Source organism: Pseudomonas sp. AN3A02 (genome assembly GCF_011765255.1).
Lineage (GTDB): Bacteria > Pseudomonadota > Gammaproteobacteria > Pseudomonadales > Pseudomonadaceae > Aquipseudomonas.
In genome coordinates this window covers 166,703-221,814 of the sequence record NZ_JAARNI010000001.1, presented here as the reverse complement: position 1 = coordinate 221,814, position 55,112 = coordinate 166,703, and the positions used below count along the sequence as shown (strand labels likewise).

The window sequence follows — 55,112 nt, the reverse complement described above, 5'->3', positions numbered from 1 at the left end:
CTTCCAGTACATCCAGAAACAGGCTCAGTTGGTCGGTCAGCGTATTGGGGTTCATCAGCGGCTGCTTATGCGAAGTTGGCACAGCCATTGTGCGTTGCTGTGCGTTTCCGCGCCAGGGCGGACTGCGTAGCATGCAAGGCTCGGGAATGGCGGGAGCGAAGTGGTGGCAGATTTAGCGTTGTATTTGGCACTGGGTGTCGCGTTGGGCACGGTCGGCGGCTTGTTCGGCATCGGCGGTGGGCTGATTGCGATTCCAGTGTTGGGGGTGTTCTTTGGCCTGGACCAACAGATCGCCCAAGGCACGGCCCTGGTGATGGTGGTGCCGAATGTGATGCTCGCGTTGTGGCGTTATCACCAGCGCAACCGGATCGAACTGCGCCATGCATTGCCGCTGGGCGTGATGGGATTCTCCTTCGCCTGGCTGGGCTCGATCTGGGCGGTGGGGATCGATGCTGACCTGATGCGTGTGGGTTTTATCGCCTTTCTGCTGGTGTTGGCGTCCTACAACCTGCTGCGAATGTTTACCCACAACGCACCACCTTCCGCGCAGATGCGCTACTCCTGGCCGTGGCTGGGGGTGCTGGGCGCGGCGTCGGGCTCCATGGGCGGCTTATTCGGGGTGGGCGGCGCGGTGGTGGCCACGCCGGTGCTGACCAGCATTTTCGGCACCAGCCAAGTGGTTGCCCAAGGGCTGTCGCTGGCCCTGGCCTTGCCGAGCACCAGCGTGACCCTGGTGACCTACGCCTGGCACCATGAAGTGGACTGGGTGATCGGTTTACCACTGGCCGTCGGCGGCCTGCTCAGCATCAGTTGGGGTGTGAAAGTCGCCCACGCCATGCCGGAGCGTATGTTGCGCGGGCTGTTCTGCGGGTTCCTGGCAGTTTGCGCGGTGATGCTGACCTTTAAAGTTTGAAGCCTTCGAGGATGTATTCGGCGAGGCATTCGGTAATCGGCGAAGTCATCCCGGGATTGCGCAACAGCCGCAGATTGACCGAGGGCAGCGGTGGGAAACCTTCTTCACTGCCCAGCACCCGCAAGTCTTCGGTTACCAGGCTCTCCATGCTGACAGTGACCGCCAGGCCCGCGCCGACCACTGCCTGGATCGCCGCGCCGTTGGAGCTGTGGTACGCCAGGCGATATTCACGGCCAACGGCATCAAGTGCAGCGCGGGTCCATTGGGTGCAGAAGCTGTCCATGCCGGAAATCGCCAAGGGCAGGGCACTGTGATCATCCAGGCAGAAACACGGGGCGGCCACCCACACCATCCGTTCATTACGCAACAGCTCGCCCATCTCATTCCCGGGTTCGCGGCTGATGACCGTCAGGGCCAGGTCCCGGCGCTGCATCAATATCGACGACGACTCGCAGTGCATTTCAATCTGGATCAGCGGGTAAGCTTTGGAGAAGCGCTTGAGAATCCCCGGCAAGTAGCGCATCACGTAATCGTCGGGTGTGCCGATGCGCACCAGCCCGACCATGTGCGGCTCGCGCAGGGTGTTGAATACTTCGCTGTGCAACTTCAGGATCCTGCGGGCATAGCCCAATAGCACCTGGCCTTCCGGCGTCAGCCGTACCTGGCGGCCATCGCGCTCGAACAACTTGCGCTGCAACACATCTTCTTCCAGGCGTTTCATCTGCATGCTCACCGCCGACTGCGTGCGGTTGACCTGCTCGCCGGCGCGGGTGAAACCACCCTGATCGGCGATGGCGACGAAGGTGCGCAGCACTTCAGTGTCGATACTCGGGTAGCTGGACAATCGATCAATCTCCGAGATGTATTGCATAAGAAACATTCGTTGGATTGATCATAGCCCCAGGCACAGACTTCAGTCATCCCCACTGGAGGGCGAGATGATGAAAGGTCAAAGAGGCTTTGTTCTGATGGCGAAGCGGCCGTTTTCCGGGCTGCTTCAACTGGGTTCCCGGTGGCTGGCCGTGCACCGTGAGCGCCAACTGTTGATGGGCATGAGCGATGATGCGCTCAAGGATATCGGGCTCAACCGTGGCGATGTCGAGCAGGAAAGCCGCCGGCACTTTTGGGAAGATCCGCTGCGAAAATGACGCGGGATGCAGTAGGGTGGTTCGCGAGCACACAAGGAGAGACACATGCCCGCAGAGTTATCCTTTTCCCTCAAGCAAGCGCGACGCCTGGCGCTGGCTGCCCAAGGTTTTTCCGGGCGCCAGCCGCCGGCGTTGATCAAGGCCGCACAGGTCAATCGCCTGGTTGAGCGTTTGGGCGTGTTGCAGATTGATTCGGTGAATGCGGTGGTGCGCTCGCACTACCTGCCGCTGTTTTCCCGGCTGGGTAACTACTCTCCATTGATTCTTGAACAGGCCGCCTGGAGTTCGGGGCGGCGCCGTTCTCTGTTCGAGTATTGGGGGCATGAGGCTTCTTTGTTGCCGATGGCGCTGTACCCGCTGATGCGCTGGCGCATGGCGCGGGCGGCCCAGGGGCAGGGCATCTATCAGCAAATGGCGCGGTTTGGTCGTGAGCAGCAGGCCACTATCGCGCGGGTGCTGGGCATTGTTGAGCAGCAAGGCGCCTTGGGGGCGGGCAGTTTGTCGACCCGCGAGGAGCGCGCCGGCCCCTGGTGGGATTGGAGCGATGAAAAGCATGCGTTGGAATGGCTGTTCGCCGCCGGCCAGGTGACCGTCGCCGGGCGTCGTGGTTTTGAGCGTTTGTATGACCTGCCGGAGCGTGTGATTCCGGCCGACATTCTCCAGCAAGCCCCGTTGGACGAGGCCGAAGCGCAGCGCGGCTTGCTATTGCACAGCGCCACGGCGTTGGGTGTGGGCACTGAAAAAGACCTGCGGGACTACTTCCGCCTCGACCCGGCCGACAGCCGCGGACGTCTGGCGGAACTGGTCGAGGACGGGCAATTGATCGCGTGCGAGGTCCAGGGTTGGAAACAGCCGGCTTATTGCCTGCCCGAGCCGAAAGTCCCGCGCAAGGTGCCCGCCAGCGCATTGTTATCGCCATTCGATTCACTGATCTGGGAGCGCAGCCGTACCGAGCGGTTGTTCGATTTCCGCTATCGTCTGGAGATCTACACGCCTCAGGACAAGCGGGTGTATGGCTATTACGTGTTGCCGTTCCTGCACAATGAGCGGATCGCCGCGCGCGTGGATTTACGCGCAGAGCGGGCGGCCGGGCGCCTGGCGGTGCATGCCGTTCACGAGGAAGAGCCGGGGCTGGACGAGGAAGGGATGCAGGCGTTGGCCCTGAATCTGCGGCAGATGGCCGACTGGCTCGGGCTTGAGCAGATTCAGCTCAATTGCCAGCGGGCCAGTGCGGCGCGGTTGCGGGTGGCGCTCTTAGCGCTTGACCTGTTTTAGCGTCTCGGCAATCAGGAACGCCAATTCCAGCGACTGATCGGCGTTCATCCGTGGGTCGCAGTGAGTGTGGTAGCGGTCCGATAGTCCGTCTTCGGTAATCGGCCGCGCGCCACCGATGCACTCGGTGACATTCTGCCCGGTCATCTCGATATGAATCCCGCCGGCATACGTGCCCTCGGCTTCATGCACCTGAAAGAACTCCTTCACTTCGCTGAGGATCTGCGCGAAGTCTCGGGTCTTGTAGCCGCTGCTGGCCTTGATGGTGTTGCCGTGCATCGGGTCGGAACTCCACAGCACCTGCTTGCCTTCGCGCTGCACGGCGCGGATCAGGTTCGGCAGATGGTCACCGACCTTGTTCGCACCCATGCGCGCAATCAGGTTCAGGCGGCCCGGGTCGTTGTCCGGGTTGAGGATGTCGATCAAGCGGATCAGGTCATCGGGGTTCATGCTCGGGCCGACCTTGACCCCGATCGGGTTGTTCACCCCGCGCAGGAATTCGACGTGGGCACCGTCCAGTTGACGGGTGCGATCACCGATCCACAGCATATGGGCCGAGCAGTCGTAATAGTCGTTGGTCAGGCTGTCGCGGCGTACGAAGGCTTGTTCGTAGTTGAGCAGCAGCGCCTCGTGGGCGGTGAAGAAACTGGTCTCGCGCAGTTGTGGCGAGCTGTCCATGCCACAGGCGCGCATAAAGGCCAGGGTTTCATCGATACGGTCGGCCAGTTGGCTGTACTTCTCGGCCAGGGCCGAGTTGGCGATGAAGTCCAGGTTCCACTTGTGCACCTGGTGCAGGTCGGCAAAACCGCCCTGGGCAAAGGCCCGCAGCAGGTTCAGGGTGGCGGTGGACTGGTGGTAGGACTGCAGCAGGCGGTCCGGGTCCGGCACGCGGCTTTTTTCGTCGAAACCGATGCCGTTGACGATATCGCCACGGTAGGCGGGCAGGGTGATGCCATCGATGGTTTCATCGTTGGAAGAGCGCGGCTTGGCGAACTGGCCCGCCATACGCCCTACCTTGACCACCGGGCAACCGGCGGCGAAGGTCATCACAATCGCCATCTGCAGCAGCACCTTGAAGGTGTCGCGAATCTTTGCCGCCGAAAACTCGGCAAAACTCTCGGCGCAATCGCCGCCTTGCAACAGGAAGGCGCGCCCCTGGGTTACCTCGGCAAACTGACGGCGCAATTCACGGGCCTCACCGGCAAACACCAGCGGCGGATAACTCGCCAGGTTCTGCTCGACCTGTGACAGGTGCGCAGCGTCAGGGTACTGGGGTTGTTGCTGGATCGGCAGGGCGCGCCAGCTGTCGGGGCTCCAGGGTTGGCTCATCATGAACTCGAGTGATTTGCGGTCGGGCCGTCATGTTATCAGCAATTAGTACGTGACCTGCTGCTGCCGGTTCGCCCACAATCCCGCCTTTCCTGTTGGCCCCGCGTTAGGAGTTGCAATGTCTGAGGAGCGCGTCGAGCGCCTGCTGGCCGAGGTCCATGACGACTTCGGCATGATCCGCGTGCTGGAAGTGGCCGATTACCGCTTTCTCGAATTCGGCGATGCCATCGAGCAGAGTTGTGTGTTTACCGCTGACCCGAGTTGGTTGGAATACGATTACACCCGGGCGATGCTGATTGGCGCGTTGTGTCATGAGCAGCCGGAGAGTGCGTTGTTCTTGGGCTTGGGCGCCGGGACGTTGACTCAGGCTTGTCTGAAGTTTTTGCCTTTGGAAGATGTAGAGGCCATCGAGTTGCGGCCTGATGTGCCGCGTCTGGCCATTGAGTACTTGGGGCTGGATGATGATCCTCGGCTGTATATCCGCGTTGGGGATGCGTTGGAATTGCTGCCTTCGGCTGAGTCGGCGGACCTGATTTTTGTTGACCTGTATACCGATGTTGGCCCGGGCGTTGGGCATCTGGCTTGGACGTTTCTGGAGAACTGCCAGAAGAAGCTGAATCCGGGTGGGTGGTTGGTGATTAATCAGTGGGCTACCGATGACGGCAAGCCGTTGGGGGCGGCGTTGTTGCGTGGGTTGTATCACCGGCATTACTGGGAGCTGCCGGTGAAGGAGGGGAATGTGATTCTTTTGGTGCCGGCGGACCTGGATCAGGAGCTTGATCTGGCTGCGTTGTCTGCGCGGGCTGAGGGGTTGGCGTCGCGGTTGGGGTATTCGTTGCAGTCGCTGATTAAGGCGATTCGGCCGGCTACGTAGGGTTTTTATTGTGTACATATCCGTTATTTAGGTAACGGCTACTTAGGGTTCCGCTCTTACAGCGGGTCACTTTTGGCAAACGCCCGGAATGCCGGCCCAGCCAAAAGTAACCAAAAGGTCTTTGCCCCACCACTCGGTGCCTCGCCTAGGCTCGGCATGCCCGCACTCCGGCCCGATTCCGCGGGCCGCCGCGACGGGCCATCCATGGCCCGGCGCGGCTAAATCGGCTTCCCTGCCGATTTACCCGCTCCACCGTGCCTACTTGCGGCCATCGTGGTTAACGGGGCCCGCAGATCAAGATCACAAGCAGATCAAAAGCAGAGCACAGCGGCCTACCGGCCGGCTTGAGTGGTAGAAGCGAAAGCAAAGCTGCTTTTCTGTAGGAGCGAGCTTGCTCGCGAAAAACCTGAGGGCGCCGCGTTCATTCAGGATGCCCGCGTCATCGTTAACGACCTTCGCGAGCAAGCCCGCTCCCACATTTGGACCGTGCCCGCTTTAGCTTCTGATTTGGCTGTTGCTTCACTACACTCAAGCCGGCCGGTAGGCCGCTGTGCTCTTGATCTGCTTTTGATCTTGATCTTAGGCGCCCCGTTAAACCACGCTGGCCGAACGTAGGCAGTACGGAGCGGGTAAACCGGCAGGACGCCGGTTTAGCCGCGACGGGGCAGGGACGCCCCGTCGCGGCGGCCCGCTTCGTGCTGCCGGAGTGAGGGCACACCGAGCCTAAGCGAGGTGCCGAGTGGTGGGGCAAGAGCGTTTTGCTTACTTTTGCGCTCTTCAAAAGTGAGCCGCTGTAAGAGCGGAACTAATCGAAGCCGTTACCTAAATAACGAATATGTACCCCGCCCCAAGCCCCCCTCCACAATCAACAGCCTTTAAAAACCCCAGGCCGTTTCTCGACCATCGCCCGTACACCTTCCTTCGCATCCTCACTGTTCAGCAGTTTCTCCACCAGCACGGGCAACCCGGCCGCCGCCGCGATCTCCCCCTCAATCCGCGCCTGGCGGGCCGACATCAGCGTGGCCTGCACTCCCAGCGGCGCCTGCTGGGCTATGCGGTTTGCCAGCGCCACCGCCCGGGGCAACAAATCCTCGCTGGCCATCACCTCCTGCACCAACCCCAACCGCAGCGCCTCATGGGCATCAAACTCGTCCCCCGTGAGCAACCAGCGCATGGCATTCCCCCACCCCGCGATCTGATGAAAACGCAACGTCGCGCCCCCAAAAGGAAAAATCCCACGCTGCACCTCCATCTGCGCAAAGCGGGTATTGCTGGCACACAGGTTGATATCCGCCGCCAACATCAACTCGATACCAATGGTCAGGCAGTAGCCCTGAGCCGCAACAATCACCGGCTTACTCACCCGGGGCCCCGCGAAAACTCCCCAGGGATCACAACCGCCCAACGGTGGTTGCCAGCCTTGTGCCATCGTTGGACCGACATTGGCCAGGTCCAACCCGGCGGTAAAATGATCGCCATGCCCGAAGACAATGGCCACCCGCGCCTCCTCATTGCGATCAAATTCGCCATAAGCCAGGCTCAACTCATTGAGCAATTCCAGGTCGAACGCATTGCGCTTGGCCACGCGATCCAGGCCCAGCAATAGGATATGGCCCTGCTGTTCACGGCTGACGCGGCTGCTGGTGGCTTGGTTCATGGGGTGTGCCCTCGGGCGCAATGGGAGGTTTCGGACCGAAGGGCCCGCTGTTAAGGGTGAACCGTTTAAGCGTCATGACCAACAGGGCCGGGCCTTTGAAAAATAGACCCAGTCGCCGCAATGCGCAAAGCCTTTGGCGCAGAGCAGTTCCACTGGGTTTTCCGATAAAAAAAGCTCCCTTTTTCAGCGATTTCCGGTATAGTGCGCGCCGGCCTTTAACCGGGCCGCGTTTAGGTAGCGCAATTCCCCGAAGTCAGCTTCGGCTGCACGTCCGCACAGCGGACTCTTCCTTGACGAATCTTTTTCATTCATTCGTTTTCGCAAATCCCCGCCGACAAAGCAGCCAGGGCGACTCTTGAGTCTCAACACGGCATGCGCAGCTTTGGAGCATGGGTCTTTGCGGATGCACTTAGAGGCAGACCCATGACCCAGGAAACCGGCGGCTTCGCCGCTTTTAATCTTAACCCGAATATTCTTGCTGCCGTCATCGCGACTGGCTACGAAGAACCTTCGGCTATTCAGCAGCAATCGATCCCGATCATCATGGCCGGCCAAGACATGATTGGCCAAGCGCAAACCGGTACCGGTAAAACCGCCGCGTTCGCCCTGCCAATCCTGCACTGCATCGATCCTGCCAAGCGCGAGCCGCAAGCCCTGATCCTGGCGCCAACCCGTGAGTTGGCGCTGCAAGTAGCAACCGCTTTCGAAACCTACGCCAAGCAAATGCCGGGCGTTACCGTTGTGGCCGTTTACGGCGGCGCGCCTATGGGCCCACAACTGAAAGCAATCCGTAACGGCGCACAGATCGTTGTCGCCACTCCGGGCCGTCTGTGCGACCACCTGCGTCGCGACGAAAAAGTACTGTCGACCGTGAACCACCTGGTTCTGGACGAAGCTGACGAAATGCTCAAGCTGGGCTTCATGGACGACCTGGAAGTCATCTTCAAGTCGCTGCCAGCAACCCGTCAGACCGTACTGTTCTCGGCCACCCTGCCACAGTCGATCCGTGCCATTGCCGAACGCCATCTGCGCGATCCGCAACACGTGAAGATCCAGACCAAGACTCAGACCGTTACCGCGATCGAACAGGCTCACCTGTTGGTTCACGCTGACCAGAAGACCTCGGCTGTATTGAGCCTGCTGGAAGTCGAAGACTTCGACGCCCTGATCATGTTCGTGCGCACCAAGCAAGCGACCCTGGACCTGGCCAGTGCCCTGGAAGCCAAAGGCTACAAAGCCGCTGCGCTGAACGGTGACATTGCCCAGAACCAACGTGAGCGCGTCATCGACTCCCTCAAGGATGGCCGTCTGGACATCGTTGTGGCGACCGACGTTGCCGCTCGTGGCCTCGACGTTCCACGTATCACTCACGTGTTCAACGTTGACATGCCTTACGATCCAGAGTCCTACGTGCACCGTATCGGCCGTACCGGCCGTGCCGGTCGCGAAGGTCGCGCATTGCTGCTGGTGACTCCACGTGAGCGCCGCATGCTGCAAGTGATCGAGCGTGTAACCGGTCAGAAAGTTGCCGAAGTCCGCCTGCCGGATGCCCAGGCTGTTCTCGATGCCCGCATCAAGAAACTGACCAACAGCCTGTCGCCGCTGGTGGCTGACGCTGAATCGACCCACGGCGACCTGCTGGACCGCCTGACTGCCGATATCGGTTGCACCCCGCGTGCCCTGGCTGCAGCCCTGCTGCGCAAGGCTACCAACGGTCAGGCCCTGACCCTGGCAGCCATCGAGAAAGAACGTCCACTGGTGCCGAACAACGCTCCGCGCGGTGATCGTCCAGAACGTACTGGCGACCGTCCAGACCGTGGTGATCGCGAGCGTCGTGCTCCGGTTCCATTGGCTGAAGGCCGTGCTCGCTGCCGTACCGCGTTGGGCGCGCGTGATGGCATCGCTGCCAAGAACCTGCTGGGCGCTATCCTCAACGAGGGTGGCCTGGCACGTGAAGCGATCGGTCGCATCCAGGTGCGTGACAGCTTCTCCCTGGTGGAGCTGCCGGAAGATGGTCTGGAGAAGCTCCTGACCAAGCTGAAGGACACTCGCGTTGCCGGTAAGCAGTTGAAGCTGCGTCGCTACCGCGAAGATTGATCCGCCCTTGGGCTGATTGATCGAACATAAAAAATCCCCGACTGGTTCGGGGATTTTTTTTGCCTGCGATTAAGCGAAACGATAGATATCCATGCCCAGCGCGCCCAAGGTGAAGCCTTGGTGGGCTGCGCTGAATTCACCGCCTGCGCCCCGGGCAAAGTACAGCGGCAGCAAATGCTCATCGCTGGGGTGGCTGCGCACGGCATGGGGTGCCTGGCGGCGATAGTCGTGCAGGGCGGCTTCATCGTTGGCCGCCAGCTTGCTGACCATCCAATCGCGAAAATCCCGCGCCCAGGGCTCGATGCTCTCCGGCCCGGCATGCCAGTCCAGTTCACCGAGGTTATGGGTAATGCTGCCGGAGCCGATCAGCAGCACGCCTTGTTCCCGCAGGCTTGCCAGTGCGTGGCCGACACGGGTTTGCAGGGCAGGGCCCATGCGGCTTGGCAGCGATACCTGCACCACCGGAATATCGGCAGCCGGGTACATCAGCGACAGGGGCACCCAGGTGCCGTGGTCGAAGGGGCGCTGGTCATCAATGTGCGCCTCCAGGCCGTCAGCCTTGAGCAATTGGACAATCTCGGCGGCCAATGCCGGGTCGCCGGGCGCCGGGTACTGTACGGCGAACAATTCCCGCGGAAAGCCGCCGAAGTCGTGCCAGGTCTCGGGCGCGGCGCTGCCGGTCACCAGCAGGCCCTGGCTTTCCCAGTGTGCCGAGACCACCACAATGGCCTTGGGCCGTGGCAACTCGGCGGCCAGGCGCTTGAGTGCCGGGCCGCTGGCACCGGGTTGCAGGGCAAGCATCGGTGAACCGTGGGAGATAAACAGGCTGGGGAGCATGATCGGGTCCTGAGGGTTAAGATGGGACCATCTTCAATCAGATCATTGATCTAAATCTAATATAAGTTTTAGCGCTATTTGATCAAGTTTTAGGGTGAATCATGGAGCCTGGATTTTGGCATGAGCGTTGGGCGCGCAATCAGACGGGTTTCCATCTGCCCGAGGTGAATCCTTACCTGCTGCGCCACTGGCCTGGCCTGGGTGTGGCGAGCGGGGCGCAGGTGCTGGTACCGTTGTGCGGAAAGAGCCTGGACCTGGTGTGGCTGGCGAGTGTCGGGCATCGGGTGATTGGGATCGAGCTGTCGGAAAAGGCCGTTGAGGAGTTTTTCAGCGAGCAGGAACTGACGCCGCAGATCAGTCAGCGCGGTGCCTTCAAGGTCTACCAGGCGGGTGCCATTGAGCTGTGGTGCGGGGATTTCTTCGCCCTGGATGCAGGCGCAGTGGCTGATTGCCGGGCGCTTTACGACCGGGCGGCGTTGATTGCCCTGCCTCCGTTGATGCGGGAGCAGTATGCCGCGCACTTGAACGGGCTCCTGGCGCAAGGCAGCCGCGGCCTGTTGATCACCCTCGACTATGAACAGGCGCAGAAGGCAGGCCCGCCGTTTGCAGTGAGCGACGAAGAGGTGCAACTGCTGCTTGGCGCGCAGTGGAGCCCCGAGGTACTGGAGCAGCAGGACATTCTGGGGCAGAGCTGGAAGTTTGTTCAGGACGGCGTCACACGCCTGGAAGAGCGGGCGTACCGGTTAGCCAAGGGCTGAATCACGCCCACAAAAAAGGGGCGATCAAATCGCCCCTTCTTCTTTTCGCTGTCAGCCGCGACGACGCAGTGCGTCAATCCGCTCTTCCAGTGGCGGGTGGCTCATGAACATGCGAGCCATGCCTTGCTTGATACCACCGTTGATGCCAAAGGCAGTCAGGGTGTTCGGCATATGCACCGGCAAGCCCTGTTCGGAGCGCAGGTGCTGCAGGGCGCTGATCATTGCGCCGGTACCGGCCAGGCGTGCGCCGGCTTCGTCTGCACGGAATTCCCGTTTGCGCGAGAACCACATCACGATCGAGCTGGCGAGGAAGCCCAATACCAGTTCGGCGAAGATGGTCGCCACGTAGTAGGCCATGCCCTGGCCCTGTTCGTTCTTGAAGATCACCTTGTCGACGAAGTTGCCGATGATCCGCGCAAAGAACATGACAAAGGTGTTCACCACGCCCTGGACCAGCGCCAGGGTGACCATGTCACCGTTGGCCACGTGGCCGATCTCGTGGGCCAGCACCGCCTTGATTTCGTCAGGCGAGAAACGCTCCAGCAAACCCTGGCTGACGGCCACAAGGGCGTCGTTCTTGTTCCAGCCGGTGGCAAAGGCGTTGGCTTCATAGGCCGGGAAGATCCCGACTTCAGGCATCTTGATCCCGGCTTCACGGGACAGTTGCTCGACGGTTTGCAGCAACCATTGCTCATGCCGGGTGCGTGGCTGAGTAATGATCTGGGTGCTGGTGCTCATCTTCGCCATCCACTTGGAGATGAACAGCGAGAAAATCGAGCCGGCAAAACCAAAGACCGCACAGAAGATCAGCAGCTGATTGAGGTTCAGATCAACCCCGTTGGCCGCCATGATCCCATTGAAGCCAAAAAGGCTCAGCGTGATGCTGGCAATCAGCACGACCGCCAGGTTAGTGGCCAAGAACAGCAGAATGCGCATCATGGTTGTAGAATTCTCCTCATGCTAAATATGTCGCGTACTGCGGGGTATATAAGGTGCAGCATGGGGCTATTCAACCGAGGGACTATTTCAAACTGTGTCCTACAGCCTGAATGTAGAGCCTTGAAGGGAATTTCCGAGGCCCGGGGTAGCTCGGCAGTCTCGCTCCATTACCTTGCGGCCCTGTAATTATAGGGTGATGCTCGACCGAGGGGGTAACCGGTGAGTGTGAACGGCGAGGGACCTGCGCAAGGCAGAGAAGTGTTGCCAGATAATCGCTGTACGACCATGGGCGGGCCGTACAGCGCAATGTCCATTACTGGCGATAGGACTTCAGGAAGTTGCCGATACGACCGATGGCCATCTCCAGGTCATCCACCCGCGGCAAGGTGACCACCCGGAAGTGATCCGGCCACGGCCAGTTGAACGCTGTGCCCTGGACCACCAGCAGCTTTTCCGACAGCAGCAGGTCGAGCACGAACTTCTCATCGTTGAAGATCGGGCACACTTTCGGGTCGATCCGCGGGAACGCGTACAGCGCGCCCATGGGCTTGACGCAGCTGACACCCGGAATCGCGTTCAGCAGCTCCCAGGTGCGGTTGCGCTGCTCGAGCAGGCGGCCTTGTGGCAGCACCAGGTCGTTGATGCTCTGGTAGCCGCCCAGGGCGGTCTGGATGGCGTGCTGGCTCGGCACGTTGGCACACAGGCGCATGTTGGCCAGCATGTCGATGCCTTCGATGTAGCTCTGGGCATTGTGCTTGGGACCGGAAATCGCGATCCAGCCGGAACGGAAACCCGCCACCCGGTAGGATTTCGACAGGCCATTGAAGGTCAGGCACAGCAGGTCCGGGGCCAGGGACGCGGTGCAGATGTGCACGGCGTCGTCGTACAGAATCTTGTCGTAGATCTCGTCGGAGAACACCACCAGGTTGTGCTGGCGCGCCAGTTCGAGCATGCCCAGCAGCACTTCCTTGGAGTAGACGGCGCCGGTGGGGTTGTTCGGGTTGATGATCACCAGGGCCTTGGTGTTCGGGGTGATCTTGGCCTTGATGTCGGCCAGGTCCGGGAACCAGTCCGCGCCCTCGTCACACAGGTAGTGCACCGGATGGCCACCGGCCAGGGTGACGGCGGCGGTCCACAGCGGGTAGTCGGGAGCCGGCACCAGCACTTCGTCGCCATTGTTGAGCAGGGCCTGCATGGACATGACGATCAGCTCGGACACGCCGTTGCCCAGGTAGATGTCTTCGATGCCGACACCTTCAACCTGCTTCTGCTGGTAGTACTGCATGACGGCCTTGCGCGCGCTGAACAGGCCCTTGGAGTCGCTGTAGCCCTGGGCGGTCGGCAGGTTGCGGATCACGTCCTGGAGGATTTCGTCCGGCGCTTCGAAACCAAAGGGTGCCGGGTTGCCAATGTTCAGCTTGAGGATGCGATGGCCTTCCTCTTCCAGGCGTTTGGCGTGCTTGAGCACTGGGCCGCGAATGTCGTAGCAGACGTTGGCGAGCTTGTTCGATTTGCTGACCTGCATGGCGATGTGATCCTGAAAATGAACGATCCAGACGGTGTGGAGACTACCGTGCTGAGAATCCTGCGTTGGCCTGACCCATAAATACGTTTGAATGCCGGTAACGCGGGTGCCAGACTGGCGCTTTGAAGAGGCGCAATCATACGTGCCGCCTGATCCATGGAAAAGACACAGATCAGGCTTTTTCAGTTGCCGAGGTGTACCGATGGAAAAGTTGCAGAAAACCGTTGATGAATGGAAAGCCATGCTCGACCCGGAGCAGTACAACGTGTGCCGCCTCAAAGGCACCGAGCGACCGTTCAGCGGCAAGTACAACGGCACCAAGACCGACGGCGTTTACCACTGCATCTGCTGCAATGAACCGCTGTTCGATTCCAAGGCCAAGTTTGACTCCGGCTGCGGCTGGCCCAGCTTCTACGAGCCGATTGCCGAGCAGGCGATGGTCGAGATTCGCGATATCAGCCACGGCATGATCCGTACCGAAGTCACCTGCGCCAAGTGCGATGCGCACCTGGGCCACGTGTTCCCGGATGGTCCGCCGCCGACCGGTTTGCGTTACTGCATCAATTCGGTGTGCCTGGATCTGGTGCCGCGCTAAACCGTCTATCTCCTGCGGGCCTTCGTGTCCGCAGGGGCCGTTATACCAAGGCATAAGCCCGAGCAATTAAATTGCACACAATTGAATTGCCTACTATCTTTCAGGTCTTCTTATTTCTTTCGAGGCACTGCCATGAGCGACAACCTGCTGAGCATCCCTTGCACCACCATCAAGGGTGAGCAAAAGACCTTGGCCGATTTCGCCGGCAAGGCGATTCTTGTGGTCAATACCGCCAGCAAGTGCGGCTTCACCCCGCAGTACAAGGGGCTTGAAGAACTCTGGCAGCATTACAAGGACCAGGGCTTGGTGGTGCTGGGCTTTCCCTGCAACCAGTTCGGCAAGCAGGAGCCGGGCAACGAAGGCGCCATTTCCGAGTTTTGCGAGCTGAACTTCGGTGTCAGCTTCCCGCTGTTCAAGAAGATCGACGTCAACGGCAGCGATGCTCACCCATTGTTCGTGCAGCTTAAAAAACAGGCCCCGGGTTTGCTCGGCTCCAAGGGCATCAAGTGGAACTTCACCAAGTTCCTGATCGGCCGCGATGGCAAGGTGGTCAAGCGTTTCGCCCCGACCACCAAGCCCCAGGACCTGACCCAAGAGATTGAAGCCCTGCTCAAATGACCGACCTGTCCCTGTCCCTTGACGACCAACTGTGCTTCAAGCTCTACGCCGCCTCCCGCGCGGTCACCCGGGCCTACAAGCCGATGCTCGATCAGTTGGGGCTGACCTACCCGCAATACCTGGTGATGCTGGTGTTGTGGGAATGGCAGGCCGCAGCCATGCCACAGCCGACGGTCAAGGCCTTGGGCGAGCGCTTGTTGCTGGATTCCGGCACGCTGACGCCGCTGCTCAAGCGCCTGGAGCAGCTTGCTCTGGTACGGCGTCAGCGCAGTGCGCAGGATGAGCGTGAGGTGCACCTGAGCCTGACCGATGAAGGTCGACATTTGCGTGACCAGGTGCAGCCGTTGAAGGCCCGTCTGTTGTGTGACAGCGGGGTTGACCTGAACCAGGCCGATGCCTTGCGTGACGGCCTGGATCAGCTGTTGCGACAGATCAAAGACTTGTCGTAGTCGGCACCCACAGGTCGAGCAACGCCTTGAGTTCTTCCCGGCGAAACGGCTTGGCCAGGTAGTCATTCATGCCTGCCGCCCGGCAGCGCTCGCGTTCCTCGGACATCGCGTTGGCCGTCAGCGCGACAATCGGCAAGTCCGGCCAGCGCCCGCTGCGGCGGATCTGCCGGCTGGCCTCATAGCCATCCATCACCGGCATATTGCAGTCCATCAGCACCATGTCGAAGCTTTGTTCTTCCAGCAGCTTGAGGGCTTCGCCACCGTGGGCGGCGACGATAACCTCGCAGCCGAGCTTGGCGAGCATGCCCTTGGCCACCAGTTGATTCACCGGGTTGTCTTCCACCAGCAGGACGCGCGCCCGGTGGGCGAGGGGGCCGGTTTCCAGCTGGATCAGGTCAAGCACCACGTCCGGATCGGTGCGCAGGTTGCGTTGCAGAATCTGGTACAGCGCCGTGCGGCTCAGGGGCCGGGCTTGTTGTTGCAGCGGCGCCAGGGCCGCGACTTCTTCGCTGGGCATAAAGTTGCCGTAGGCGGTCACCACCAGGATCGGGGCGGTGATCGACGGGCGCAGGCGAAACAGGCATTCGGGGCAGTCGGTGATCAGCAGGTCAGGATTCTGCCCGCTCAAGTCATCGTCAATGGAGTAGCAGCGCGGCGTCAGGCCCCAACTCGGCAGCAGGCTGTTGAGCAGTTCCGCCAGGCCGCTACTGCTGCTGGTGATCGCGATCACGTCGCCTGCCAGCGGCGCCAGGCGCATCGCCGGTAAATGCGTCGGCAGTGGCAGGTCGGCGCAGAACTGGCTGCCAAAACCGGCTTCGGAGCTGATGCTCAGGCGGCCCTTCATGGCCTCGCACAGGTTGTGGGTCAGCGCCAGGCCCAGGCCGGTGCCGCCAAACTGGCGAGTGATACCCGCACCGGCTTGGGTGAACGGCTGGAAAATCTTGACCTGAGCATCCTGCGCAATCCCGATGCCGGTGTCGCATACCTCGATTCTGACCCGGCCGGCCTGGGCACTGAGGCGTACATCCACCCGGCCAAAGCGCGTGAATTTCAGGGCGTTGGACAGCAAATTGCTGACAATCTGCCGTACCCGCGTCGGGTCGCCCAGCACCTGGGCGGGAAACTGCGGGTCGATCAGGCACGTCAACTCCACGCTGGGCGCGGCGTTTTGCGAGAGCAGGTTGGCGGTGTCCTCCACCAGTGCACCCAGGTCGAACGGGATGTTTTCCAGCTCCAACTGACCGGCATCGAACTTGGACAAGTCGAGGATATCGTTGAGCAACTCCACCAGCACTTTGCCCGAGTCATGGGCGATCGACAGTTGCTGGCGTTGCTCGGCATTCAGCGGGCTGTCGAGGGAGAGCGCGATCATCCCGAGCAGGCCGTTGAGCGGCGTACGGATTTCATGGCTCATGTTGGCGAGGAACGCCGCCCGTGCCTGGGCCATGGACAGGGCCGTCATCTTCGCCGCTTCCAGTTCGTCGTTCGACAGCGTCAGTCGATGATTGATGGCCTTGAGTTCGGTGGTGCGCGCAGAAACGATGTCTTCCAGTTGGCCGAGGTATTCAGTCAGGCGGTTTTCGGCGTGTCGGCGTTGCTGGATCTCAGTCTCCATGTTTTCAAACTGCTGGTTGGCAACGTTGACCAGTACGCCGATCTCGTCGTGTTCGTGCCCCGGTGGGCAGTCCAGGCGCTCGTGCTTGCGTGAGCTCAGCTCGCGGATGATGCGCACCAGCGGCTTGGTCAGCATCACGTAGAACAGCGCCAACAGAATGCCGGTGAGGATCAGACTGCGGGCAAAGCCGTTGAGCAGAGTGATCTCGGCGCGGCGCAGGAAGCGGCTGCCGAACGCGTAGGTGTCGACGTCGAGACGTAATACGCCAAGGGCGTCATTGGGCATGTGGGTGAGGTACAGTCGGTCTTCGAATTGGCGGTTGGCGCCAAACAGGAAATCGCTGATGGGGCGGTAGGTGCTTTCCTTGCGCGGGCGCTGGACATCGGCCAGGACCAAACCGTTGTTGTCGACCAGTTGTGCTCGGGTGATGGCGGGGGAGTGCAGCAGGCCCAGGGTCAGTTCCTGAGCCAGTTCGGCGTCGATGTTGTAGGCGATGCGAGAAGCCGGGTTATGACTGATTTCAATCAGCGCGCGTATTTCCCGGTTGATGGATGCGTCTTCGCTGGCATAATCAATCCCAATCTGTAGCAGGCTGAGCAGGGTTCCCAAGACGAACCCGACCAGCACTGTCAGTCTGGCTTGTTTATAAGACAAGCGGTGGGCGAACTTGATATCCATCGGGTGCTGTACCACTTTACGTTTCCTTTCGCCCGGCAAGCATAGCTGAACATCCACAGGCTCAAACTTGCCCGGCATAAATCGATTTTATTCGGTGCAGCCCTGCTGAGTCTGCCTCAGGGTTGTCAATACGCCATCTTTTACAAGAACTTGCCAGAGGAATAGTCGTGGATTCTCGATTGAATGCCTTTCTTGAGCGTGCCGACGCGGTACTTGCTCGCCTGGAGCCCTTGTTGCCTGCCCCACGCGAGGCGGTTGACTGGAACCATTGCCTGGCTGCCCGCTGGCAGCGCGAAGGTCGCAGCGGCTTTTTATTGCCGCTGGAAGTCAGCCTGGACATGCGCCTGTCCGACTTGATCGGCGTGGACAAACAACGCGAACAATTGGCCCGCAACACCCAACAGTTTCTCGACGGCCTGCCGGCCAACCATGCGTTGCTGTGGGGTTCGCGCGGTACTGGGAAATCGTCCATGGTACGCGCCTTGCTGGCCCAGCATGCCAAGGCCGGGTTGCGCCTGATCGAGATCGAGCGCGATCACTTGGCGGACCTGCCGCGAGTGGTTGAGCAACTGATCAAATTGCCACAGCGCTTTGTATTGTTCTGCGATGACCTGTCCTTCGAAGCCGGCGAGAGCGATTACCGCGTGCTCAAGAGCGTACTCGACGGCTCCCTGGAGCAGGCGCCGGAAAACGTCTTGCTGTATGCCACCTCCAACCGTCGTCACCTGGTGCCCGAGAACCAGAGCGACAACGAAAACTGGAAGACGGTAGATGGCGAGCTGCATCCTAACGAAGCGGTGGAGGACAAGATTGCCCTGTCTGACCGTTTCGGTTTGTGGCTGTCGTTTTACCCGTTCAATCAAGAGCACTTCCTGGATGTGGTCGAGCACTGGATCGGTGAGCTGGCGAACAAGGCCGGTTTGCAGTGGCAGCGCGATGAAGAGCTGGACATCCTCGCGGTGCGTTGGGCAACCGGGCGTGGCAATCGCAACGGCCGTTGTGCCTATCAGTTCGCCCGCTACTGGGTGGGCCTCAAGTTGTTGGAGCGTCAACCATGATCGATTTGCAACAGTCCGGCACCGGCCTTGATGGTTACGCCATGCTGCATGCGCAGCTGGAATCGTTGCTGGCGGATGAACGGGATTTCATCGCCAATGCCGCGCAGTTTTCTGCGTTCCTGTTCAACCAGCTGGACGATTTGAACTGGGCGGGCTTCTACCTCAACCGCAATGAAGAGCTGGTGCTCGGGCCTTTCCAGGGGCAGATCGCCTGTGTGCGCATTCCGTTTGGTCGTGGGGTGTGCGGCGCGGCAGCGGCCTCGCGACAAACCCAGCGGGTGGAAGACGTGCATGAATTTGCGGGGCATATCGCTTGTGACAGCGCGTCGAACAGCGAGCTGGTGGTTCCGCTGGTCAAGGAAGGGCGCCTGATTGGTGTGCTGGACCTGGACAGCCCATCGCTGTCGCGGTTTACCCCGCAGGACCAGGCCGGCATCGAGCAGTTGGCGGCGATTTTCCTGCGGTTGACCGATTGCTGATGGCGTGAGCCTCCTGTAGGAGCGAGCTTGCTCGCGAAAAACCAGAGAACACCGCGTGCATCCAAAAATGACCGCGTTATCGTTGGCGATTTTCGCGAGCAAGCTCGCTCCTACAAATTATCGACGGTCCAGGACCTCCAGTTGCATCTGCAGCATCCTTTCCAGCTCAAGCATGGATTTCTCCATGGCCTTGATATCCACCTCGATAGCGTGCCGATTGTCACCTTGGCCACAGGCCAGCTCCAAGGCTTCGCATTGCCCGGCCAGGATATCCGCCTGGATGATCCGTGCGGCGCCCTTGATCTTGTGGGCTTGCTCGATCAGGTCTTGGGGGGCGGCTTGTCGCGCCAGTAAGGCCATCAGCTCGACTCGATCATGCCGGCTGCTGCTGAGCAATTCTTCAAGCAAACGCTGACTCAACTGTGGGTCGCCGCCTGTCATCGCGTCCAGGCTTTGAAGGGTGAACACATTGCCGGTGGGCAACGGGGCGACCTGTGCCAGTTGCTGCTCCAGCGCGGTGAGGCTGATGGGTTTGAACAGGCAATCATCCATGCCTGCGTCGAAGCAGCGTTGTTTCTCCTCAGGTTGAGCGTTGGCGGTGAAACCGAGTATCACGCACGGCGTTTTTTGCTCGCGCTGCTCATACTCGCGAATGGAATGACTCAACTCATAGCCGTTCATGACCGGCATATTGCAGTCGGCAATGACCAGGTCGAAGTGCTCCTCGCGCCAGGCCTGAAACCCTGCAGCACCATGATGGGCGGCGGTGAACTGATGCCCCAGGAAGCCCAGTTGCTGGCACATGAGCAAGCGGTTGGCCGGATGGTCATCCACCACCAGCACATTGAGTACCGGCGCCGGCTTGGTCGCGGCAGGCTCCAGCTGGTCTACGGCCTTGACCGGTTGCAGGCTGGTCATCTTCAGGCTGACGTGGACCTGGGTGCCCACCATGGGCACGCTGCTCAGGCTCAGTTGCCCGCCCATCATGGCGCACAGGCTGCGACAGATCACCAGCCCCAGGCCGGCGCCGCTCCGGGCCAGGTGCCCGGAGTTGTCGGCTTGGGCAAAAGGCTCGAACAGGCGTGACTGGTCTTCGCGATTGATCCCGATGCCAGTGTCCTCTACCACCAGTTTCATCTCGACCTGCTGAGGTTGCCCGGTCGCCTTCAATTGCACCTTGATCTTCACCTGCCCGCGTTCGGTGAACTTGATCGCATTGCTTACCAGGTTCGAAAGCACCTGTTTGAACCGCAACGGATCGATCAGCACATCGGTGTCGCCGGCATCGGGGCTGAACTCCAGCACCAGGCTCAGGGTTTTCTGGCGCGCCAGGCCATCGAACACGCGCACCACCGACTCGATCACCTCGCGCAGGTTGACCCGCTCCGGGGCCAGGCTCAGGCGGCCGGACTCGATGCGTGCAATGTCCAGAATATCGCCGATCAGCTCCAGCAGGTCCTTGGCCGAGTTGTACGCGACCTCGATGGCGGGGCGATCAAGATGACCCTGGTCGGCACGCTTGAGTGTCAACTCCAGCATGCCAATGACGGCGTTCATCGGTGTGCGGATTTCGTGGCTCATGGTGGCGAGGAACGTACTTTTTGCGCGGTTGGCTTCGTCGGCGCGTTCCTTGGCGGCACGAAGTTCATCGAACAGCTGGCGCCGTTCGCTGATATCGATCCAGCCGCCAATGATGCCCTGCACCTCGCCCATCGAGTCGCGGTACGGGAGAATCCAGTGATAGATCGTGAGTTTTTTCCCGTGGACATGCATTGTGCGATCCAGGATCAGTGGTTTGCCTTCGGCCACCACCTGCTGGTAGTCGGCATTGTACTGAGCCGCCTCCGTCTCAAGGGCCATGTCCATCTGGGTGATGCTTTTGCCAATGATGTCCTCACGCTTGACGTCGAACGTTTGCAGGTAACTGTCGTTGCAGGTCTGCAGGAAGCCGTTGTGGTCACGTACGTAGATCGGATGCGGGGTTTCATTGACCAGCGCCCGCATGAACTCGAACTGGTCGTTAAGGGCGCGCTCAGCCAGTTTTCGATGCTTGATCTGGCGCTGCAGGTAGCCGTTCCAGGTCAGGGAAATCAACAGCAGCAGCCCGGTGCCGATGATGATCTGGGCAATCAGGCGGTGGTAATTGCGCCAGTAACCGTCGGATGCCGCGTTGTAGCCGCGCCAACGACTGTTGATCGCCGCCAGCTCATCCGGGGCAATGCTGAGCAGCGCCTTGTCGAGGATCGAGCTCAGTTCGGTGGCGTGGCGGGACGTCGCCAGCGCAAAGGTCGCAGGCAGCGTGCCAATGCTGGAGCTGATCTGTAACTTGTCCTGGAACACCGGTGAGGAGAGAAAGTAGTTGGCGATCACCAGAGGGTTCACTGCGCCGTCCACCTGGCCCTGTGCCAATAGTTCGGAGGCCTTGAAGGTATCACCGGCCTCTACCAGAGTGACCTGGGTAAACTCCTGGCGCAGGAATTTTTCCAGCGGGTTGCCTTGGGTAATCGCCAGGCGCTTGCCGGCCATCTGTTGAAGGCTTGCGGGCGCGCCTGCCTCTTTGCGCGTCAGCAGTACATAGGAGTTTTCCAGGTAGGGGCGGCTAAAGCTCAACTGGGACTCGCGCCCGGCGCTTGGAACGATTGCGCCGATGATATCGGCTGCCCCGCTATGGACCAGCTCAATCATGCTGGCGACGTCCCGCACGTGTTGAATCTCGAAGCGCAGGCCGGTTCGCAGGCGAATCAGCTCCAGCAGGTCGGCGGTGACACCCCGGAAATTGCCGTCGGTATCAAAAAATGTAAGCGGGGCGAGGGTTTCGTTGACCACCACCTTTACCACCGGGTTGCCTTTGAGCCAGCGCTCTTCGCGCAGGGTCAGTTGCAGCTTTCGGTCGGTCAGTAGAATGTCGCTGCCCGCACTCCAGCGCTTGGCGATGCTGTCGCGTTCATAGGTTGATACGCCATCGAGCACTGAATCGACGATGCTCAGGAGAATGGGTTGATCCTTGCGCAAGGCGAAGCTGAAACCGTAAGCCTCGTGCTTGCCGAAGTTGGCCATGCGGATGTTTTTCAGGTAGCCCTTGTTGATCATGTAGTGAGTGGAAATGGTGTCGCCCAGGAAGACGTCCGCCTGGTCGAATGCCACCGCATTCAAGGCATTCTGATAGGAGGGGTAGGCATGGATGGTCGCCTTTGGATACAGCGCCTGCACCTCATTCATGGGCAGGTAGTGGTAGACAAGGCTCAGGCGCAGGCCCGCCAGGCCGTCGCCAAGGTTGCGGTGTTCACCTTCGCGGGTGACCAGTACCGGTTGATCCACTGCGTAGGGCAATGACAGGGCAATATCGGGATTCGCCGCTTCAAAGCCGTTGGCGGACCCCAGAAAGTCGATATCGCCGTTTTCCAGCGCCCGGATCGCGGCTTCCCGGGAGGGATAGCGCAGCACCTTCAGCGGTATTGCCAGCGTCCTGGCCACCAAGCCGGCGTAATCGGCGGTCAACCCTTCATAATCGCGCCCGCTGGAGGTGATGTCGAAGGGCGGGTAGTCCGGTGCAGACGTGCCCAGTATCAGTTCGCGTTTGTTTTGCAGCCACTGGCGCTGAGTCTTGTTCAGTGGGGTGTCCAGTTGAACGGCACCGGCACGCCCCAACAGTGCGTATTGCTCGGGAACAGTTTGTTCGGCAGGCACGGAAGTGCTGAGGCACGCCCCGATACTCAATATGATTAGATAGTCCTTTAAACGCCTGGGCATCCGATTTCTCACACTAGCGCGTTACGTTTTGCCATCTCGATAAGTTCTACCAAGGATTTGGCTTTTAGTTTTTGCATGAGCCTTTTTTTGTAGGTGCTGACAGTCTTGTTGCTGAGAAACATGCCTTTGGCTATTTCCTTGTTTGTCCGGCCTTGTGCAAATAATTGCAATACCATGAGTTCGCGATCATTGACCACTTTGAACAATTCAAGCTCTTCGTTGCAATCTGTTTCATTAGTGTTGCCGTTGAGGGCCTGGCTCGGAAAGTAGTTGTAACCTGACAGGACTGCCCTGATAGCACTGAGCAGTTCGCTCAAGTCACCTTCCTTGCACACATAACCATCGGCACCGGAACGCATGCACCGTGTGGCAAAGAGTTTTGGCGTCTGGGCGGTGAGGATCAATGTCTTGGTCGGTGTACTCATTGCGTTGAACCGGCAAAGCACTTCCAGGCCGTCGAGTTTTGGAATTCCGATATCAAGGATGATCAGGTCCGGCTGGCACTCCTTGACCATTTGTATCGCATCACAACCATTATCTGCTTCTCCAACTACTTTATAGCCTTCGTGTTCTAACAACATTCGAATGGCAAGTCGGATAACGGGGTGGTCGTCGATAATAAAAACTGAGTTCATGATCAAATTCCATGCAAGCGCAAATAAAGTCGGCACATTAGCTCACATGGCAATGAAGGAGGATGAACTCGATGTGGAACAAACGTAAAACAAGAATATTCCTACAATAAAAAAAGCAAGGGATTACGCCCTGTGAGGTGTTTGTTGTTTGGGTGTAAGAAATTTGCGTGGGTAGAGTTTAAAAATAAGTGGCAGCGGGCAAGCTGTTTTACAGCGAGGGATTTTCATACGGGGCGGGCGTTTAACTTCCTACTATCTTGTTGTGCGGGGGAAGGGGTGATTGGCGTATGAGCTCGCTCAGTTCAACGTGGTTCAAAGGCTTCGACAAGTAGCCAAGCAGCGGAAAGTTGCGTTGGAATGCCTGGGCCTTGAGGATTTCCAGTTCGTTCACGGGCAGGCCGCTGAGCAATATCGCGGATTTTATAAAGCCCCTGCGGTTGGCGATTTCAATCAACTCCAGCCCAGGCAGGTCCGGGAGGCATTGATCACACAACAGAATATCGAATGGTACGGCGGTTTGTGTCATCAGCCGCATTGCCTGCTCTGCATTTTCAGCCAGGGTCAGGTCGTGGTAGCCATAGTTGCGTAGCAGGCATTGGGTGGCCAGCAACTGAAAGGGGTGATCCTCCACCAAGAGGATTCGAAGTTGTTCGTGCATGGGGTTTTCCATGAAGTGACCAAGCGCCCGGGAGACGCTCCGCCAGGGCACGTAGTAAGACGTTAATGGCCCGCCAGTTATGGGGCGCAGGAGTGTGTCGAAACACTGCGGTCATGGCGCGCGATTATTCATCGCGGCGGGGAGGAAGTTCGATCAGGCCGCTCTGTTCCGTGCGTAGGGCGATTCTGTGAAAAAGTGGCCCTGGCTATAAGCCAGGGCGCAGGTTTATTGCGGACTGGAGCGTCCAGTCATTTCTCGGGCCATTTCACTGGCGTAGCTGTCGGTCATGCCGGCGATGAAGTCGATCATGCGCAGGAACGAAGCGTGCAATGACCACGACGGGTCGGGGGCGCTGTTGCCCAGCAGGTCGAGGATGCGCCGGTTCTTGAACGACGGGGTGCGACCACCATGTTGTTCCAGGGCCGCGCCGCAGAAGGCGTTCAAGAGGATTTCGAGGGTGGTGTAGGCGCCGATTTCATGCAGGGTCTTGCGCTTGTCCTGGAAGATCTTCTTGCGCGCCATGTCCTTGGCATCCAGTACGCAACGCTTGGCGGGGCCGTGCATATGTTCCACCAGGTCCCCCGGCAGGGTACCGGCCAGCAACGCTTCCTGTTGTTCGACGAACGCCCGGGCAGCGGCGTTGGTCAGGTGCTCGATGGCCTTGCCCCGCAGGATCGCCAGCTTGCGTCGCCGGGAATCCAGCGGGCCGAGTTGCCGGTAGGTTTGCGGTAAGTCGTCGCCCACCAGGTCCAGCAGCAGTGACTCGACCTCGGCGTATTCCAGCAGCTCCATTTCCAGCCCGTCTTCGAGGTCGATCAACGCGTAGCAGATATCGTCGGCGGCCTCCATCAGGTACACCAACGGATGTCGCGCCCAGCGCTGTTCTTCCAGTTGCGGCAAGCCGAGCTTCTGGGCGATCTGCTCGAGAATCGGCAGCTCGCTCTGGTAGCAGCCGAACTTGTGTTTCTTGTAGCCCAGCGAGTCGGCGTGGCGGGCGGTCCAGGGGTATTTCAGGTAGGTGCCCAAGGTGGCGTAAGTCAACCGGGTACCGCCGTCAAACTGGTGGTATTCCAGCTGCGTGAGTACCCGGAAGCCCTGGGCATTGCCTTCGAAATTGAGGAAGTCATTGCGCTCGGCGCTGGTCATGTCATCCAGCCAGCCACGCCCGGAAGCCTGCTGGAACCAGTGCCGGATCGCGTCTTCACCGGAATGACCAAACGGCGGATTACCGATGTCGTGGGCCAGGCAGGCCGATTGCACCACCATGCCCAGGTCGCTCGGGTCACACCAGTCGGGCAGGGCGCTGCGGATCGTCTCGCCCACGCGCATGCCCAGGGACCGTCCCACGCAGCTGACTTCCAGGGAATGGGTCAGCCGCGTATGGATGTGATCGTTGCTGGTCACCGGATGCACTTGGGTCTTGCGGCCCAGTCGGCGAAACGCGCCGGAAAAGATGATGCGATCATGGTCTTTGTGAAACGGGCTGCGCCCCAGTTCTTCCGGGCTGTGCAGCGGTTTTCCAAGGCGTTCGCGGGTAAGCAGGGTGGGCCAATCCAAGGCGGGTACTCTCCGTGCGGTGAATGACGCCTCCCAGCTTCCCGGTTCAGCCGGGCCTTCGCAAGCGAAAAACTACAGGCCGGCGGCGTCGATATCGATTAGCAGCAGGCGCTGACCATTATCAAAGAATTGTCCGGCAGTCAGGCAGTACTGGTTGGTCGTGGCATCGCGATAGGTTGAGGACAGGGTCAGCCGCCGCTCCTCCCAACCTTCGGCCAGCAGATGATAAAAATACGGACGCCATGACCAGTTGTGGCCCAGGTAGCGGCTGTCGGCTTGCCAGGCGCCCTGGTGCCATTCGAAATTCGGCGTCAGTTGCGTGCCATGCCGGTCGCACTGGTAAAAACGCAGCAGCCAGGGAAACGCCGGCAATTGCGGCAGTTGGCTCAGCGGTGCATGGGTGTGGGCCCAGGTTTGCAGGATCTGCATCAGCTCCGCCAGTTGCTGGCGCAGCTGCATAATCCGGCCACGTTCGGCCAGCTTCTGTTGGACGTAACCGGTGCGCAGTTGGGCGAAGCGCGGCACGAACGCGTCGGTGTCGAACCAGTCCAGCTGGGCCTGGGCGAACAGGTAGCCCTGGACATAACGCGCACCACATTCCAGGGCGAAATTGAGCTGGGTCTCGGTTTCGACGCCCTCGGCAATGATCCAGCAGCCGGTTTTTTCCGCCATTTGCGCCAGCGCCCGCACCACGTCCCCGCTGGGGCCACCCCGGGCAGCAGCCTGGAACAGGCGCATGTCGAGTTTGAGAATGTCCGGTTGCAGGGCCAGCACCCGGTCCAGTTGCGAATAGCCAGCGCCGAAATCATCAATGGCAATCCGCGCCCCGGCTTCGCGGTAGCGCTCGACCACTTCGGCCAAGCGCTGGATATCACCGCCCAGTTCCGTGATCTCGAAGACGATACGGCGCGGGTCGACGTTATGCACCTGCAATTGCTTCAGGCTCGGCAAGGCCTGCCCCGGGCGCAGCCGGGTAATCCAGCGTGGCGAGATGTTCAGGCTGAGGAACCACTCTTGCGGGGCTTCATGCAGGCGGCTCAGGGCATTGTCGCGGATCTGTCGGTCCAGGCGGCGCAAGGCCACGGAGGGCGTGCGCGGGTCGGCAAACAACGGACCCACCGAGCGCAGTTCACCGTTCGCCTGGCGCACTCGCCCCAAGGCTTCTACGCCGGCGATGCGGCCGGTAGCGGTGTCGATGAATGGCTGGAAGCAGGCGAGCGGTTGCCCGTCGATCACAGGGCCTCCTTAAAAGACCGGAATAAAAAAGGCCCGGCCCTCGAGGGTGAGGGCCGGGCCTGATCTGTTTGCAAGAATGCAGCCAGCGCGGCTTAACGTTTGCGCGAAGCACCCTGCATGGCCAATTTGATCAGCGGGATCAGACCGGCGCCAAGCCGCACCAGGCGGGTCATGGTGCCGATTCCGCCGCCCTTGGCGCCTTTACCGGTGAGAAAGCCCAACAGTGTCACCACGCCCACGCCCCACAGCGGCGCGTGCTTGATGCCAAAACCGTCCTGCCAGCTCTGGCCCATGTTGCGGACCTTTTGCAGCGGCAACATCAGTTGCTGGGACTCGTGACGAATTTCCTGGCGGTGCATTTCCATGCGCAGGCGGATCAACGCCTTGCGCATTTCTCGCCGGGAAGTGTTGTGCGGCAATTCAGTCATGCTCATGGCAGCAGGCGCTCCCGGTCGTTGGCCAGCTCTTCGAGGGTGGCATGGAACGGCGTGGACTCATCGAACACCGCCGCCTTCAGGCGCAACCCGCAGAATGCTGCGGCCAGTATGTAGAACACACACAAGCTGATGATCCCGGTCAGGCGGTAGGTATCCCACACCAGAATCATCACCAGCGCCGACAAACCCACCAGCAGCAGCAAGGCAAACACCAGCGCCAGGCCGGCGAACAGCAACAGGCTGACGGTGCGGGCTTTCTGCTCCTGCAACTCGATGCCAAACAGCTCGACGTGGCTGTGCAGCAAACCCAGGACAGCCGCTCCCAGGCGCCGTGAAGTAGAACTTGGGCCCGTGGACGAGCCGGATTCGCCGATAGACATGATTAGCGCCTTGTAGCCAGCAGGCCGATCAAAAAGCCCACGCCGGCTGCAATGCCGACGGACTGCCATGGGTTGGCCTGGACATAATCCTCAGTGGCCGTGACCGCCGCCTGCCCGCGTTCGCGCAGGGAGTCTTCGGTCAGTTGCAGGGTTTCACGGGCCTTGAGCAGGCTGTCGTGAATCTTGCTGCGCAGCTCGTCTGCCTGGTCGCCGGCGAGAATCGCCGTGTCGTCCAGCAGCTTCTCGGTATCGCTGACCAGGGTTTGAAAATCCGCCATCAGTATTTCTTGAGCAGTCTTTGCCGTTTTTCTGGCCATGGTTATCTCCGTGAGTAGCTGGTCTGTTTACTTTTGGTTTCGAGTCACCGGCATCGGTGAAGGTTCACTGCAATTGTCTGGTACAGCTTTTGCTTTGCCTTGGTGCGCAGGCCTGGGGCCTTGCGCTGAATCCGGGCGGTTGGGGCTCAAACCCTGAAAAACCTTACCCTAAATAACTAAAACTCGCGGAAAAACCCTGTCGGATTCTGCCTTTCTCAATGATCGCTGCGCTAAACCGGTTCACGGCCTCAAAAGAAGGTCGAACCGTCGGGGCCAATTTAGTGCGCGTCATGAAGGTCATGAACTGCTTTGGTGCTTTTTCCTGCATGTGCAGGCCTGCCATCCTCCATGGAAAATTTGCAAAGCGCGGTGGACACCCTCGTCCACAGTTCCAATACGCTGTTCATTCTGATTGGTGCGGTCATGGTCCTGGCCATGCACGCCGGCTTTGCCTTCCTGGAAGTCGGTACCGTACGCCAGAAGAACCAGGTCAATGCCCTGTCGAAAATCCTCAGTGACTTCGCCATCTCCACACTGGCCTATTTCTTTATAGGCTATTGGATCTCCTACGGCGTGACCTTCATGCAACCGGCGGCGGTGATCAGCGCCGACCACGGTTACGGCCTGGTGAAATTCTTCTTCCTGCTGACCTTTGCGGCAGCGATCCCGGCGATCATCTCCGGGGGGATTGCCGAGCGCGCGCGTTTTGCGCCGCAACTGTGTGCCACCGCGTTGATCGTAGCCTTCATCTACCCGTTTTTCGAAGGCATGGTGTGGAATGGCAATTACGGACTGCAAGCCTGGTTGCTGGCCAGCTTCGGCGCGAGCTTCCATGACTTTGCCGGCAGCGTCGTGGTGCACGCCATGGGCGGTTGGCTGGCACTGGCGGCCGTGTTGCTGCTCGGCCCGCGCCAGGGACGTTATCGGGAAGGGCGCCTGGTGGCATTCGCGCCGTCGAGCATTCCATTCCTCGCGTTGGGCTCGTGGATCTTGATCGTCGGCTGGTTCGGCTTCAACGTCATGAGTGCGCAAACCCTGTCCGGGGTCAGCGGGCTGGTGGCGGTCAACTCGTTGATGGCGATGGTCGGTGGCACCGTGGCGGCATTGGTGATCGGGCGTAACGACCCAGGCTTCTTGCACAACGGTCCGCTGGCCGGGTTGGTCGCGATCTGTGCCGGCTCCGACCTGATGCACCCGGTGGGCGCCCTGGTGACAGGCGCGGTGGCGGGCGGCTTGTTCGTCTGGTTCTTCATCGCGGCCCAGGACCGTTGGAAGATCGATGATGTGCTGGGTGTGTGGCCGCTGCACGGGCTGTGCGGTGTGTGGGGCGGGATTGCCTGCGGGATCTTCGGCCAGACCGCCCTGGGTGGTCTGGGCGGCGTGAGCCTGATCAGCCAGTTGATCGGCACCGCGCTGGGCGTGGTCGTGGCGCTGGCCGGCGGCTTCCTGGTGTACGGCGTGATCAAGCGCGTGAGCGGCCTGCGCCTGAGTCAGGAGGAAGAGTATTACGGTGCGGATCTGTCGATCCACAAGATTGGGGCGGTCAGTCAGGATTGAGGGGCGGTTTCCATTTAGGGTGTTGCGTCTTGCCGCTGATAGTATGGGCAAACAACAATAGCCAATAGCCAGGCGACACCCTTTCAAACGGAACTTGAATGCCAACCTCTCAACGATTGCCCCTCGCCTGTAGGCCAATAAACATCTTGGGGTCGGGGCACGCACTGCCTGAACACATCGTCACCAGTGCGCAGCTGGATGCTGAACTTGGCCTTGTGGCCGGCAGCGTCGCGCGCATCAGTGGTGTCACCCAACGGCACGTTGCAAGCCGTAGCGAAAATGCCGCGAGCCTCGGAGCCATCGCCGCACGCCGGGCATTGCTGGCAGCGGGGCTGGCGCTGGATCAGATCGACCTGGTCGCCTGTGCCAGTGGCACCATGGACCAGGGCATGCCGTGTAACGCCGCATTGTTGCACCGCGAATTGGGGCTGGGCGCTTCCGGCATTCCCGCCATGGACATCAATGCCAGTTGCCTGGGGTTTATCGCCGCGGTTGATACGCTGTCCTGGCCACTGCTTGCCGGACGCTACCAACGCATTTTGCTGGTGTGTTCGGATATCGCTTCCTGTGGACTGGACTGGCAGCAGGTGGAAGTCTGCGCAATCTTCGGCGACGGTGCCGCAGCGGTGGTGCTGGCCGTCAGCGACGGCGGGTCGAAAATCCTCGCCTCGAACCTCAAGACGTATTCCGAAGGCGCAGATATGTGCCAGATTCCTGCCGGTGGTTCGCGTCATCACCCACGGCGAATAGATGGGCCGTTCGAACCGCTGACCAGTTTTTCAATGCAGGGCAAAAGCGTGTTCCGACTGGCCGCCAAACATCTGCCCATGCTGGTGGATGAGCTGCTTAGCCAGGCCGGTTTGACCAAGCCCCAGATCGATTGGGTCATCCCCCACCAAGCCAGCCAACAGGCGATGCAACATGCGGCCCGGCGGCTGGGGTTTGCCCCGGAACAGGTCATCGATATCTTCGCCCGGCACGGCAATCAGGTGGCCGCGTCACTGCCCACCGCGCTGGATATCGCCATCCGTGACCAGCGTATTCAGCGCGGCCAGCGGCTGATGCTGATTGGCACCGGCGCGGGCTTGTCCCTTGGCGGCATGGTCCTGGAATACTGATGAAAATTCTCGTCACCGGTGGCACCGGATTCATTGGCCGGCACATTGTCTGGCGTCTCGCCGGCCAAGGGTGTGAAGTGCAGTTTACCGGCCGTAATGCCCGTGCTGCGGCCGAGGTCATTGGCCTGAGCCCTGGTGTGGCATCTTGGGTGCCGCTGGAGCACGGTACGTCAGGGGCTTGCAGCGCACTGCTCGATGCCTCACAGGATTGTGCGGCGGCGGTTCATTGCGCGGCGCTGTCCTCGCCATGGGGCACGCCGTCGGCATTTGCCAGGGCCAATCTTGATTCCACTGCCGAGGTGCTGCATGCCTGCCGCGTCAACCGTGTAAAGCGTCTGGTGCACTTGTCCACACCCAGTCTGTATTTTGCGTTCCGTGATCGTCTCGATATTCGCGAAGACGAACCGCTGCCACCCCCGGTCAACGAATACGCCCGCAGCAAGGCGCTGGCGGAAACACGGGTGCATGAAGCCGGGCTCGCCGAGGCAGTCATCCTGCGCCCGCGTGCGGTGTTTGGCCCGTGGGACGCTACCTTGATGCCACGTTTGCTGCGGGTAATGCAGCGCGGGCCGATTCCTCTGATGCGTGGCGGACAGGCGCAACTGGACCTGACCTGCGTCGACAACCTGGTGCACGCGGTAATGTTGAGCCTGACCCAACCGTTGCCGCGGGCGGTGTGCACCTATAACGTCAGCAACGGCACGCCGTTGACTGTCGCTGACTTACTGCACCGCGTCGCCGATCAGTTTCAACTGAACCTGCGCACTCGGCGCTTGCCATGGCGATTGATGGACGCGGTGGCTCGGGTGCTGGAAGCCAGCGCACACCTGAGAGCCAGCGGCGAGCCTTTGCTGACACGGTATGGTGCCGGTGTGCTGGCATTCAGCCAAACCCTGGACCTGAGCACCATCCGAAACGAGTTAGGCTACCGTCCGGTAGTGACGCAGGACGAAGGCATTCGCCAGCACGCGCAGTGGTGGCTTGCCCAACAAGGAGTGGGAGCATGAGTCGTACGGTGAGCCTGAGTGTGCTGCGGGCCGGCTGGTGCCAACATCTGGAATGCATGGCCGATCGGGGAGGGCGCTGGGCACCGACACGCTTTCCGGCGTTGTGCGGCTTGATCCGACATCCCGACGCGGGCTGGATACTCTACGACACCGGTTACGCCGAACACTTTTTTAACGCCACACACGCACTGCCTGAGCGCCTGTATCGCACCGCGGTGCCGGTCGAGTTACCGGTGAAAGAACAGCTGCTCACGCAATTACGCGCATTCGGTATTGGTCCCGATGACATACGCACGGTGATCATTTCGCACTTTCACAGCGATCATATCGCCGGGCTCAGGGACTTTCCCAAGGCCACGTTCATTGCCTTGGATGCCGACCGCAAACACATCGAAAGCCTGCGCGGCCATCGCTGGCGAGCGACCCTCGGCGGTCACCTGCCGGCCTTGTTGCCCGACGATTTCGCCGCGCGCCTGACCCTCGCCGATACCTGCAAAAAAGCTACGTTGCCGCAGTGGATGGCGCCTTTTCGCCAAGGCATCGACTTGCTTGGCGACGCCAGCCTGCTGGGCGTACCGCTGCCGGGGCATAGCGAAGGACAGTTGGGGTTGTTTATACCCGATGCCCAGGGGCGGCCAGTGTTTCTGGTGGCCGACGCGTGCTGGTCGGTGCCCGCCTGCCGTGCCGGGCGGCTGCCAGCGCCACCGGCCTTATGGTTTGCCAGCCACGATGCCCAACAGTATCGCCAAACCTACAGCGGCTTGGGCACCTTGATCCGCCACGAGCCGGCCGTAGCGGTCTTGCCTTCCCATTGCACCCATGCCTGGGAGGCGTTCGGCGATGAGCGGTGAGCGCTTGATTGGCACATTGCGCAGCGCGCTCAGTTTCCTGCATAGCCGCTACCGGTTGAGGTTTACCCGCCGGGAACAATTGGAAGCCTGGCAGGCTCGGCAGCTGAAGTACTTCCTGCGACGGGTATTGCCTCAGTCTCAGCGTTTCAAGGGCAAGGTGGTGACGGATTTGAGCACGTTGCCGCTGATGGACAAAGCCACGTTGATGGGGGATTTCGCCGGGTTCAACACCCGCGGCTTGAGCCTGGAGGAGGTGCTGCCGCTGGCACGCCAGGCTGAAGTATCCCGGGATTTCAGCCCGACGCTGGGTGACATCACCGTCGGCTTGTCGAGCGGGACCTCGGGTAATCAAGGCGTATTCCTGGTCAGTAGCCTGGAGCGGCAACGATGGGCCGGGATCCTGCTGGCTCGCACTTTACCGCGTCATCTACTGCCACGCCTGCTTCTCCCATGGCATGCGCCGCTGCGCATTGCGTTCTTTCTACGGGCCAACAGCCGGCTCTATACGACACTGGCGAGTCGTCGCATCGACTTTGCTTTTCACGACCTGACCCTGGGGTTCGACGCAGCGCTGGCGCGTCTCAACACTCAGCAGCCCGACGTACTGGTGGCGCCGGCTACGGTACTGCGCGGGTTGGCCGAAGCAGCGCTGGCAGGGCGACTCTCCATCCGTCCCAGCCATATCCTGTCAGTGGCGGAAGTCCTCGAAACAGCCGATGCTGAAGGGGTACAGGCAGCGTTTGGCGTGGCTCCGCGGCAGATTTACCAGGCCAGTGAAGGCTTTCTTGGCTACACCTGCGAAAAGGGCACTTTACACCTGAACGAAAGCCACCTGCACATCGAAGCGGATTGGCTGGACGCCGCGCGCACACGTTTTCAGCCGATCATCACCGACTTCTCCCGACGCACCCAGTTGATCGTGCGTTACCGTCTCAACGACGTTCTCCGGGTTGCCCAGGCGCCTTGCGCTTGTGGGCGTGCCGAGCGTGCGATTGCCGCTGTCGAGGGCCGTGTGGATGACATTCTGTGGCTACCCGACTTGAGCGGTGTTCAATTGCGAGCGCTCTATCCGGATGTGCTGCGGCGCGCCTTGCTGATGCATGGCGAGTGCTTGCAGGAGTATGAAATCCACCAGCAGGGCCTGCACTGGCAGATCAACGTGCAATCTGCTGCCAACTACGCCGACCTGTGCCGGGCCTTGATGCAGAGCATTCACGCATTGTGCTGCCAACAGGGGCTGCAACTTCCCGCGTTGAGCTTTGGCCAGTGGCAGCCGCCGCCGGCGTATGCCAAGCGCCGCCGCCTGAAACTGCTGCAACTGCCCGAGGGTTTGCCATGCATGTACTGATTCTTGGCGCGCGCGCCCCAGCCTGCCTGGAGTGGGCGCGGGCCTTTGATGAGGCGGGCTGGACGGTCAGCGTGGGGGATTCCTTGAGCCAGCCGCTGAGCCGTTTCAGTTGTTCGGTGCAGCACTTTGTGCGCCTGCCGGAACCTCGACAGGATCCAGCAGCCTGGATCACGGCACTGGCACAGGTGATCCAGGCGCAGCACATCGATTTGCTGCTGCCCACCTGCGAGGAAGTGTTTTACCTGGCCCACGGTCTCGAGCGCCTGGCGCCGCTTTGCAGGGTGTTGACCAGCGATTTTGCCTTGCTGCATCGCTTGCATCACAAGGGTAGTTTCGCAGCCATGACGGCGGGCTGGGCGTTGGCGGCTCCTGAAACCCGCCTGTTGACTGATCGCCTGGCGGTACAGGCATTGACGTGTGAAGCGAGCCAGTGGGTGTTCAAACCGGCATATTCGCGCTTTGCCTCCCAGACGTTGATCCGCCCGAAAGTCAGGCAACTGGCAAAGGTACAGCCCAGTGAAGCGGCGCCTTGGGTGGCGCAGCGGTTTATCGAGGGCCGTGAATATTGCAGTTTCAGCGTCTTGATCGACGGTGAGTTGCGCGCCCATAGCTGCTACCACCCGCGCTACCGGGTGGGACGTGGGTCGGGGATTTATTTCGAGCCTTGCGCACCGGCGCCGGTGCGCCAGTTCCTCGAACAATTCGGTAGCGAAACTGGCTACACCGGGCAGGTGGGTTTCGACTTTATCGAAGATACGGCTGGACATTTTCATGTGTTGGAGTGCAACCCACGAGCCACCAGTGGTGTGCATCTGTTCGATAATCAGCGCAGGCAACTGGTCGCCAGCCTGAGTGGCAGCGGCGTGCTTGAGCCGACCTGCGAACCCCGGATGATTGCGCTGGCGATGCTCCTGCTGGTGGCGCCAAAGCAGGTGTTGAACGCGGGGTTCTGGCGTGACTATGCCGATGCCCGCGATGTGATTACCCGCAAAGGTGATTTCTGGCCGCTGACCGCGCAAGTGCTGAGCCTGGCTGAAATTATCGCGCGTGCGGCTTCCCGGCGCTGCGGCCTGCTGGCCGCGTCCACCGCAGACATCGAGTGGAACGGCCAGCCGTTGAGCGAGGACCTGCCATGAGATTGATACTCGAAGAGCAACTGCTCAGTGAGCCCGTCCGCGCCGACGACAGCCTCGCCCGGCGCTATGTGCGTACGTGTGCCGGCGGCGCGCTGATCGGCAACGTCATTACCCGCATGGCGCTGCTCGACACAGGGACGCAGCACTTTCCCGTCAGTATCACCGAGGGCCTTGAGCCGGATGACAACTGCTACGTGGTGTCGCCTCAAACTGCTTATAGCGGCTACGCCCGCGAAGAGATCAAACGCCTTGGCCGGCCCTGGCTGACTTGGCCGCTGAAGATCCTGACTCAGGGCGTGGACCATCTGCTGCGCCGGGCCAATGTCGACAAATTGGTGCAGGTCAACAACTGGCTGCTGTCCACCAACCTCTACCCAGGCGACTGGGACATCACCGAACTGTCGGCGATCACCGCCTTGTTGCGTCGAACGTTTCCCGATCATGGGTTTGGTTTTCGCTCTCTGAATGACTTCAGCAATCGGGAGCTACGCCTGAATCTGGAAAGCCTTGGCTACCTGAGTATTCCCAGCCGACAGGTCTATCTGTTCGATGGACGGGCTGGGGCGCAGGCTTCGTTTCTCAAGCACCACAACACCCGGCTGGACGCCACCTTGCTGCGCCGCAGCCCCTATGAAGTGGTGCGGGGCACGGCGCTGGATGACAGCGACTTTCAACGCATCGAGCATCTTTACAACCTGCTTTACCTGGACAAGTACTGCAGGCTGAACCCGCACTATAGCGCCCAGTGGATGCAGCGCGGTCAACGTGAAGGTTGGTTGGAGATGCGGGCTTTACGCAATGCTGAGGGGCGCATTGACGGTGCCCTTGGCTGGTTTGCCAACGCTGGGACGCTCAGCACCCCGATAGTGGGTTACGACACCGCCCTGCCGCAGCGGGCCGGGTTGTATCGCCAACTCACGCGGTTGTGCCTGCAAGAGGCGGTTGAGCGCGGCGTGGTATTGAACTTCAGCTCGGGTGCTGCCGAGTTCAAACGCTTGCGGGGGGGCCAGCCGCAGATCGAGTACAGCCTCATCCATGTCGCCCATTTGTCCTGGGGTCGCAGGTGGGTGTGGCAGGTCCTGAGCCACCTGTTGCATGGCATCGGTGTGCCCTTGATGCGTAAGTTCAAACTATGAGTCAAGTAAACGGCTGGTGGCCGGTAGCCTTGAGCCACGAACTGCGAAATGCTCCGTTGGCACGCCAGTTATTTGGCCTGCCGTTGGTGCTGTTTCGGGATGAAGATGGGGACGTCGCTGCTCTACCTGATCGCTGCCCGCATCGCTTTGCGCCATTGAGCGCAGGCAAGGTTCGCGATGGGCAGATTGAATGCCCCTATCACGGTTGGCGATTTGCCGCCGATGGACGTTGTACGCGGGTGCCGGGCACCAAGCTGGCAACCTGCAGCAAGCCGTTGCTGGATAGCTTGCATAGTTGCGAGGCCGACGGGCTGGTATGGGTCAGTCTTGGTCCTGAGCGTCCTCAAACACCTCCCACTGCGCCTGCCCCGCAACAGCAGGATCTCGACACGTTCTGGATGACCGATCAGGTGCAGTGTTCACTACAAGACGCTGCGGAGAATTTTCTCGACGGTTTTCACACGCATTTCGTGCATGCCGGGTGGATACGCCACGACAGGCAGCGGCAAAAACTCAGTGTTCGTGTGCGCGCCCTCGCAGACGGTGTCGAGGCAGTCTATAGCGATGAGGGCAAGCAATCAGGGTTGATCTCGCGCTGGTTCGAGGGTGAACGTGGCGTCAGCATGGGGCGCTTTCGCTTGCCGGGGCTGGCAGAGATCGAATATCGCGATGCGCGCGGCGGGCTTAATCTGCTGGTCAGCGCCTGGATGACGCCGGATGGGGATGGCCAAGTGCGCTTGTTTGCCCGGGTTGCCACAACGCGCGGTGTATTGCCGGCGCTACTCAAACAGTTGGTATTGCGCCGATTGTTCCAGGTGATCTTGCGCCAGGACCGTCAGATCCTGGAGCGTGTCAGCGCTAATCAACTGCGCTTTCACACTACACCTGCGACGCCTATGGATGGGCCGCAAGACCTGCTTGGGCCAAGCATCCGGCAGTTGCTGGAGCACGGCCAGCCACTGGTCTTTGCCGAGCGGGAGCTGGAGATCTGGCTCTAGGGGGCATCAGGATAGAGTCGTGTTGCCAAGAGTCGATGTTTGGGCGTACCTCATCCACCCTTGGCAGCATGCGCTGTTGGCCCTACTGATCTGCAGTGTCCCGACGCTGTTAGAATAGTCGCCTGATTCTTCTCGGACCCTTTGCCATGCTTCCTGAATGTCAGTTATTCGGCACCCTGGCTTGCCATCTTTGCGAGTTTGCCGAAGCCGAAATCATGCCGTTGGTCGAACACGGTCTGTTGGTGGAGTTGGTGGATATCGCCGATTCCGAGGCCTTGTTCGAAGCCTACGGCCTGCGGATTCCGGTGCTGCGCCGGGTGGATACGGGCGCGGAGCTGGATTGGCCGTTCGATGAAGCGCAGGTGGTGAGCTTTCTTCTCTAGCACTCTGCGATGGCGAGTTCCCGATTATTCAGTTACTGTATGTTTGTACAGCGATTGAATGAGAGGGAACGCCCGTGGTGAATGTTGAACAACTGAAAAGCAGCGTCAATCGCATGTCCGCCGACGTCGTGCGCGACGCGGTGAACGAGCTGCGCCTCGATGGCTTGGTCACGGAAGGCAAGACGCCCTTTAACAAAGTGCACTTCAATACCTGCTTTGCCGAGATCGAGGCGCTGTTCCAGCGTGCCGGTTATCACAAGCAGTTGGATGTGGTGGGCTATCAGGGCTTGCTGTATGCGCTTTATGACCCGGGCCGCTGGGAAGCGGTGGATGTGCTGCGCTGGCTCAAGGAATTCACCGAGGCAGCCAGTGCGTCGCCGGTGCTGCGCGCAGAATTGGCCAAGGCTTGAATCTGTGCTGGGCCTGATCCGGCCGCATGCGGGATAATGCCCGCCTGTATGTCCACGTTTTGAGCCTGCCCATGTCCGTTTTTTCCGCTGCCCAGCATCAAGCCAGCACCTTGTACCTGCCGCCGGGCGCCTGGGCCACCGTACTGGAGTGTCTGTGCGAGCACTTCCAGGCCATCAGCCGTGAACAATGGCTGGACCGCATCGCCCGGGGCCGGGTGCTGGACATCAACGGCGCACCTATCGCCCAGGACCTGGCCTACCGCGAAGGCCTGTGCATCTACTATTTCCGCGAAGTACCGAACGAGAAAGTGATCCCGGTGCAGGAGACGATCCTGTACGCCGATGAACACCTGGTGGTGGCTGACAAGCCGCACTTCCTGCCGGTAACGCCCGCCGGCGAGTATGTCGAGCAGACGCTGTTGCGGCGCTTGATTCGTCGCCTGGACAACCCGGCCCTGGTGCCGCTGCATCGTATCGATCGGCATACTGCGGGGCTGGTGCTGTTTTCCGCAAACCCGCAGACGCGCTCGGCGTATCAGCAGCTGTTTCCCACGCGCAAGATCGACAAGTTCTACGAAGCCATTGCTCCGGCATTACCTGGGCTGATCTTTCCGCTGGTGCACAAAAGCCGGCTGGTGGAGGGTGAGCCGTTCTTTCGCATGCAGGAAGGCGAGGGCGCGAGCAATACCGAGACGGCCGTCGAGGTGCGGGAAAAGAACGGCGACCTATGGCGCTACGGCCTGTTTCCGGTGACCGGCAAGAAGCATCAGTTGCGGGTTCATATGACGGCGTTGGGCGCGAGTATCTGCAACGACCCGTTCTACCCCGATGTCATCAAGGATGCCGAGGACGATTACGCCAACCCACTCAAGCTGCTGGCCCAAGGCGTGCGTTTCATCGACCCGGTTACCGGTCTGGAGCGTAACTTTCGCAGCGAGATCAGCCTGGACTGGTAAACCCCCAGGAACGAGAAAGCCCGCATTACGCGGGCTTTTTCGTATCTGGCGTTAAGACTTACAGGTCTTTAACGGTGCGAACCTGATCCTTGTTGATCCGGGTTTGCTTACCATCCAGTTGCTGAAATTCATAGAAACCGGTGGACTTGTCGAAACTAGGAGTGTCGACGGCCTGGATTTCGCGACCGTCATTCAGGGTGATCACTGTAGGCGAGGCGCAACCGGCAAGGGTAGCGAGGCCCAGTGCAAGCATGAGAGCGGCGATGGTCCGTTGAGTCATGAGTTTGTCTCCGAGAGAATGCTTTGTTGAGTACTGACCTTGTGACGTGTGTAACGTCGGCAAAGTTCCTTGTTCGACGCTCATTCTGACACGCTGGGCGGGCGGTGCAACAACTCCGGTGTATTGAGGTTGGCCAGGCGTGGGTCGTCGGCGGGGCAATCCAGGGCCAGTGCCCCCAGCGCCTGCATGATCCGGCGCGGGCTGCGCTCGCCGGCGGCCCAAGCCTCATCGAACCGCTCGCGCAGCCGCGTCGGTACGACGCAGAGCAGTGGCTCCCAGAAATCGCCGTGGCGCACCATCACCGGCAACAACGGATTTTGCTGCGCCGTGCTGCGCAGGTCCGCGAGCAATCGCGTGTCGATCTGCGGCACATCACACGGCAGCACCAGCAGATGCGCATGCTGTGCCACCGCAAGTCCTGCGCGGATGCCGGCCAGTGGCCCGGGGAAATCCGGGCTGTCATCGCCGACCAATTGATCGGCGTAGGTCGCGTACTGCGGCTGGTTGCGATTGCAGGAGATGATCAGGTCGTCGGTCAAAGGCCGCACCAGACGATGCAGGTGCGCAATCAACGGCTGACCGTGCCAGTCGAGCAGGCCCTTGTCGAGGCCGCCCATGCGCTGGCCACGGCCGCCGGCCAGCAACAGCACGGAGCAGGGCAGAGGGGAAGAATGGCTTGGCATGGCGGCTCCTGCGGGCAGTGAAACGGGGGGCTGTGATATAACATCGGGCTGTTCCTTCGACAACCGGACCGAGCCATGAAAGCCAAGGCTGATGCGCCCTTTGTACCCCTGAATATCGCTGTATTGACGGTCAGTGACACCCGCACCCTGGAAACCGACACGTCGGGCCAGGTCTTCGTCGACCGCCTGACCGCTGCCGGCCACCTGCTGGCCGAGCGTGTTCTGCTTAAAGATGATCTGTACAAAATCCGTGCGCAAGTGGCGCATTGGATTGCCGAAGACGTGGTGCAAGTGGTGTTGATCACCGGCGGCACCGGCTTTACCGGCCGAGACAGCACCCCGGAAGCAGTGAGCTGCCTGTTGGATAAACAGGTGGACGGTTTCGGCGAACTGTTCCGGCAAATTTCCGTGGCCGATATCGGCACTTCCACCGTGCAGTCCCGTGCCCTGGCCGGCCTGGCCAATGGCACCCTGGTGTGCTGCCTGCCGGGCTCCACCAACGCGGTGCGCACCGGTTGGGACGGGATTCTCGCCGAGCAACTGGATAACCGTCACCGCCCGTGCAACTTCGTCGCGCATTTGAAACAGGCCGAGCCCTGTGAATCCCGTGGGTAAGCCGGGCAAGACCGGTGCGTTGATGCCGGTAGAAGACGCCCTCGAACAACTGCTGGCAATGGCCGAGGCAGCGCCGATTCGTGAGCAGGAAACGTTGCCGCTGGCTGAGTGCGATGGTCGCGTGCTGGCGCAGGCGCTGATCTCGACCCTGGACTTGCCACCCTGGCCCAACAGCGCCATGGACGGTTACGCCCTGCGCCTGGCGGACTGGACCGGCGAGCCGTTGGTGGTCAGCCAGCGCATTTTCGCAGGCACGGCACCGGAGCCTTTGGCCGCCGGCACCTGTGCGCGAATCTTCACCGGTGCCCCGGTTCCGGAAGGCGCGGACTGCGTTGAGATGCAGGAAAACGCCGTGGTCCACCCCGATCAGCGGGTGAGCTTCACCGAAGCGTTGCAGGTGGATCAAAACATCCGTCCCCAAGGCCAGGAAACCACGGTCGGCGAACTGGTGTTGCCCGCCGGCACACGTCTTGGCCCGATCGAGTTGGGCCTGGCGGCTTCGCTGGGTCGTGATCGGCTGGATGTGGTGCGACGCGCCCGCGTGGCCGTGCTGTCCACCGGCGACGAGTTGATCGAGCCGGGCCTGCCGCTGGGACCCGGGCAGATCTACAACAGTAATCGCCGGGTGCTGTGCAGCTGGCTGGAGCGCCTGGGCTGTGAAGTGGTGGACGCCGGGATCCTGCCGGATGACCTGGAACAAACCCGCGAACGCCTGGGCGCATTGGGCTCGGTCGACTTGATTCTGTCCACCGGCGGTGTGTCGGTGGGCGAGGCGGATTTCCTCGGGATTGCGCTGCGGGAAGAGGGCGAGCTGGCGCTGTGGAAGCTGGCGATCAAGCCGGGTAAGCCGCTGACATTCGGGCATTTCCGTGGCGTACCGGTGATCGGTTTGCCGGGCAATCCGGCATCGACGCTGGTGACCTTTGCCTTGCTGGCGCGGCCTTACCTGTTGCGCCGCCAGGGTGTCGAAGACGTGCAGCCGTTGCGCATTGAAGTGCCGGTGGGGTTTGTCTGGGCCAAGCCGGGGAATCGTCGCGAGTATCTGCGCGGGCGGCTGGAGCAGGGCAAGGCGATCATCTACCGCAACCAGAGCTCGGGTGTGCTGCGCAGTGCGGCGTGGGCTGAAGGTTTGGTAGAGGTGCTGGAAGGCACGACGCTGGAGATCGGTGATCGGGTCAACTTCATACCGTTGAGTGAAGTCCTGAACTGATCCCCCCCACTGTAGGAGCGAGCTTGCTCGCGAAAAACCAGAGAACACCGCGTGCATCCAGGATGCCCACGTTATCGTTGGCGATTTTCGCGAGCAAGCTCGCTCCTACAGGAGGTCAGACGATCAAGGCAAATCACGACTCGCGTAAAACGCACTCAACACCTTCACCAGGTGCGCCAGGTCGTGGCTGCCGCACAGCTCGCGAATCGAGTGCATGGCAAACGTCGGCAAACCGATATCCACGGTGCGCACGCCCAGGTGGCTGGCAGTGATCGGGCCGATGGTCGAACCGCAACCCATGTCGCTGCGAACCACAAAGCTCTGCACCGGCACTTCTTCAGCCATGCACAAGTGGCGGAAGAACCCGGCGGTTTCGCTGTTGGTGGCGTAGCGCTGGTTGCTGTTGACCTTGATGACCGGGCCGGCATTGAGTTTCGGGCCGTGGTTGGCGTCGTGCTTCTCGGCGTAGTTGGGGTGCACGCCGTGGGCGTTGTCGGCAGACACCAGCAGCGACTTCTGGATGGTGCGTACGAACTCATCACCCTCGGGCAGCAGGCGACGCAATGTCTGCTCCAGCATCGGGCCGTCGGCACCGCAGGCGGAGCACGAGCCGACTTCTTCGTGGTCGTTGCACACCAGCACGCAGGTTTCGTCGGTTTCGGCGGTGAGCAGGGCTTGCAGGCCGGCGTAGCACGACAGCAGGTTGTCGAGGCGGGCACCGGCGATAAAGTCGCCATTGAGGCCAATCACCGCGGCGCTCTGGGTGTCGTAGAAGCTCAGCTCATAGTCGAGCACCACATCGGCGTTCAAACCGTGTTCACGGGCCAACTGTTCGGTAAGCACCGCGCGGAAGTCCACACGTTCGTCACCGGCAAACTGCGCGAGGATCGGCGGCAGCTCGGTCTGGGCATTGATTGCCCAACCCTGGTTGGCTTCACGGTTCAGGTGAATGGCCAGGTTGGGGATGATCGCGATGGGCAGCTTGAAGTCGATCAACTGGCTTTCGACCTTGCCGTCACGACGGAAGGTCACGCGGCCGGCCAGGGACAAATCGCGGTCGAACCACGGCGCCAGCAGCGCGCCGCCGTACACTTCCACACCCAGTTGCCAGAAGCCCTGGCGTTGCAGTTCCGGCTGTGGCTTGACCCGCAGGCAAGGGCTGTCGGTGTGGGCGCCGACCAGGCGAATACCGCCTTGCAGGGGCGAGTGGCGGCCGAGCTTGAAGGCGATGATCGAGGAGTCGTTGCGGGTCACGTAGTAGCGACCGTTGGCCTCGGTGGTCCAGGTCTCGCGCTCGTCAAGACGCTGGAAACCGGCGGCTTCCAGGCGTTGTGCAAGGGCGGCGGTGGCATGGAACGGGGTAGGGGAGGCCTTGAGGAAGTCGATCAGGCCTTGGTTCAACTCTTCGCGCATAAGTAGCTCCAGACAGCAATGGCGCGAGTTTACCGTCCGATGGGATAAGTGCACAGAACAAATGTGGGAGCGGGCTTGCTCGCGAATGCTGTGTATCAGTTAGCTCATTCAGCGACTGACACACAGCATTCGCGAGCAAGCCCGCTCCCAAATTTTAATTGCGTTTGCAGGTTAAAACGGCGCGGGGCACTCGAAGCGCAAGCGCTCGCCGCTCTGGGGATGGGTGAAGCTCAACATGCTGGCATGCAGGCACAGGCGCGGCCAGGCCGCCAAGGCCTGCTCATGGGCGTACAACCCATCGCCCAACAACGGATGCCCGATGGACAGCATGTGCACACGCAGTTGATGTGAACGGCCGGTAATCGGCGTCAGCTCAACCCGGCACCAGTCGCCGCAACGTTCCAGGACTTTCCAGAAGGTCAGCGCGTTCTTGCCGAACTCGTGGTCCACCACGTGCCGTGGCTTGGTCGGCGGGTCGTAGCGCAATGGCAAGTCGATGCTGCCGCTGTCCAGTTCCGGTTGGCCCCAGCACAGTGCGGTGTAGGCCTTTTCGGTTTCGCGGTCATGAAACTGGCGCGACAGTTCACGGTGGGTGTCGGCGTCGCGGGCCAGCAGGATGATGCCCGACGTTTCCCAGTCCAGGCGATGGACGATGCGGGCTTCGGGGTAGCCGTTTTCCTGCAGGCGGGTGATCAGGCAGTCCTTGTTGTCTTCGGCGCGACCGGGCACCGAGAGCAGCAGGGTAGGCTTGTTCACCACCAGGACAGCGGCGTCCTGATGAAGGATGTGGACATTGGACAACGGCATTAAAACAGCCTCGTAACAAACGCCAACGGCGGCTGGGTTGCCGAAGTTCCTGCAGGAGCGAGCTTGCTCGCGAAAAACTCAAGAACAACACGCCCATTCAGTATGAGCGCGTTATCGTTAACGTCCTTCGCGAGCAAGCTCGCTCCTACAGAAGCCCAGTAACCGAGCCGCCGTGGCGACCGCCTTTTCGATCAACGATCAGGCAGGGTGATATTGAGTTCCAGAATCGAGCAGCTGCCGTCATTTTCCAGGGCGACATGCACGTCATCGTTACCGATATTGACGTACTTGCGGATCACCTCCACCAGTTCCTTCTGCAAGGCTGGCAGGTAATCCGGAGTGCTGCGTTGGCCGCGTTCGTGCGCCACGATGATCTGTAGACGCTCTTTCGCTACCGACGCGGTACTTGGCTTTTTGTTGGCGCGAAAGAAGTCGAGAAATTTCATTGTTTAGTTGCCTCCAAAGATACGCTCGAAGAATCCCTTCTTCTTAACATCGAGGAAGCGATGTTCCACGGTCTTGCCCAGCAAGCGATCAACGGCATCGCTGTACGCCTGGCCGGCGTCGCTCTGGTCGTCAAGAATCACCGGCACGCCTTGGTTGGATGCCTTCAGGACGGCCTGGGATTCCGGGATCACACCCAGCAGGGTCACGGCGAGGATTTCCTTGACGTCTTCAACGCCGAGCATTTCGCCGTTGCTGACGCGCTCAGGGTTGTAGCGGGTCAGCAGCAGGTGTTCCTTGATCGGATCTTCACCTTTCTCGGCGCGCTGGGACTTGCTGGCCAGCAGGCCGAGCATGCGGTCCGAGTCACGTACCGACGACACTTCCGGGTTGGTCACGACGATGGCTTCGTCGGCGAAGTACATCGCCAGGTGAGCGCCGGTTTCGATACCCGCCGGGGAGTCGCACACTACGTATTCGAAGGTTTCCTTCAGTTCAGCGAGGACTTTGCCTACGCCTTCTTTGGTCAACGCATCTTTGTCGCGGGTCTGGCTGGCGGCCAGCACGTACAGGTTCTCAAGGCGCTTGTCCTTGATCAGGGCCTGCTGCAGGTTGGCTTCGCCGTTGACCACGTTGACGAAGTCGTACACCACGCGGCGTTCACAGCCCATGATCAGGTCGAGGTTACGCAAGCCGACGTCGAAGTCGACGATGACTGTCTTGTGGCCGCGCAGAGCGAGGCCGGTACCGATAGCGGCGCTGGTGGTGGTCTTACCCACACCACCCTTGCCGGATGTAACCACGAGAATCTTGGCCAAGGTGTTTCACCCCTAAGGAAAAAGGACTTTCAGTCCCTGAAAAACATCTCTTGATACTCGCTGCAGGCGGACAGCCTTTGTAGGAAAAAGATGTGGTTTCCGTAGGGGAAACGCCAGCTTTCAATTATTCCTACACAAGTATTGCCGGTTTCGCTGTGCTATCAGAGTCTAGAGATGCTTGGAAAATGCGGCAGTATCCGTTAAAGACGGGTGATGTTCAACACATCGCCCGACAGGCTGACTTGTACCCCGGCCCCCCACAGCGGATCGCGGCGCAAATCTTCCGAAACCTTGTACTGGCCTGCGATGGACACTAGCTCAGCGGTCAACTGCTGGCAAAAAATACGGGCCTTGGTGTCACCCTTTATGCCGGCCAGTGCACGACCGCGCATGGGGCCGTATACATGGATGTTTCCGTCGGCAAGAAGTTCCGCCCCCGGGCTTACCGGGGCGATGACGACAAGGTCGCCACCCTGGGCGTAAATCTGCTGCCCGCCCCGCACGGGAGAGGTGATGATCTTTGTAGGCTTGATCGTCGGCTCTGGTGGTTTCTCGGGTTTTTTCTTCTCTTCGCCGACCAACGGGTCAAGCGGACGCTCACGTGCGCCGGACGGCGGCAGTACTGGCAGTTCAATGGCGATCGCCGCGGCAATGTCTTCGATACGGCTGGCACGAATCGCCAGGGTGCGCAGGCCATGCTGGCGGCACACACGCATCAACCCGGGCAGGTCGACAGCGCCCTGGCCGGCCGGGAGTTTGTCCAGGGCCAGCACCAGCGGCGCATTGTTGAAGAAGTTCGGCGCCAGGGCGACCTTGGCGGCGAGCTGGCGGTCCAGGGCGTCAAGGTCATTGCGGGCCAGTTCCAGCACGGTAATGGCGAGCATGCTGCCTTTCAACTGGAACACGGGATCTTGGTCTAGCGGTTCGGTTTGGCTCATGGTCGGCAAAGCGGCTTGTCACGAAAAGTGTCGAGACTTATAACGAGAACATCCGCTAGCCGCAAGCCGGGTCGAACCGTTGTAGAATGCGCGGCCGTTGTCTTTACCGGAATCTTTAATGGATCGCCCGCGTTTTCGAGCTGTATTTTTTCACCCGCGTTTCTGGCTGCTATGGCTGGGGCTCGGTTTGCTGTGGCTGATTGTGCAGTTGCCGTACCGGGCTTTACTGGGGATTGGCCGTGCCTTGGGTGCGGGAATGTACCGGGTGGCCGGTGAACGTCGACGCATTGCCGCGCGAAACCTGGAACTGTGCTTCCCGGAAAAATCCGCCAAAGAACGTCAACATTTACTCAAGGAAAACTTTGCCTCCACCGGCATCGCTTTTTTCGAGATGGCCATGAGCTGGTGGTGGACCAAGCCGCGGCTCGCGCGCCTGGCCCATGTCGAAGGGCTGGAACACCTCAAGCAGGCGCAGCTGGAAGGCAAGGGCGTGATCCTCATGGCCCTGCATTTCACCACCCTGGAAATCGGCGCCGCCTTGCTCGGGCAGAAACACACCATCGACGGCATGTACCGCGAACACGGCAACCCGTTGTTCGATTTCGTCCAGCGCCGTGGCCGCGAGCGGCACAACCTTGATTCCCTGGCCGTAGAGCGTGAAGACGTGCGCGGCATGCTCAAGCTGCTGCGGGCCGGCCGTGCGATCTGGTACGCACCGGACCAGGACTACGGCGCCAAGCAAAGTATCTTCGTGCCGTTGTTCGGTATTCAGGCCGCCACCGTCACGGCCACCAGCAAGTTCGCACGCCTGGGCAAAGCGCTGGTAGTGCCGTTCACCCAGGAACGCCTGGCCGACGGCAGCGGTTATCGGCTGGTGATCCATCCGCCGCTGACCGACTTCCCGGGTGAATCCGACGAGATCGATTGCCTGCGCATCAACCAGTGGGTCGAGGCTTCCGTGCGCGAATGCCCCGAGCAATACCTGTGGACCCACCGCCGCTTCAAGAGCCGGCCACCGGGTGAGCCTAAGCTGTACGAAAAACGCCGTCGTTGATCTGAAGTCCCCAAGCACCATGGAGTGATGCAATGCGCCCAGCTGAACCGGTCACAGGCTTGATTCTTTCCGGCGGCGGGGCGCGGGCCGCCTATCAGGTGGGGGTATTGGCGGCGATTGCCGAGCTGTTGCCGCCGGGGGCGGCCAATCCGTTTCCGGTGATTGTCGGCACCTCGGCCGGGGCGATCAATGCGGTGAGCCTGGCCAGCGGCGCCATGGACTTTACCGCCGCCATCCAGCGCCTGACCGCCTTCTGGCAAGGCTTTCGCAGCCATCTGGTGCTGCGCAGTGACTGGCCCGGAGTGGTCAGCCAGGCCAGTCGTTTCCTTATTCACAGCCTGCTGGGGATTGGTGCGCAAGTGCCAGTGGCGCTGCTCAACAGTTCGCCGCTGCGGGATTTGTTGCGTGACAAACTGCACCTGGAAGGCATCAACGAGGCGATTCGCCAGAAACACTTGCATGCAGTGGCCGTCACCGCTTTCGGGTACGAGTCCGGGCAAGCCGTGACCTTCTATCAGGGCGGCGGCACCATCGATGCCTGGCTGCGCCATCGGCGTATCGGTATTCCCACGCAATTAACCGTTGAACACCTGCTGGCCAGCTCGGCGATTCCGTTGCTGTTTGCGCCGGTCAAACTCGACCAGGAATATTTTGGCGACGGTGCCGTCCGGCAATCGGCACCCATCAGCCCTGCGTTGCACCTGGGAGCCAGCCGGGTGCTGGTGGTGGGCGTCAGTGGCAACCCGCGCGGCAACGACCCTTCGAACCCGGTACGTACCTTCACCGGCCAGGAGCCGACTTTGGCGCAGATCGGTGGGCACATGCTCAACAGCACGTTCATCGATAGCCTGGAAAGCGACATCGAATTGCTTGAGCGCCTGAACCAGTTCAGCCATGTGTTGCCTGCCGATGCGGCGATACAGGGTTTGGCACCGGTAGAGGTGCTGGTGATTGCACCAAGCCAGCCGATCGACGAAATCGCGGCACGTCATCGTCAGGAGTTGCCGGCGGCATTGCGCCTGTTTCTGCGTGGGCCGGGGGCGACCAAAACGAGCGGGGCGGGCGTGCTCAGTTACCTGCTGTTCGAGGCGGGGTATTGCAGCGAGTTGATCGAATTGGGACGGCGGGATGCGCTGGCCAAGCGCGAAGAGCTAAAGCGGTTTTTAGGCCTGACCTGATTCCCTGTAGGAGCGAGCTTGCTCGCGAAGAACCTGAGAGCGGCGCGTTTATTCAGAATAGGCGCGGTGTTCTTGCGGTCTTCGCGAGCAAGCTCGCTCCTACAGGAGAAACATCAGAAGTGGTACTTCACCAACAAACTCGCGGTGTCCTGATTGGTCTCGAACGCGCCGCTGTCCTGGATCCCGTACTTGTTCTTCCAGTAGTCGTATTCGATACCGACATACAACTGCTTATCGCCCCAATGCAGCGCCTTGCCCAGGTCATATTTGATCTGCGGGTTGAAGTGCAGGTTGGCGTGGTAAGTGCCGCGGGCGTTCTTGTCGTTATCCACGACCCAGTCCATAAACCCGTCGATCAGCACATTGGAGTTGCCCACCGGAATCGTGTATGACCACACCGGCGTGATCTGCCACACGCCATCACCCGGGCGATTTCCTTCGGTCTGGCGCTGGTAGAAGTTCAGCTGGAAGTAGTCGAAGCCGGGGATTGCCAAGTCGAAACCAGGACCCACCAGGTACGACTCGTTGTCGCCTTCGCCGAACTCGTAGGTAAACGCCAGCAACACGTCCTTGATCGGGCCGAACGACAGGTCTTTGTCGAAGATCTTGCCGAACGACAAACGTGGGCTGAACTCGCCGTAGTAAGTACTTGGGCCGACGTTGCCGTCTTCCTTGCCGTTGTAAAAGATGCGGTCGAGGAAGAAGAAGTTGTCGCCGTACTTCCACGCATCGGCGTGTTCGAAGGTTACGGTTTGCTGGATCTGCGGGTTAACGGTGAAGTTCTTGCCCCACAGATAAGTCAGGCTGTTGTTCTGCCACTGCAGCAGATCACCGGCCATGGCCTGGCCCCCGGCCAGCAGGGATCCTGCCAGCATCAGGCTGTTCACAGTACGTTTCATTCGGTTGCTCCCGAGGTAAAGGTTTCTGGTTTTTTTTCTAAGCGGACGCTCTGGTGTGGCGTCTTTTTGCTTGCCGCAAAAATCGTCTGTTCGGTCAGCTTTAATGCTTTTAGCAAGAGCTGCGCCAAGGTGTTTAAAAAGCCAAAAAATCCCCGTCGGCTGTGATGACCACAGTCGAATTCGGAGAGTTTTTGCACACGTTGGCTGCGGACTTGGGGCCCGGATAAGTTGGCCTTGCAGTCAGCTTTTACATTCGCTGTTTTTTTTTGAGTCGATTTGAGCGGGCGCCGAGAATACTGACTCCGAGGCGGGTGCTCAAGTGCGCCGTTACAGAGCGCGCGGGGCGAGAATGGGGCACGGCGGGTAGCCGGCCCCGGGTGAATGGCGTGCATGGTGTATTCCCTGATCGTTATTGTTTTTGTTGTGACGCAGGAATCAATGTTGGTGTGCGTGTTCGCTTGCGGCAGCGCGTTCGGCGCCGCCCAGAATGTTGAACAAGAGGTTCAGCGACAGCGCGCTGAGGGTGGCCATGGCGATGCCGCTGTGAGTGATCGGGCTCATCCACAGTGGCAACTGCGCAAAGAACTCGGGACGCACGACCGGGATCAATCCCATGCCGATACTCACCGCCACCAGCAACTGGTTACGGCGGTCGGCGATGTCGGCTTCCTGGAGGATCTTGATCCCGGTGGCCGCCACCATCCCGAACATGGCAATCGCCGCGCCGCCCAGCACTGCGGGGGGAATCGACGCTACCAGGAGCGCGGCCTTGGGCAGCAGGCTCAGCACAATCAGAAACGCCCCGGCCATGATCGTCACCGAACGGCAGCGCACACCGGTCATCTGCACCAGGCCGATGTTTTGCGCGAACGAGGAGTGAGTAAAAGTGTTGAAGAAGCCGGCAAAAAACGACGCGCCGGCATCACACAACAGGCCGCGACGCAGCATCTTCGGCGTAACTTCCTGGCCGGTGATCTTGCCCAGGGCGAGGAACATCCCGGTGGACTCGACGAAGATAATCACCACCACCAGGCACATCGACAGAATCGGCGCCAACTCGAACTTCGGCATGCCGAAATGCAGTGGCGTCACCACTTGCACCCACGGTGCCTGGGCCAGGCCGCTGAGGTCGACCATGCCGATCATCCCGCACAACCCATAGCCCAGAGCCATGCCGATCAGTACCGAGATATTCACCCAGAAGCCGCGCATGAAACGGTTGATCAACAGGATGGTGGCCAGTACCAGCGCGGCAATCGCCAGGTAAATCGGTGAGCCAAACGTGGACGCCGCCGCGCCCCCGCCGGCCCAATTGACCGCGACGGGAAACAGCGAGAGGCCAATGGCGGTGATCACGGTGCCGGTCACCAGCGGCGGAAAGAAGCGCACGACCTTGGACATGAACGGCGCGATCAAGATGCCGAAAAAACCGGCGGCGATGGTCGCGCCGAAGATCCCTTGCAGGCCGATGCCGGGCATGCCCGCCATGGCGACCATGCTGCCGACCGCGGCGAAACTGGCGCCCATCATCACCGGCATGCGAATGCCCACCGGGCCGATGCCGAATGACTGGACCATGGTTGCGATGCCCGCCACCAGCAGGTCGGCGTTGATCAGGAAGGCGATTTCTTCACGGCTCAAGCCTGCGGCCTGGCCGATGATCAAAGGCACGGCGACGGCGCCGCCGTACATCAGCAAGACGTGTTGCAGGCCTACCAGAATCAGTTGCAAGAGGGGCAGCCGCACCATGGCGGGCGCGGCAGGAGTCTGCGTTTCTAGCTGGGACATGCAACACCTCGGATCTTTTTATTGTTGTGTTGTTCGGCATTCGATTGCCGGTAGCGCTGCCCTTGATCCCTGTAGGAGCGAGCTTGCTCGCGAAGGTCGTCAACGATAACGCGCGCATCCAGTTTGAGCGCGTTGCCCTTGAGCTTTTCGCGAGCAAGCTCGCTCCTACAGGGGAGGGGGCCGATGTTTAGTTGGTACGCGCCCCCTGATTGATCCAGGTGCCAATCAAGTCCCGTTCCTGCTGGGTCATCTGAGTGATATTGCCCAGCGGCATGATCTGGCTGGCCACGGCCTGCGCCTGAATGCGCGGGGCCATTTGCTGGATCTGCTGCGGCGTATCAAACATCACACCCGCCGGTGCGGCACTGAACAGCGGGCTGGTCGGCTTGGCCGAATGGCACACTGCGCAGCGCTCCTGAATCACCCCGTGGACCTTGTCAAAATCAATCGAGGCCTGGGCCGGTGCTGCTTCGGCAGGCGCCGGTGCAGGTGCCGCGGGTGCAGCCGGTTTAAGCCCGCCACCCAGCGCCGTTTCCGGCAGTGGCTGGTACTCGATGGCCGCGGGTGCCTTGGCCACTTCCGGTGCAGTCGCCACCGGTTTTGGGCCGGTCACGTACGCCAGGCAAATCATCGCCAGTGCGCCTACGGGCAAGGTCCAGGCATATTTCTGGCTGTTGTGACGGGTGTTGAAGTAGTGACGCACCAACACCGCCGCCACCGCGATACCTGCCAGGATCAGCCAGTTGTATTGGCTGCCGTAGGTGCTCGGGAAGTGGTTGCTGATCATGATGAACAGCACCGGCAAGGTGAAGTAGTTGTTATGACGCGAACGCAGCAAACCCTTGGCCGGCAGTGCCGGGTCGGGTGTGCGGTTTTCTGCAATCGCCGCCACCAGCGCACGCTGGGCCGGCATGATGATGCGGAACACGTTGCCCACCATGATGGTGCCGATCACGGCGCCCACATGCAGGTACGCACCACGGCCGCTGAACACTTTGCTGAAGCCATACGCAGCGGCAATCAACAGCACGAACAGGATCAGGCCGAGCAGGGCAGGGCGCTTGCCCAGGGCCGAGTCGCAGAGAAAGGAGTAGACGAACCAGCCGACAAACAGCGAGCCAATGCCCAGCAGTACACCTTCCGGACCGGTCAGGCTGCTGCCCGGGGCCAGCAGGTACAGCGTCGGGTTGGCGTAGAACACCACGCACAGCAGCGCGACGCCGGACATCCAGGTGAAATAGGCTTCCCATTTGAACCAGTGCAGGTTGTCCGGCATGGTCGGCGGGGCCAGTTTGTATTTTTCCAGGTGGTAGATACCGCCACCGTGGATCGCCCACAAGTCACCGGCGAGACCGTCCTTGGGGTTGACGCGATTGAGGTTGTTTTCCAGCCAGACGAAGTAGAACGAAGCGCCGATCCAGGCGACGCCGGTAATCATGTGAACCCAGCGCACGCTAAGGTTCAGCCATTCCATCAAATGTGCTTCCACAGTCTTTACCTCTCGCCTGTCACTCTGTCGTCGAGTGATCAGACCTTCTCTTATTGGTGGGGGGCGAGGATCAACTGCTCATCCTCTTTAAAAAAATGCTCATCGCAGTTATTGCCTGTGCCACTGCGATCAACCACCAGGAAGTCATCCCGCTTTTCGATCGTCAGCACCGGGTGGTGCCAGACGCCGCGATGGTAATTAATGCCCTGCCTGCCGTTGGTGACGAAGGCGCGGACCAAGCCCGATACAGGTTCATCGCCAAGTGGCGCGACCACGATCAGAAAGGGGTTGCCGAACAGCGGGATGAAAGCCTGGCTGCCCAGCGGGTGTCGTTCCAGCATGCACACGGTCAGCGGCATGTCCTGCGCGTCGGCGCGGAAAATGCTGATGATCGCGTTATCTTCTGGCGTGGCGGTTTGCACCGTCGCCAGTTTATGAAAGCGCATGGTCGACCCGTTGTTGATCATGAAGTGATCGCTGCCATCGGTTTCGATAACGTCTCCGAAAGGGGCGAAGGCTTCTTTGGTCAGGGGTTCGATCATCAGTGTGCGCATGGCTGTCTTCTTATCCGGATTCTGTGTTGTTTGCTTTTGTGGCGAGGGAGCTTGCTCCCGCTGGACTGCGTAGCAGTCCCATTTCCTGGGGCCGCTTCGCGACCCAACGGGAGCAAGCTCCCTCGCCACAGGTTCACCGCTTACTTCGAGACCTTACCGAGAACCCGCAGGCGGCTCACACCACCATCCGGGAATACATTCAGACGAATGTGGGTGATCGGGCCCAGTGCCTTGATCTGCTCGGCAAACGTGTGTTCAGCATGCATTTCCAGTTTCTGCGCCGGCAGCAGTTCGCGCCAGAACAGCGATTGGGTTTCGATCTGGCTGTCGGTGCCGCCCTTCACGAATGCGCCCTGGATCGAGCAGGTGTCCGGGTAGTTGCCCTTGAAGTGCAGGGTGTCGACCACGATCTTCTCGATCTCGCCCGGGTTGCCCAGTGCGACGATGACCCAGTCATTGCCCGGCGTACGACGACGGGCGGTTTCCCAGCCGTCGCCCATGTTGATGCCACGGCCCGGGTTGAGGATGTTGCTCATGCGCCCGAAGTGTTCATCGGAGCAGGCCAGTGCACGGCCGCCGTTCAATGCAGCTGCCAGGTCGACTTGTTCGTTGTCGCCCACCGCCGACCAGTCGCGGAACGGAATGCCGTACACACGCAGACGGGCTACACCACCGTCCGGGTAGATGTTGAAACGCAGGTGGCTGAAGGCCTGGTCGTTGTTGATCTCGTGGAAGTGATGGCTGTTGCCTTGCAGCTCTACAGCCGACAGCACTTCAACCCACTGGGTGTTGTCGTCCGGCTCGCCGGACGCCAGGAAGCAGGCTTCCAGGGACGCCGATGGCGGGAAGTTGCCGGTGAAGAATGAAGTGTCGATGTCCACGCCTTTGATCGAACCCGGTACGCCCAGGCGGATCACCGCGCTGTCGTAGCCTTCGAAGCGCTTGCGGCGTGACTCCCAGCCGTCCATCCACTTGCCGTTGTCATCGAAAACGCCCTCCTTCCACACGGCCGGGGTCGGCTGGAACAGGCGGTTGGCGTCGGCGAACCAGTCATCGGTAACAGAGATGATCTTGGTGCCCAGGCGGGCGTCGGCCAGGTTGACGAACTTCTCGAAAGGTACGGCGTAAGCTTTCATTCTTCTTGTCTGCCTTAAAGTAAGTGGCTTGGGATGCTCGCCAGGCCCTGGGCGTTCATGAACCGCTCGGGCCAGGTCTGCTAAAGGGTCAGTAATCGGAACAACGCGATTTTATTGATCTCGGCCAGCGCGCATTTGAACTCGGCTTCCACCGAGTTGTGAATGCGCGTTTCAAACGCGGCGAGGATCTGATGCCGGTTGCTGCCTTTTACCGCCATGATGAAGGGAAACTTGAACTTGGCCTTGTAGCCATCGTTCAGCTCGGTGAAGCGCGAAAACTCGTCGCTCGAGCATTGGTGAATACCGGCGCCAGCCTGTTCATGGGTGCTGGCTTCGGTCAACTGGCCCTGGACGGCAGCTTTGCCCGCCAGGTCCGGGTGAGCGTTGATCAGGGCCAGTTGACTGGTGTGATCGGCGCTCAACAGGATGTCGCTCATGCGCTGGTGCAGGGTTTCGATCTCGTCGATCGAAGCGTCCTGGCCCAGGTCGAAGGCCTTTTCGGCCACCCATGGCGAATGTTCGTAGATGTCGGCGAAGGCTGCGACGAACTCGTCGCGGCTCAGGGTCGACGGTTTCAAGGTCTGGAACGCTGTCATTTGGCGGCTCCCTGGAAAGGGTGTACGGCATGCCAGTGACGGGCGATGTCGACGCGGCGGGTAAACCACACCTGGTCATGGCCCTTGGCGTATTCGATAAAGCGCTTGAGTGCCGCCAGGCGCGCCGGGCGGCCGATCAGGCGGCAGTGCAGGCCGATGGAGAGCATCTTCGGTGCTTCCGCGCCTTCGGCATACAGCACATCGAACGCGTCTTTGAGGTACTCGAAAAAGTCGTCGCCCTTGTTGAAACCCTGGACCTGGGTGAAGCGCATGTCGTTGGTGTCCAGGGTGTAGGGGATCACCAGGTGCGGCTTGCCGGTCGGGTTGTTGGGTTCCCAGTAGGGCAGGTCGTCGTCGTAGGTGTCACAGTCGTAGAGGAAACCGCCTTCCTCCATCACCAGCCGCCGGGTGTTGGGGCCAGTGCGCCCGGTGTACCAGCCCAGTGGGCGTTCGCCGGTGAGTTCGGTGAGGATGCGGATCGCTTCGAGCATGTGCTCGC

Annotated in this window: 57 protein-coding genes (2 of these 57 running past the window's edge); 26 read left to right on the top strand and 31 right to left on the bottom strand. The window is 60.5% G+C overall.

Annotated elements, in window-relative coordinates:
- Positions 1 to 55 carry the beginning of a LysR family transcriptional regulator gene (locus HBJ59_RS01115; RefSeq protein WP_076017344.1) on the bottom strand. It extends 896 nt beyond the left edge of the window, so only the first 55 of its 951 coding nucleotides appear in the window; the start codon lies at positions 53 to 55; its stop codon lies off the left edge, out of view.
- 108 nt (positions 56 to 163) lie between these two features.
- Here HBJ59_RS01115 and HBJ59_RS01110 point away from each other — a divergent pair, with 108 nt between their 5' ends.
- Positions 164 to 913 carry a sulfite exporter TauE/SafE family protein gene (locus HBJ59_RS01110; RefSeq protein ID WP_167662552.1) on the top strand — a complete coding sequence of 250 codons (750 nt, stop codon included), beginning with the start codon at positions 164 to 166 and terminating at the stop codon, positions 911 to 913.
- Here HBJ59_RS01110 and HBJ59_RS01105 read toward each other — a convergent pair.
- Positions 903 to 1,784 carry a LysR family transcriptional regulator gene (locus HBJ59_RS01105; RefSeq protein ID WP_076017345.1) on the bottom strand — a complete coding sequence of 294 codons (882 nt, stop codon included), beginning with the start codon at positions 1,782 to 1,784 and terminating at the stop codon, positions 903 to 905. The genes HBJ59_RS01110 and HBJ59_RS01105 overlap by 11 nt on opposite strands.
- Before the next feature lie 70 nt (positions 1,785 to 1,854).
- On the opposite strand from HBJ59_RS01105, the gene HBJ59_RS01100 reads away from it, so the two are divergent.
- Both HBJ59_RS01100 and HBJ59_RS01095 read left to right on the top strand, forming a co-directional pair.
- Complete coding sequence (locus HBJ59_RS01100; protein WP_173860412.1) at positions 1,855 to 2,061, top strand: DUF1127 domain-containing protein; 207 nt, start codon at positions 1,855 to 1,857, stop codon at positions 2,059 to 2,061.
- Between the two features lie 45 nt (positions 2,062 to 2,106).
- The gene (locus HBJ59_RS01095; RefSeq protein WP_167662550.1) at positions 2,107 to 3,336 is read left to right on the top strand and encodes a winged helix-turn-helix domain-containing protein; all 1,230 of its coding nucleotides are present in this window, start codon (positions 2,107 to 2,109) and stop codon (positions 3,334 to 3,336) included.
- Here HBJ59_RS01095 and HBJ59_RS01090 read toward each other — a convergent pair.
- Positions 3,316 to 4,662, bottom strand: a complete 1,347-nt coding sequence (locus tag HBJ59_RS01090) for a class II 3-deoxy-7-phosphoheptulonate synthase (RefSeq protein ID WP_003218681.1) — start codon at positions 4,660 to 4,662, stop codon at positions 3,316 to 3,318. The two genes, HBJ59_RS01095 and HBJ59_RS01090, sit on opposite strands and share 21 nt — an antisense overlap.
- Before the next feature lie 118 nt (positions 4,663 to 4,780).
- On the opposite strand from HBJ59_RS01090, the gene HBJ59_RS01085 reads away from it, so the two are divergent.
- Positions 4,781 to 5,536, top strand: a complete 756-nt coding sequence (locus tag HBJ59_RS01085) for a spermidine synthase (protein ID WP_167662549.1) — start codon at positions 4,781 to 4,783, stop codon at positions 5,534 to 5,536.
- A gap of 865 nt (positions 5,537 to 6,401) precedes the next feature.
- Here HBJ59_RS01085 and HBJ59_RS01080 read toward each other — a convergent pair.
- Complete coding sequence (locus HBJ59_RS01080; RefSeq protein WP_076017350.1) at positions 6,402 to 7,193, bottom strand: crotonase/enoyl-CoA hydratase family protein; 792 nt, start codon at positions 7,191 to 7,193, stop codon at positions 6,402 to 6,404.
- Positions 7,194 to 7,616: 423 nt separating this feature from the next.
- Here HBJ59_RS01080 and HBJ59_RS01075 point away from each other — a divergent pair, with 423 nt between their 5' ends.
- Positions 7,617 to 9,290, top strand: coding sequence for a DEAD/DEAH box helicase (locus HBJ59_RS01075; protein WP_076017351.1), 1,674 nt, complete (start codon positions 7,617 to 7,619; stop codon positions 9,288 to 9,290).
- Positions 9,291 to 9,359: 69 nt separating this feature from the next.
- Here the strand turns inward: HBJ59_RS01075 and HBJ59_RS01070 are convergent, their stop codons facing one another.
- On the bottom strand, positions 9,360 to 10,127 hold the full coding sequence (locus HBJ59_RS01070) for a class III extradiol ring-cleavage dioxygenase (RefSeq protein WP_076017352.1): 768 nt from the start codon (positions 10,125 to 10,127) through the stop codon (positions 9,360 to 9,362).
- 101 nt (positions 10,128 to 10,228) lie between these two features.
- Between HBJ59_RS01070 and HBJ59_RS01065 the strand changes: the two genes are divergently transcribed.
- Positions 10,229 to 10,885, top strand: a complete 657-nt coding sequence (locus HBJ59_RS01065; RefSeq protein WP_167662548.1) for a thiopurine S-methyltransferase — start codon at positions 10,229 to 10,231, stop codon at positions 10,883 to 10,885.
- Positions 10,886 to 10,936: 51 nt separating this feature from the next.
- On the opposite strand, the gene htpX is transcribed toward HBJ59_RS01065, so the two are convergent.
- Together htpX and HBJ59_RS01055 are read right to left on the bottom strand one after the other, a co-directional pair.
- Positions 10,937 to 11,824, bottom strand: coding sequence for a protease HtpX (gene htpX / locus HBJ59_RS01060; RefSeq protein ID WP_076017354.1), 888 nt, complete (start codon positions 11,822 to 11,824; stop codon positions 10,937 to 10,939).
- A 313-nt stretch (positions 11,825 to 12,137) separates the two neighbouring features.
- Positions 12,138 to 13,349: a pyridoxal phosphate-dependent aminotransferase gene (locus HBJ59_RS01055; protein ID WP_076017355.1), complete on the bottom strand. Its 1,212-nt coding sequence runs from the start codon at positions 13,347 to 13,349 to the stop codon at positions 12,138 to 12,140.
- Between the two features lie 202 nt (positions 13,350 to 13,551).
- Between HBJ59_RS01055 and msrB the strand changes: the two genes are divergently transcribed.
- From msrB to HBJ59_RS01040, 3 genes are all read left to right on the top strand, one after another.
- Complete coding sequence (gene msrB, locus HBJ59_RS01050; RefSeq protein ID WP_017479955.1) at positions 13,552 to 13,944, top strand: peptide-methionine (R)-S-oxide reductase MsrB; 393 nt, start codon at positions 13,552 to 13,554, stop codon at positions 13,942 to 13,944.
- Positions 13,945 to 14,076: 132 nt separating this feature from the next.
- Positions 14,077 to 14,562: a glutathione peroxidase gene (locus tag HBJ59_RS01045; protein WP_076017357.1), complete on the top strand. Its 486-nt coding sequence runs from the start codon at positions 14,077 to 14,079 to the stop codon at positions 14,560 to 14,562.
- Positions 14,559 to 15,011, top strand: coding sequence for a MarR family winged helix-turn-helix transcriptional regulator (locus HBJ59_RS01040; RefSeq protein WP_167662547.1), 453 nt, complete (start codon positions 14,559 to 14,561; stop codon positions 15,009 to 15,011). Before HBJ59_RS01045 ends, HBJ59_RS01040 begins: the two co-directional genes overlap by 4 nt.
- Here HBJ59_RS01040 and HBJ59_RS01035 read toward each other — a convergent pair.
- Positions 14,995 to 17,304, bottom strand: a complete 2,310-nt coding sequence (locus HBJ59_RS01035; protein ID WP_167662546.1) for a response regulator — start codon at positions 17,302 to 17,304, stop codon at positions 14,995 to 14,997. The two genes, HBJ59_RS01040 and HBJ59_RS01035, sit on opposite strands and share 17 nt — an antisense overlap.
- 167 nt (positions 17,305 to 17,471) lie before the next feature.
- On the opposite strand from HBJ59_RS01035, the gene HBJ59_RS01030 reads away from it, so the two are divergent.
- Together HBJ59_RS01030 and HBJ59_RS01025 are read left to right on the top strand one after the other, a co-directional pair.
- The gene (locus HBJ59_RS01030) at positions 17,472 to 18,362 is read left to right on the top strand and encodes an ATP-binding protein (RefSeq protein WP_076017360.1); all 891 of its coding nucleotides are present in this window, start codon (positions 17,472 to 17,474) and stop codon (positions 18,360 to 18,362) included.
- The gene (locus tag HBJ59_RS01025) at positions 18,359 to 18,841 is read left to right on the top strand and encodes a GAF domain-containing protein (protein ID WP_076017361.1); all 483 of its coding nucleotides are present in this window, start codon (positions 18,359 to 18,361) and stop codon (positions 18,839 to 18,841) included. The genes HBJ59_RS01030 and HBJ59_RS01025 overlap by 4 nt, the downstream gene beginning before the upstream one ends.
- A gap of 117 nt (positions 18,842 to 18,958) precedes the next feature.
- On the opposite strand, the gene HBJ59_RS01020 is transcribed toward HBJ59_RS01025, so the two are convergent.
- From HBJ59_RS01020 to HBJ59_RS00985, 8 genes are all read right to left on the bottom strand, one after another.
- Positions 18,959 to 22,591 (bottom strand): transporter substrate-binding domain-containing protein, encoded by a 3,633-nt coding sequence (locus HBJ59_RS01020; RefSeq protein ID WP_167662545.1) that lies wholly within the window; start codon positions 22,589 to 22,591, stop codon positions 18,959 to 18,961.
- 8 nt (positions 22,592 to 22,599) lie between these two features.
- Positions 22,600 to 23,226, bottom strand: a complete 627-nt coding sequence (locus HBJ59_RS01015; protein ID WP_076017363.1) for a response regulator transcription factor — start codon at positions 23,224 to 23,226, stop codon at positions 22,600 to 22,602.
- Between the two features lie 241 nt (positions 23,227 to 23,467).
- On the bottom strand, positions 23,468 to 23,884 hold the full coding sequence (locus tag HBJ59_RS01010; RefSeq protein WP_076017364.1) for a response regulator: 417 nt from the start codon (positions 23,882 to 23,884) through the stop codon (positions 23,468 to 23,470).
- 225 nt (positions 23,885 to 24,109) lie between these two features.
- Complete coding sequence (locus HBJ59_RS01005; RefSeq protein WP_167662544.1) at positions 24,110 to 25,441, bottom strand: deoxyguanosinetriphosphate triphosphohydrolase; 1,332 nt, start codon at positions 25,439 to 25,441, stop codon at positions 24,110 to 24,112.
- A gap of 72 nt (positions 25,442 to 25,513) precedes the next feature.
- Positions 25,514 to 26,677 carry an EAL domain-containing protein gene (locus HBJ59_RS01000; protein ID WP_167662543.1) on the bottom strand — a complete coding sequence of 388 codons (1,164 nt, stop codon included), beginning with the start codon at positions 26,675 to 26,677 and terminating at the stop codon, positions 25,514 to 25,516.
- 92 nt (positions 26,678 to 26,769) lie between these two features.
- Positions 26,770 to 27,111, bottom strand: coding sequence for a hypothetical protein (locus HBJ59_RS00995; RefSeq protein WP_167662542.1), 342 nt, complete (start codon positions 27,109 to 27,111; stop codon positions 26,770 to 26,772).
- Positions 27,108 to 27,494, bottom strand: a complete 387-nt coding sequence (locus HBJ59_RS00990; RefSeq protein ID WP_003209078.1) for a phage holin family protein — start codon at positions 27,492 to 27,494, stop codon at positions 27,108 to 27,110. Before HBJ59_RS00990 ends, HBJ59_RS00995 begins: the two co-directional genes overlap by 4 nt.
- Before the next feature lie 2 nt (positions 27,495 to 27,496).
- Positions 27,497 to 27,811, bottom strand: coding sequence for a YqjD family protein (locus HBJ59_RS00985; protein WP_026078283.1), 315 nt, complete (start codon positions 27,809 to 27,811; stop codon positions 27,497 to 27,499).
- Positions 27,812 to 28,159: 348 nt separating this feature from the next.
- Between HBJ59_RS00985 and HBJ59_RS00980 the strand changes: the two genes are divergently transcribed.
- The 11 genes from HBJ59_RS00980 (at position 28,160) to HBJ59_RS00930 (ending at position 38,711) form a co-directional block, all read left to right on the top strand.
- The gene (locus HBJ59_RS00980; protein ID WP_076017369.1) at positions 28,160 to 29,368 is read left to right on the top strand and encodes an ammonium transporter; all 1,209 of its coding nucleotides are present in this window, start codon (positions 28,160 to 28,162) and stop codon (positions 29,366 to 29,368) included.
- A gap of 98 nt (positions 29,369 to 29,466) precedes the next feature.
- Entirely contained in the window at positions 29,467 to 30,486 is a 1,020-nt protein-coding gene (locus tag HBJ59_RS00975; RefSeq protein ID WP_167662541.1) for a beta-ketoacyl-ACP synthase 3, read from the top strand.
- Positions 30,486 to 31,493: an NAD(P)-dependent oxidoreductase gene (locus tag HBJ59_RS00970; RefSeq protein ID WP_167662540.1), complete on the top strand. Its 1,008-nt coding sequence runs from the start codon at positions 30,486 to 30,488 to the stop codon at positions 31,491 to 31,493. The genes HBJ59_RS00975 and HBJ59_RS00970 overlap by 1 nt, the downstream gene beginning before the upstream one ends.
- The gene (locus HBJ59_RS00965; RefSeq protein ID WP_167662539.1) at positions 31,490 to 32,344 is read left to right on the top strand and encodes an MBL fold metallo-hydrolase; all 855 of its coding nucleotides are present in this window, start codon (positions 31,490 to 31,492) and stop codon (positions 32,342 to 32,344) included. Before HBJ59_RS00970 ends, HBJ59_RS00965 begins: the two co-directional genes overlap by 4 nt.
- Positions 32,334 to 33,692 (top strand): F390 synthetase-related protein, encoded by a 1,359-nt coding sequence (locus tag HBJ59_RS00960; protein WP_167662538.1) that lies wholly within the window; start codon positions 32,334 to 32,336, stop codon positions 33,690 to 33,692. Before HBJ59_RS00965 ends, HBJ59_RS00960 begins: the two co-directional genes overlap by 11 nt.
- On the top strand, positions 33,680 to 34,828 hold the full coding sequence (locus tag HBJ59_RS00955; RefSeq protein WP_167662537.1) for an ATP-grasp domain-containing protein: 1,149 nt from the start codon (positions 33,680 to 33,682) through the stop codon (positions 34,826 to 34,828). Before HBJ59_RS00960 ends, HBJ59_RS00955 begins: the two co-directional genes overlap by 13 nt.
- Complete coding sequence (locus tag HBJ59_RS00950) at positions 34,825 to 35,964, top strand: hypothetical protein (RefSeq protein WP_167662536.1); 1,140 nt, start codon at positions 34,825 to 34,827, stop codon at positions 35,962 to 35,964. Before HBJ59_RS00955 ends, HBJ59_RS00950 begins: the two co-directional genes overlap by 4 nt.
- The gene (locus HBJ59_RS00945; protein ID WP_167662535.1) at positions 35,961 to 36,962 is read left to right on the top strand and encodes an aromatic ring-hydroxylating dioxygenase subunit alpha; all 1,002 of its coding nucleotides are present in this window, start codon (positions 35,961 to 35,963) and stop codon (positions 36,960 to 36,962) included. Before HBJ59_RS00950 ends, HBJ59_RS00945 begins: the two co-directional genes overlap by 4 nt.
- A 146-nt stretch (positions 36,963 to 37,108) precedes the next feature.
- Positions 37,109 to 37,345: a glutaredoxin family protein gene (locus tag HBJ59_RS00940; protein WP_167662534.1), complete on the top strand. Its 237-nt coding sequence runs from the start codon at positions 37,109 to 37,111 to the stop codon at positions 37,343 to 37,345.
- Positions 37,346 to 37,419: 74 nt separating this feature from the next.
- Positions 37,420 to 37,755: a hypothetical protein gene (locus HBJ59_RS00935; RefSeq protein ID WP_003209087.1), complete on the top strand. Its 336-nt coding sequence runs from the start codon at positions 37,420 to 37,422 to the stop codon at positions 37,753 to 37,755.
- Between the two features lie 65 nt (positions 37,756 to 37,820).
- Positions 37,821 to 38,711, top strand: a complete 891-nt coding sequence (locus tag HBJ59_RS00930) for a pseudouridine synthase (protein WP_167663415.1) — start codon at positions 37,821 to 37,823, stop codon at positions 38,709 to 38,711.
- A gap of 58 nt (positions 38,712 to 38,769) precedes the next feature.
- Here the strand turns inward: HBJ59_RS00930 and HBJ59_RS00925 are convergent, their stop codons facing one another.
- Positions 38,770 to 38,991, bottom strand: coding sequence for a YgdI/YgdR family lipoprotein (locus HBJ59_RS00925; protein ID WP_076017371.1), 222 nt, complete (start codon positions 38,989 to 38,991; stop codon positions 38,770 to 38,772).
- A gap of 80 nt (positions 38,992 to 39,071) precedes the next feature.
- Positions 39,072 to 39,674 (bottom strand): molybdenum cofactor guanylyltransferase MobA, encoded by a 603-nt coding sequence (mobA, locus tag HBJ59_RS00920; protein WP_076017372.1) that lies wholly within the window; start codon positions 39,672 to 39,674, stop codon positions 39,072 to 39,074.
- 75 nt (positions 39,675 to 39,749) lie between these two features.
- Here mobA and moaB point away from each other — a divergent pair, with 75 nt between their 5' ends.
- On the top strand, positions 39,750 to 40,289 hold the full coding sequence (gene moaB, locus HBJ59_RS00915) for a molybdenum cofactor biosynthesis protein B (RefSeq protein ID WP_076017373.1): 540 nt from the start codon (positions 39,750 to 39,752) through the stop codon (positions 40,287 to 40,289).
- Positions 40,273 to 41,499: a gephyrin-like molybdotransferase Glp gene (glp, locus tag HBJ59_RS00910; protein ID WP_076017374.1), complete on the top strand. Its 1,227-nt coding sequence runs from the start codon at positions 40,273 to 40,275 to the stop codon at positions 41,497 to 41,499. Before moaB ends, glp begins: the two co-directional genes overlap by 17 nt.
- Positions 41,500 to 41,622: 123 nt before the next feature.
- On the opposite strand, the gene HBJ59_RS00905 is transcribed toward glp, so the two are convergent.
- The 5 genes from HBJ59_RS00905 to minC all read right to left on the bottom strand — a co-directional run bounded on the left by HBJ59_RS00905 (position 41,623) and on the right by minC (position 45,919).
- Positions 41,623 to 42,912: a M18 family aminopeptidase gene (locus HBJ59_RS00905; RefSeq protein WP_003209095.1), complete on the bottom strand. Its 1,290-nt coding sequence runs from the start codon at positions 42,910 to 42,912 to the stop codon at positions 41,623 to 41,625.
- A 171-nt stretch (positions 42,913 to 43,083) separates the two neighbouring features.
- Positions 43,084 to 43,719, bottom strand: coding sequence for an RluA family pseudouridine synthase (locus HBJ59_RS00900; RefSeq protein ID WP_063032017.1), 636 nt, complete (start codon positions 43,717 to 43,719; stop codon positions 43,084 to 43,086).
- A gap of 191 nt (positions 43,720 to 43,910) precedes the next feature.
- Complete coding sequence (gene minE, locus HBJ59_RS00895) at positions 43,911 to 44,165, bottom strand: cell division topological specificity factor MinE (protein ID WP_003175252.1); 255 nt, start codon at positions 44,163 to 44,165, stop codon at positions 43,911 to 43,913.
- A 3-nt stretch (positions 44,166 to 44,168) separates the two neighbouring features.
- A complete protein-coding gene (minD, locus tag HBJ59_RS00890) occupies positions 44,169 to 44,981 on the bottom strand; it encodes a septum site-determining protein MinD (protein ID WP_003209098.1) in 813 nt (270 codons plus the stop codon).
- A gap of 200 nt (positions 44,982 to 45,181) precedes the next feature.
- A complete protein-coding gene (gene minC, locus HBJ59_RS00885) occupies positions 45,182 to 45,919 on the bottom strand; it encodes a septum site-determining protein MinC (RefSeq protein ID WP_076017375.1) in 738 nt (245 codons plus the stop codon).
- A gap of 118 nt (positions 45,920 to 46,037) precedes the next feature.
- Here minC and HBJ59_RS00880 point away from each other — a divergent pair, with 118 nt between their 5' ends.
- Positions 46,038 to 46,973, top strand: coding sequence for a lipid A biosynthesis lauroyl acyltransferase (locus tag HBJ59_RS00880; RefSeq protein WP_076017376.1), 936 nt, complete (start codon positions 46,038 to 46,040; stop codon positions 46,971 to 46,973).
- 32 nt (positions 46,974 to 47,005) lie between these two features.
- The gene (locus tag HBJ59_RS00875) at positions 47,006 to 48,151 is read left to right on the top strand and encodes a patatin-like phospholipase family protein (protein ID WP_076017377.1); all 1,146 of its coding nucleotides are present in this window, start codon (positions 47,006 to 47,008) and stop codon (positions 48,149 to 48,151) included.
- 113 nt (positions 48,152 to 48,264) lie between these two features.
- On the opposite strand, the gene HBJ59_RS00870 is transcribed toward HBJ59_RS00875, so the two are convergent.
- The 8 genes from HBJ59_RS00870 to puuE form a co-directional block, all read right to left on the bottom strand.
- Entirely contained in the window at positions 48,265 to 49,050 is a 786-nt protein-coding gene (locus HBJ59_RS00870; protein ID WP_076017378.1) for an outer membrane protein OmpK, read from the bottom strand.
- The gene (locus tag HBJ59_RS00865) at positions 49,047 to 49,442 is read right to left on the bottom strand and encodes a hypothetical protein (RefSeq protein WP_143503702.1); all 396 of its coding nucleotides are present in this window, start codon (positions 49,440 to 49,442) and stop codon (positions 49,047 to 49,049) included. The genes HBJ59_RS00870 and HBJ59_RS00865 overlap by 4 nt, the downstream gene beginning before the upstream one ends.
- Positions 49,443 to 49,485: 43 nt before the next feature.
- Complete coding sequence (locus HBJ59_RS00860) at positions 49,486 to 50,838, bottom strand: nucleobase:cation symporter-2 family protein (protein ID WP_167662533.1); 1,353 nt, start codon at positions 50,836 to 50,838, stop codon at positions 49,486 to 49,488.
- Positions 50,839 to 51,025: 187 nt separating this feature from the next.
- Positions 51,026 to 52,327, bottom strand: coding sequence for a urate hydroxylase PuuD (locus HBJ59_RS00855; RefSeq protein ID WP_167662532.1), 1,302 nt, complete (start codon positions 52,325 to 52,327; stop codon positions 51,026 to 51,028).
- A gap of 50 nt (positions 52,328 to 52,377) precedes the next feature.
- On the bottom strand, positions 52,378 to 52,881 hold the full coding sequence (locus HBJ59_RS00850) for an ureidoglycolate lyase (RefSeq protein WP_167662531.1): 504 nt from the start codon (positions 52,879 to 52,881) through the stop codon (positions 52,378 to 52,380).
- A gap of 140 nt (positions 52,882 to 53,021) precedes the next feature.
- The gene (gene alc, locus HBJ59_RS00845) at positions 53,022 to 54,017 is read right to left on the bottom strand and encodes an allantoicase (RefSeq protein ID WP_076017382.1); all 996 of its coding nucleotides are present in this window, start codon (positions 54,015 to 54,017) and stop codon (positions 53,022 to 53,024) included.
- Positions 54,018 to 54,097: 80 nt separating this feature from the next.
- A complete protein-coding gene (gene uraD / locus HBJ59_RS00840; RefSeq protein WP_076017383.1) occupies positions 54,098 to 54,613 on the bottom strand; it encodes a 2-oxo-4-hydroxy-4-carboxy-5-ureidoimidazoline decarboxylase in 516 nt (171 codons plus the stop codon).
- Positions 54,610 to 55,112: the 3' portion of an allantoinase PuuE gene (puuE, locus tag HBJ59_RS00835; protein WP_167662530.1), read on the bottom strand. It continues 424 nt past the right edge of the window; only the last 503 of its 927 coding nucleotides appear in the window; the start codon falls outside the window, past its right edge; its stop codon occupies positions 54,610 to 54,612. The genes uraD and puuE overlap by 4 nt, the downstream gene beginning before the upstream one ends.

Excerpts from the sequence above, each read along its gene's own strand:
- HBJ59_RS01105 (WP_076017345.1), bottom strand. The coding sequence starts at position 1,784 with ATGCAATACATCTCGGAGATTGATCGATTGTCCAGCTACCCGAGTATC.
- HBJ59_RS01100 (WP_173860412.1), top strand. The coding sequence starts at position 1,855 with ATGAAAGGTCAAAGAGGCTTTGTTCTGATGGCGAAGCGGCCGTTTTCC.
- HBJ59_RS01095 (WP_167662550.1), top strand. The coding sequence starts at position 2,107 with ATGCCCGCAGAGTTATCCTTTTCCCTCAAGCAAGCGCGACGCCTGGCG.
- HBJ59_RS01090 (WP_003218681.1), bottom strand. The coding sequence starts at position 4,662 with ATGAGCCAACCCTGGAGCCCCGACAGCTGGCGCGCCCTGCCGATCCAG.
- HBJ59_RS01085 (WP_167662549.1), top strand. The coding sequence starts at position 4,781 with ATGTCTGAGGAGCGCGTCGAGCGCCTGCTGGCCGAGGTCCATGACGAC.
- HBJ59_RS01080 (WP_076017350.1), bottom strand. The coding sequence starts at position 7,193 with ATGAACCAAGCCACCAGCAGCCGCGTCAGCCGTGAACAGCAGGGCCAT.
- HBJ59_RS01075 (WP_076017351.1), top strand. The coding sequence starts at position 7,617 with ATGACCCAGGAAACCGGCGGCTTCGCCGCTTTTAATCTTAACCCGAAT.
- HBJ59_RS01070 (WP_076017352.1), bottom strand. The coding sequence starts at position 10,127 with ATGCTCCCCAGCCTGTTTATCTCCCACGGTTCACCGATGCTTGCCCTG.
- HBJ59_RS01065 (WP_167662548.1), top strand. The coding sequence starts at position 10,229 with ATGGAGCCTGGATTTTGGCATGAGCGTTGGGCGCGCAATCAGACGGGT.
- htpX (WP_076017354.1), bottom strand. The coding sequence starts at position 11,824 with ATGATGCGCATTCTGCTGTTCTTGGCCACTAACCTGGCGGTCGTGCTG.
- HBJ59_RS01055 (WP_076017355.1), bottom strand. The coding sequence starts at position 13,349 with ATGCAGGTCAGCAAATCGAACAAGCTCGCCAACGTCTGCTACGACATT.
- msrB (WP_017479955.1), top strand. The coding sequence starts at position 13,552 with ATGGAAAAGTTGCAGAAAACCGTTGATGAATGGAAAGCCATGCTCGAC.
- HBJ59_RS01045 (WP_076017357.1), top strand. The coding sequence starts at position 14,077 with ATGAGCGACAACCTGCTGAGCATCCCTTGCACCACCATCAAGGGTGAG.
- HBJ59_RS01040 (WP_167662547.1), top strand. The coding sequence starts at position 14,559 with ATGACCGACCTGTCCCTGTCCCTTGACGACCAACTGTGCTTCAAGCTC.
- HBJ59_RS01035 (WP_167662546.1), bottom strand. The coding sequence starts at position 17,304 with ATGGATATCAAGTTCGCCCACCGCTTGTCTTATAAACAAGCCAGACTG.
- HBJ59_RS01025 (WP_076017361.1), top strand. The coding sequence starts at position 18,359 with ATGATCGATTTGCAACAGTCCGGCACCGGCCTTGATGGTTACGCCATG.
- HBJ59_RS01020 (WP_167662545.1), bottom strand. The coding sequence starts at position 22,591 with ATGCCCAGGCGTTTAAAGGACTATCTAATCATATTGAGTATCGGGGCG.
- HBJ59_RS01015 (WP_076017363.1), bottom strand. The coding sequence starts at position 23,226 with ATGAACTCAGTTTTTATTATCGACGACCACCCCGTTATCCGACTTGCC.
- HBJ59_RS01010 (WP_076017364.1), bottom strand. The coding sequence starts at position 23,884 with ATGCACGAACAACTTCGAATCCTCTTGGTGGAGGATCACCCCTTTCAG.
- HBJ59_RS00995 (WP_167662542.1), bottom strand. The coding sequence starts at position 27,111 with ATGAGCATGACTGAATTGCCGCACAACACTTCCCGGCGAGAAATGCGC.
- HBJ59_RS00990 (WP_003209078.1), bottom strand. The coding sequence starts at position 27,494 with ATGTCTATCGGCGAATCCGGCTCGTCCACGGGCCCAAGTTCTACTTCA.
- HBJ59_RS00985 (WP_026078283.1), bottom strand. The coding sequence starts at position 27,811 with ATGGCCAGAAAAACGGCAAAGACTGCTCAAGAAATACTGATGGCGGAT.
- HBJ59_RS00980 (WP_076017369.1), top strand. The coding sequence starts at position 28,160 with ATGGAAAATTTGCAAAGCGCGGTGGACACCCTCGTCCACAGTTCCAAT.
- HBJ59_RS00975 (WP_167662541.1), top strand. The coding sequence starts at position 29,467 with ATGCCAACCTCTCAACGATTGCCCCTCGCCTGTAGGCCAATAAACATC.
- HBJ59_RS00970 (WP_167662540.1), top strand. The coding sequence starts at position 30,486 with ATGAAAATTCTCGTCACCGGTGGCACCGGATTCATTGGCCGGCACATT.
- HBJ59_RS00965 (WP_167662539.1), top strand. The coding sequence starts at position 31,490 with ATGAGTCGTACGGTGAGCCTGAGTGTGCTGCGGGCCGGCTGGTGCCAA.
- HBJ59_RS00960 (WP_167662538.1), top strand. The coding sequence starts at position 32,334 with ATGAGCGGTGAGCGCTTGATTGGCACATTGCGCAGCGCGCTCAGTTTC.
- HBJ59_RS00955 (WP_167662537.1), top strand. The coding sequence starts at position 33,680 with ATGCATGTACTGATTCTTGGCGCGCGCGCCCCAGCCTGCCTGGAGTGG.
- HBJ59_RS00950 (WP_167662536.1), top strand. The coding sequence starts at position 34,825 with ATGAGATTGATACTCGAAGAGCAACTGCTCAGTGAGCCCGTCCGCGCC.
- HBJ59_RS00945 (WP_167662535.1), top strand. The coding sequence starts at position 35,961 with ATGAGTCAAGTAAACGGCTGGTGGCCGGTAGCCTTGAGCCACGAACTG.
- HBJ59_RS00940 (WP_167662534.1), top strand. The coding sequence starts at position 37,109 with ATGCTTCCTGAATGTCAGTTATTCGGCACCCTGGCTTGCCATCTTTGC.
- HBJ59_RS00925 (WP_076017371.1), bottom strand. The coding sequence starts at position 38,991 with ATGACTCAACGGACCATCGCCGCTCTCATGCTTGCACTGGGCCTCGCT.
- mobA (WP_076017372.1), bottom strand. The coding sequence starts at position 39,674 with ATGCCAAGCCATTCTTCCCCTCTGCCCTGCTCCGTGCTGTTGCTGGCC.
- moaB (WP_076017373.1), top strand. The coding sequence starts at position 39,750 with ATGAAAGCCAAGGCTGATGCGCCCTTTGTACCCCTGAATATCGCTGTA.
- HBJ59_RS00905 (WP_003209095.1), bottom strand. The coding sequence starts at position 42,912 with ATGCGCGAAGAGTTGAACCAAGGCCTGATCGACTTCCTCAAGGCCTCC.
- HBJ59_RS00900 (WP_063032017.1), bottom strand. The coding sequence starts at position 43,719 with ATGCCGTTGTCCAATGTCCACATCCTTCATCAGGACGCCGCTGTCCTG.
- minE (WP_003175252.1), bottom strand. The coding sequence starts at position 44,165 with ATGAAATTTCTCGACTTCTTTCGCGCCAACAAAAAGCCAAGTACCGCG.
- minC (WP_076017375.1), bottom strand. The coding sequence starts at position 45,919 with ATGAGCCAAACCGAACCGCTAGACCAAGATCCCGTGTTCCAGTTGAAA.
- HBJ59_RS00880 (WP_076017376.1), top strand. The coding sequence starts at position 46,038 with ATGGATCGCCCGCGTTTTCGAGCTGTATTTTTTCACCCGCGTTTCTGG.
- HBJ59_RS00875 (WP_076017377.1), top strand. The coding sequence starts at position 47,006 with ATGCGCCCAGCTGAACCGGTCACAGGCTTGATTCTTTCCGGCGGCGGG.
- HBJ59_RS00870 (WP_076017378.1), bottom strand. The coding sequence starts at position 49,050 with ATGAAACGTACTGTGAACAGCCTGATGCTGGCAGGATCCCTGCTGGCC.
- HBJ59_RS00865 (WP_143503702.1), bottom strand. The coding sequence starts at position 49,442 with ATGCACGCCATTCACCCGGGGCCGGCTACCCGCCGTGCCCCATTCTCG.
- HBJ59_RS00860 (WP_167662533.1), bottom strand. The coding sequence starts at position 50,838 with ATGTCCCAGCTAGAAACGCAGACTCCTGCCGCGCCCGCCATGGTGCGG.
- HBJ59_RS00850 (WP_167662531.1), bottom strand. The coding sequence starts at position 52,881 with ATGCGCACACTGATGATCGAACCCCTGACCAAAGAAGCCTTCGCCCCT.
- alc (WP_076017382.1), bottom strand. The coding sequence starts at position 54,017 with ATGAAAGCTTACGCCGTACCTTTCGAGAAGTTCGTCAACCTGGCCGAC.
- uraD (WP_076017383.1), bottom strand. The coding sequence starts at position 54,613 with ATGACAGCGTTCCAGACCTTGAAACCGTCGACCCTGAGCCGCGACGAG.